Here is a 42,236-nt window from a genome sequence, read left to right as displayed (position 1 = left end):
ATTCACGCTTGCGCGTGCGCTTGAGACTGAGGTCTAGGTTCAGGGTGGTTTGTTTCATGGGCTCAATGTTGACACAATGGGTTCGGGTGCGGGGCGCGAAAGTGGGGGTTTTGCAGAGTATCCTTAAGAGACTTAACTCCATGACGTAGCAGGCGACATTATTTTATAAACAATCTTTATGTGAATTTGCTAGTTAGCTAACTAGCTATTATCATTTTCGAATGAACACACAAACCCGTCTTCCAGACAAGCGCCAACATCTGATCAAAGCCGCATCAGAATTGATATACCACGCCGGCTTTCTCAATACCACGCTTGCCGACATTTCCGCCAAATCAGAAATTCCCCTTGGCAGCATTTATTACTACTTTCGATCCCGAGAAGACATCGTCCGCGCGGTGATGGATCAACGAATCATTGAGCTGAACTGTTTTCTCGATCAACAAGCCGCACAGAAGAATCCCCGAGCACGACTGGATGCCTTGATCAGAGTCTGGATCGATGACAAGGAAGTGGATACTGAGTTCGGGTGCCCAATCGGAAGCTTGTGCTACGAACTGGCCAAAGGACGAGGACCGATGAGTGTTGAGGCGGCACGCCCTTTTCATCTTCTGCTCGCCTGGTGCGAAACACAGTTCCGGTTGATGGGCCGGACACGAACAGCAAAAACCTTAGCCTTGCATCTGATTGCAGGGCTGCAAGGAATCAGTCTGATCGCCAATGCGCTTGGCGATTCAGCGCAGATTTTGCGCGAAACCGCTTATCTGAGGCGGTGGCTGCGCGAAACGGAAGGCCGTAGAAAACGGCCAGAAGAGGCAAGCTAGTATCCAGGCCTCTATTCAACATAACTACTCAAGGAGATAACATGAAATACACCCCAAAACTTGCGGCGTTGCTGCTATTCCTCGCAATTCCTGTTTCATACGTCGCGCATGCCGAGGAGTTCGCTCCCTATGGAACCGCCAAGGTAGACATGCACAAAATACCGGTCATCAACACTGTGTTCGACGTCAACTATGATGACCCGCAGAAGTTGAATGTTCTTTACAACTATGTCAAGAACACCAAGAAGGTCACTCACGGCAAGGTTGTAGTGGTGACCCATGGCCCCGAGTTGCGCGCTTTTGCGAAGGAGAATTACCAGAAATACCAGGGTATTGTGGACAAGATGGCAGAGCTGGCGAAAGACGGCGTGGAATTCAAGATGTGCAATAACGCCATGCATGCGGCCGGTTTCAACGCCGATGACATGCATGGTTTCATTACTGTGGTGCCGGCAGGTTTTCCGGAAATTGCCTACTGGGAACACAAGGGATACGCGTACATCAATCCCACTCCGCTGTCAGTAAAGGATATACGCTATATAGATCAACCACAGCTCAAAAAATAAAATAACAAGTGACTTCACGGGCAGGCGTTCAACGTACGCCTGCCCGATTTTATATGGAGTTGCGTTTCACAATTCAAATATTCAGGATGAAAATGAAAACACTTTCAATCGGACTCACCGTCATATATCTGCTTTTTACTCCGTATCTTCACGCAGCCGAGCCTTTGGCACCATGGGGCAGCGCGACTGAAATTCAACAGAAATACAGCAAACAGAAAGTGGTTTACGACACGACTTCCGGCTCACTTACCGGCCTTACCAGCGTACTCGACCGGGCAAGTTACCTCAGTCAGCTTAACGGCGGAGACGCGTTTGATACAAAGATCGTGATCGTACTTCATGGTAAGTCAATTCCGTTTTTTGCAATCAAAAACTTCGATAAATACAAGGATCTGATGATCCGTGCCCAAAGCCTCTCAGTAGGTGGCGTGATCGAGTTCCGGATGTGCAAGGCCGCTGCCCGCCTGCAAGGCTTCACCGCTAAGGATATTCACGGCTTCATCAAAATGGTGCCAATGGCAGATGCGGAGATTGCGCGCTTGCAGCAGGAAGAAGGCTTCGCCTATATGCGTTAATGCCTACTTCGAGGTTTTCGAAATCAATGCACCTCGTATTGGTTGTCCTCATACGCCGTAACGACGACTATCCTCTACCAGACCACTTCGGCTTACCCCCTCTTGCAGCAGCCTCTGGCGTCAGGCCAAAAACCGATCAGGCGGGGCGGCTGTTTGAGCCGCAGGCGAGTTCCCGTCCCGGCCGGTTTTTGACCTGACGCCAGGGGGAAGCCGAAGGCCTGCAAGGTGGGGCGTGCTTTCTTTGGTTCATTTCTTTGCACGAGCAAAGAAAGAACTTGCTGCCGGGCAATCCCGGCCGGCCACAGGTTGCGAAAAGTGACTTGCCTAAACCAGAGTCTTATTGAAACAAGAACCTAGATTTCTCAAGCAACAGTCAAGGCATGACCCTGGCATGCTCCTGTGAGTCAAGGCATGACCCTGCCATTTCCTCGTATTCTGCGCGAAAGATTAACTGAAAGCATCTGTTAGCTACTTTATTGATTTCTGACTAACAGCAGAGGCACTTGATTAACAAACTCACTTATTACATCACGAAACAACCACGTACCTCTTAAAGTTTGCCCACCATCATGAAGCTTCAACAATGATGTTGCATAAGAGGTTACGCGCTTATCCTTTGGGGTAAAATTGAGCGTAACGTAACCTTCCCACATATAACCACGCACCTCGAAGTCGAGGGCAAACTGCTTTTGTTCGTTTTTAAATTTAAACAGGAATGAGCCACTGATATTGTGTGCATTCTGAGTTAGAACCAAGCTGAATTCTGATCTGAAAATATCGCCCTGCTGAGGATCATTATTCTCTCCGATACCTGTCCACTGCCCATCAATTTTTACGCCTTGATATCGTAACGCAATTAAAAATGGGACTAAACTGGCACTCCAAAACACCTTCAATGCATATAAGATTGCTGTAGTAAGTATGCCTGTTACTATCCCTATAACCCCTTGATCTAATAACATATCCATGGCAACCTTATTAACAGCCCAATGTAAAATAAACATTCTAAAGTGGTTTATTAAGCCATTACTCAGCCTATTGTTTCCCCACCAAATCCCCCACATACCACTCCATCGCCTCAGCCAGCCCTTCCCCCAACCGATGCGTAGGCTCATACCCCAACAACCGCTGCGCCTTGGAAATATCCGCCAGCGAATGCCGGACATCCCCCGCCCGAAAATCGCGGTAGGTCGGTTTGAAGGTTTCCAGGTGCGGAAAGCGTACTGCCAATAAACGCCGGATGTGTTCGCACAGTTCGTTCAGCGTGGTGCGGTCGCCAACCGCGACGTTGTAGACCTGGTTCACCGCCTCGGGGTTGTCGGTGGTGGCCGCCAGGATATTGGCCTGGATGGTGTTGTCGATGTAGCAGAAGTCGCGGCTGGTTTCGCCGTCGCCGTTGATGTAGACCGGCTCATTGGCGATCATGCTGGCGACCCATTTGGGGATGACGGCGGCGTAGGCGCCTTCGGGGTCCTGCCTGCGGCCGAAGATATTGAAGTATCTGAGGCCGATGGTGTGGAAGCCGTAGCAGCGCGAGAACACGTCGGCGTACAACTCGTTGACGTATTTGGTAACCGCGTAAGGCGACAGCGGTTTGCCGATTTTGTCTTCGACCTTGGGCAGGCCGGGATGGTCGCCGTAGGTGGAGCTGGAGGCGGCGTAGACGAAGCGTTTCACCTGTGCATCGCGCGCGGCCACCAGCATGTTGAGGAAGCCGTCGATGTTGGCGCCGTTGGTGGTGATGGGGTCTTCCAGCGAGCGCGGCACCGAGCCCAGCGCGGCCTGGTGCAGCACGTAGTCGACGCCATTGCACGCCGCCTTGCAATCATCCAGCTTGCGGATGTCGCCTTCGATGAAGTGGAAGCGTGTCCATTGTTGCGGGCTGACGCTGGCCTGCACCTTGTCGAAGTTGTAGCGGTGGCCGGTGGCGAAGCTGTCCAGGCCGACCACGCGCTGGTCGAGCTGGAGCAGTTGTTCCAGCAGGTTGCAGCCGATGAAACCGGCCACGCCGGTGACCAGCCAGGTTTTCGGTGCAGCCTGGAGCTGCGCGCAAACTTCCTCGTAGCGGCTCATGCTACAGACGCCACAGGACATAGCCTGCGGCTTTGACTGCGACAGGATCGTAGGCGGATTTCACATCGATAAACACGCCGCCGGATTTAAGTTTGGCAGTCAGAGCGGCCAGCGGTTGCGCCAGGTATTCGTTGTGCGCAACAGCGGCGACGATGGCGTCGACTTGTGGAATCGCGTCCCACGCGGTCAGGTCCACGCCATATTCGTGCTTGGCCTCGGCAGGCTCGCCCAGCGGTTCGTGCACGATGACATTCGCGCCGTAGTTTTGCAGCTCGCTGATGATGTCGATGACCTTGGAGTTGCGCAGGTCGGGGCAATTTTCCTTGAAGGTGAGGCCGAGCACGAGGATGTTGCGGCCTTTCACCGGGCTGCCGGTGTTGATCATGTGCTTGACGGTCTGCTCGGCGATGAACTTGCCCATGCCGTCGTTGATGCGCCGCCCGGCGAGGATTACCTCGGGATGGTAGCCGAGCATTTCTGCCTTGTGCGTCAGATAGTACGGGTCCACGCCGATGCAGTGGCCGCCCACCAGTCCGGGACGGAACGGCAGGAAGTTCCACTTGGTACCGGCGGCTTTCAGCACTTCCAGCGTGTCGATGCCGATGCGGTCGAAAATGATGGCCAGCTCGTTCATCAGCGCGATATTGAGGTCGCGCTGGGTGTTCTCGATCACCTTGGCGGCTTCGGCCACCTTGATCGAGCTGGCGCGGTGCACGCCAGCCTTGATGACGGTTTCATACAGCTGCGCGACTTTTTCCAGGGTTTCCGCATCATCACCCGAGACAACTTTCAGGATGGTGGTGAGGGTGTGTTCCTTGTCGCCGGGGTTGATGCGCTCGGGCGAGTAGCCGATGTGGAAATCCTGCTTCCATTTCAGGCCGGATTCGCGCTCCAGGATGGGCACGCACACTTCTTCAGTGGCGCCGGGGTAGACCGTGGATTCGTACACCACGATCGCGCCTTTTTTCAGATGGCGCCCGACCGAGGTGCTGGAGCCGATCAGCGGCGAGAAATCCGGCTGATGCGCATCGCCCACCGGCGTGGGCACGGCGACGATGATGAAATCGGCGCGCGCCAGCTGGGCGGGGTCGGTGGTCACCGTCAATTTATCGGCGGCTTTCAGGTCATCCGTCGAAACCTCGCCGGTGGGATCGCAGTAAGTCTTGTAGCTTTCCACCTTGGCAGTGGAAAGATCGAAGCCGATGGTCTCCATCTTTTTGCCGAATTCCACCGCCAGCGGCAGTCCCACGTAACCCAGACCCACTACTGCAACAACACTCATGCCCATCTCCCTGAATTGTAATGCGCGACTGTAAGCCATTTCTGTGCCAATGCATTCTACTGAAACTTGGACGCCCCTGAAAGCGCGGGACTTTGCAAATCATCAGCTTGTAGGCATCATGCCTGTTCCGGCCTGAACAGGAGAGCACAATGAAATCCGTTTTTTTGCGAGCACTGCAAGGGGTATTGATCGGCATTGCCATCCTGGCCACCTCGCCCATGCCTGGCGCACTGGCAGACACGCTGCCGCAAACCATCCAGAAGGTAAAACGCTCCGTCGTGGCCATCGGCACTTACCTGCCCACACGTGCGCCACGCGGCGAATTTCGTGCCACCGGCTATGTGGTGGGCGACGGCCTGCATGTGATCACCAATTACCATGTGATCAAGCCGGTGCTCGATATCGAACATAAAGAAGTGCTCGGCATATTTGTCGGCGAGGGTGAGTCGACGCAGTTTCGCCCGGTAGAGGTGGAGGCGACCGACCCGGCACACGATATGGCGCTGTTAAAATTTTCCGGTGCGCCGCTGCCGGTGCTACGGCTGGGTGATTCCGATTCTGTGCAGGAAGGCTGGGTGCTGTATTTCACAGGTTATCCGATAGGCAGCATACTCGGGCTATACCCTGCATCCATCCGCGCCGGCATCTCGTCGATTACCCCTATTGTGCGCCCGGCACCGAATGCGCGTTACCTGGATGCCAGAATGTTGCGCCGTGAGGAAGACCCGTTCAAGATATTCCAGCTGGATGGCATTTCCTACCCCGGCAATAGCGGCAGTCCGCTGTACGACCCGCTGACCGGTCGGGTCTATGGCACCCTCAACAGCACATTCATCAAAAGCACCAAGGAAAATGTGCTGAAAGACCCAAGCGCCATTTCCTACGCCATTCCCAGCCGTTATGCGAAAGCCCTCATGCAAAGCGTGCATCTGAATCCGTAAGCACCAGCAGCCTGCGTCTATAGCCAGGCTGCCAGACTCAGGCCGATTCCGAGCGATTGCTGCTTATGGTTGTAATCGACGAGCGATTCGCCGTAGCCATTGAAATACTGCACATACCCTTGCAGGCGGCCATATAGCGGAAAGCTCCAGTCAACCTGCACGGCACCGCGATTGGCAGAGCGCTTCAGATTGTTGCGCAGCAATACCGAATAAGTATTGCCATTCCTCGTGTAGGTGGCGACGATGTCTCCGCGTCCCAGATAATCCTGAATATCCGGGTTATTGTCGCTGCTTGCGCGTTCCGGAATGCGATACCAGGGCCTGATCAACAACGAAAAATCGCCGCGCTCGAATCCGAATTGCGCATAGATCCGGTTCCAGCTGCGCGACAGGGTCGACCCCCGCCCATTCGACTCATGCACCAGGCCAAGATTGATGAAACGCCCTGTCAAACCGGCGATATCGTAGTCGGTACGAAATACCAGCATGGCTTCGGGCATGTAGTCTGTTTCCCGAAAAGGCGCTGAAATGCTGGAATTATAAGCCTGCCAGTATGACGTCACGGTATAACCCAGCCATACATCGGCGCGCTTGTTGAACAGGCCTTCAACCACCTTGGTTTTCCCGCTCAGCTGTATCTTGGCTTCCACTGAATCCAGTTTTTCGGAAGACTGCAGCAAACCGCCCTGGAACGGAATATTGTTGGGCGAGTTGCTATATTTAACCGGCAGCAAATAACTTGTATGAAAAGGCCGAAACAAAAAAGCACCGTGCTTGTCTTTATCATCCAACTCCCATTCGCGCGATAACTGCGAAGCATTTTCCAGACCGGGGGCAGCAGCCGTTGCGGAAACGGCTGCTGCCTGCGCTGCGACTGGCGCCTCGGCTTGCTCTGCCTGTTTTTGTTCCGGAGAGGGTGGTAGCGGAATAGCGCCAGACAATTTGTCGTAGCAAGCCAGCCGCTGGGCATCATTTTGAATGGCCGGACAGGTGCCCAGTTTAGGAACCACGGGTTCGGCTAGAAGCGTATGACTCCAACCCAGCAGGCAGCCACCTAACAACATCGATCCGTTTACAATATTACGACGCTTTATCTGTCCCATTGTGTGCCTTGACTGCAAAAATACGATGACTGGATGTGTCGCCGATGGATTAAAAAGCGGTTTCTGTATTGTATATGGCGTGGGTGCGTTTCACCGGTTTATCAATCGTAGCTGGAGGAAAGACATACTGCCTACAGCGAATTAGCCTTGGTGACTGGCTTTAATCTGTTCGCAATATTGCTGCAGATTTTCCGGCACCCCCGGCGGGCACTGCCCGCATTCGCGGTTGCCGGGCACTGCATAATCAATGAACTTTGGATAAGCCAATTTCAGATTGGCCATGATCTCGACGAATTCTGCCAGCGGCTTGTTGTCGCCCAGACGCGGATTGCGCGTCTTTTCCTGGCCGATGCTGGACACGCGCCGCCCCTGATAATCATGCGCAGGATAGACCAGCGTGTCTTCGCCCAGTGTAAACAGCTTGTCATGCACGCTACGATATAAGGTGGGCGCATCGCCATTCTGGAAATCGGTACGGCCACATCCGTCAATCAGCAGCGCGTCGCCGGTCAGCACGCGCCCATCGATGCCGTAGGCAAAATGATTGTCGGTATGCCCCGGAGTATGCAGCGGCATGAGCGACAACCCGCCTACTGTTAATGGCTTGCCGTCTTCCAGTGGCTCATCGGTACACGTCAATTGATCCAGCGCCGGATGGGCGATACGACTACCGACCTCCTGCTTAAACTTGCGCGCCGCGCTGATATGGTCGGCATGGATATGCGTATCGACGGTGTACGCCAGCTTGAGGCCAAGCGCGTTCAGTTCGGCCAGATCGCGTTGCCAGGTGGGCAATACCGGATCGATCAACAATGCCTGGCCGGTTTCCTCGCAGCCCAGCAAATAGGTATAGGTGCTGGATACGGGTTCAAATAATTGCCGGAAAATCATCTTGCCTCCTGAGTTTCAAAATTGAGGGCTACGTGCCATTCCACGACCAACCCTATTCGTATTGTGTGCTTGCCTGGTTTCATATGGGCCCGGATTGCGAGACTTCAACATTCCGCGCCAGGCACGCGAACGTTGCAACAAATGGGTTGAACGGTACGCCTATTGATTGTGGCGTCTTGTGCGATGCCAATACTTCGGGTCACACCAGAAAATTGGCGCGATGCTGGCCGGTCGAAAACGCAGTGATATTGTCCAAAGTGGTAGATGCGATACTGGTCAGCGCTTCTGCGGTGAAAAAAGCCTGATGCGGGGTCAGCAATACGCCGGGTTCATGCAGTAAATCATTCAGCAGCGGGTCATCATAGCCGCACCCGGAACAGTTGCGGAAAAACACGCAGGCTTCACCTTCATACACATCGGCCGCATAACCGCCCAACGCCTCGCTTCTCAACGCGGCCAGTACTGCGGCAGTATCCACCACGGGGCCGCGGCTGGTATTGATCAGGAGCGCGCGCGGGCGTGTACGCGCCAGCAATTCGGCATTCACCAGATGGTGCGTTTCCGGACGCAGCGGGCAATGCAGTGACAATACATCGGATGCCGTCCAGACCGTCTCCAGGGTCTCATAGCGCACGCCCGCCATGTGTTGTTCCGGTGCAGCGGCGGGATCATATGCCAGTACATGGCAACCGAAACCCTGCATGATGGTGGCAAAGCACTGTCCGATACGCCCCATGCCAATCACGCCGACGGTCTTGCCATGAAGGTCGAAACCCAGCAAGCCGTCCAGTGAAAAATTCGCCTGCTGCATGCGCTGGTAGGCCTGATGGATATGACGATTGAGTGATAACAGCAACGCAACAGCGTGCTCAGCTACCGCATGCGGCGAATATTCGGGAACGTGTGCCACAGCCATATCCATATCGCGTGCCGCGGCGAGATCAATATTGTCAGTCCCCGCCGCACGCTGGAGTATCAATTTGACACCCTGTTCACGCAAGCCTTGCAATATGGCCCGGGACACCTCATCACAAACAAATGTGCATACGGCATCACACCCTTTTGATTCCGCCAGGGTGGCCGATTCCAGGCGCGATGCGTCACTGCTAACCCGATGTCCGGCTTGAACCAAGCGGGTCACCAGTGTCTGCTGATCGTGCGGGCGGGCGCTATAAATATGGATGCGCATGTGATTTGATCGATGATCGGTTTTAAACAGCGTCTATTAATTTATAGCTGATTTCCATCATCCAGCTGATTTCCGCTTCAGTAATCACATATGGCGGCATGAAATACACGGTATTGCCAATCGGCCGCAGCAGCAGGCCGGCTTCCAGCCCAAGATGGTAAAGGCGACGCGCAAAACCGGGCGCAGCGTCGCCAACTTCAAATGCCCAGATCATGCCGGCATTGCGAAAATTCCTGACGCGTGGATGATTGCGCAGCGGTTCAGCCGCGCGATTTCCATATGCCGTCTTGTTGCGGTTTGCCTCCAGCACGTCGTCCTGCTCGAAAATGTCCAGTGTCGCCAGCGCCGCCCGGCAGGCCAGCGGGTTGCCTGTATAAGAATGCGAATGCAGGAAACCGCGCGCGGTGGCATCGTCATAAAACGCCGCATAAATCGGGTCGGTGGTCAGCACTGCCGATAACGGCAAATAACCCCCGGTAATGCCCTTGGACAGGCAGATGAAGTCCGGCCGGATGCCTGCCTGTTCGCACGCAAACATGGTGCCGGTGCGCCCGAACCCGACGGCGATCTCGTCCGCAATCAGATGCACGCCGTAGCTGTCGCAGATAGCCCGCGCGCGTTTGAGATAGGCAGGATGGTACATACCCATGCCCGCAGCGCCTTGTATCAAGGGTTCCACAATCAATGCGGCGGTCGTCGCATGGTGCTTGGCGAGGTGATTTTCCAGCGATTCAGCCGCGCGCAGTGCATATTGCTCCGACGTTTCTCCCGCTTCGGCCAACCGCCAGTCCGGGCTGGGAACCTGAACGCTGTGGCGCAGCAAGGGTGCATAGGTGTCCTTGAATAGCGCCACATCGGTTACCGACAGCGCACCCAGCGTTTCGCCGTGATAACTGTTTTGCAGACTGACAAATTCGGTCTTGTCGGGTTGACCGACATTGCGCCAGTAGTGAAAACTCATTTTCAGCGCGATTTCCACTGCCGAAGCACCATCCGAACCATAAAACGCGTGACCGAGACCCGTCAGCCGGGCCAGACGTTCCGACAGTTCCACCACGGGCGCATGGGTAAACCCGGCCAGCATGACGTGCTCGATTTGTTCCAATTGATCACGCAGGGCCGCATTGATGCGCGGATTGCAATGCCCGAACAGGTTTACCCACCAGCTCGATACTGCATCCAGATAACGCTTATCGTCAAAATCGTACAACCAGACGCCCTCCCCGCGTGCAATGGGCACCGGCGGGTAGTCTTCCAGCTGTTTCATCTGTGTGCAGGGGTGCCAAACCGACTCCCGGCTACGCGTCAACCAATATGAATTTTTCATGTATACCTTGAAATTAGATGCTTCCGCCCCTATTATTAGCACTCCTCAGTCAAGAGTGCTAACAACGTTCTCGGCTGATTCCATTTTTGGGTTGCATCAATCATTGATGCAGCTCTTGTTACAGCGATTTTTTCCAGGAGATAGAGTAATGAAAATTCGTCCGCTGCACGACCGCGTGATTGTCAAACGCATGGAAGAAGAACGCAAGACCGCTTCCGGCATTGTGATTCCGGATAGCGCCACCGAAAAACCCGACCAGGGCGAAGTCCTGGCCGTAGGTAAAGGCAAGGTCAGTGACGACGGTAAAGTCCGCGCACTGGATGTAAAAGTTGGTGACCGCGTGCTGTTCGGCAAATATGCCGGCCAAGCCGTCAAGCTGGACGGCGACGAAGTGCTGGTGATGCGTGAAGAAGACATCATGGGTATTGTCGAGTAATTCCGTATTCTCAAAGCATATCAATTGATTCAAAGATTTAGGAGCTAAAAATGCCTGCAAAAGACGTAAAATTCGGTGACATAGCGCGCCAAAAAATGATGATCGGTGTCAATGTTCTGGCCGACGCCGTTAAAGTGACCCTCGGACCTAAAGGCCGTAACGTGGTGCTGGACCGCTCTTTCGGCGCACCGACCATCACCAAGGACGGCGTTTCCGTCGCCAAGGAAATCGAACTGAAAGACAAGTTCGAGAACATGGGCGCGCAAATGGTTAAGGAAGTGTCTTCCAAGACCTCCGACGTGGCTGGCGACGGCACCACCACAGCCACCGTGCTGGCTCAGGCCATGCTGAAGGAAGGCATGAAGTTTGTTGCCGCCGGCATGAACCCGATGGATCTGAAGCGCGGTATGGACAAAGCGGTCATTTCCATCATCGCTGAACTGCAAAAGAACTCCAAGCCTTGCACCACCGGCAAGGAAATCGCTCAAGTCGGCTCGATCTCTGCCAACTCCGACAGTTCCATCGGCGACATCATCGCTGAAGCCATGGAAAAAGTCGGCAAGGAAGGCGTGATTACCGTGGAAGACGGTTCTGGCCTGCAAAACGAGCTGGACGTGGTTGAAGGTATGCAGTTTGATCGCGGTTACCTGTCCCCTTACTTCATCAACAATGCCGACAAGCAAATTGTTGCGATGGAAAATCCGTACGTGTTGCTGCACGACAAGAAAATCTCCAATATTCGTGACCTGCTGCCCGCACTCGAGCAAGTCGCCAAGGCCGGTCGTCCACTGCTGATCATCGCTGAAGATGTCGATGGCGAAGCGCTGGCCACCCTGGTGGTGAACAACATTCGCGGCATCCTCAAGACTTGTGCTGTCAAGGCGCCAGGCTTTGGCGATCGTCGCAAGGCCATGCTGGAAGACATCGCCATCCTCACCGGCGGTACCGTCATCGCTGAAGAAGTCGGCCTGACGCTGGACAAGATCACCCTGGCCGAACTGGGCCAGGCCAAGCGCATCGAGGTGGGCAAAGACAACACCATCCTCATCGACGGCGCTGGTCAGGATGACGCCATCAAAGGTCGTATTACCCAGATTAACCGTCAATCTGAAGAAGCCACCAGCGACTACGACAAGGAAAAACTGCAAGAGCGCAAGGCCAAACTGGCCGGCGGTGTTGCAGTGATCAAGGTCGGTGCGGCGACTGAAGTTGAAATGAAAGAGAAAAAAGCCCGCGTGGAAGATGCATTGCACGCAACGCGTGCTGCTGTTGAAGAAGGCATTGTTGCCGGCGGCGGCGTGGCATTGCTGCGCGCCAAGCTGGGTGTCACCAAGCTGAAAGGCGACAACAGCGATCAGGACGCTGGTATCAAGATCGTACTGCGTGCGATCGAAGAGCCACTGCGCCAGATCATCATCAACTGCGGCGACGAAGCTTCCGTGGTCGTCAACAAGGTGCTGGAAGGCAAAGGCAACTACGGCTACAACGCTGCAACCAGCGAATACGGCGACATGGTGGAAATGGGCGTGCTCGATCCGACCAAGGTGACGCGTACCGCGTTGCAAAACGCTGCTTCTGTGGCCGGCCTGATGCTGACTACCGATGCAATGGTGGCCGAACTGCCGGATGACAAGTCCGGTGGCGGTGCTGGCATGGGCGACATGGGTGGTATGGGCGGTATGGGTGGAATGGGCGGCATGATGTAAGCCTGCTTCACAGCAACCCCGAAAAACCCCCGCTACGGCGGGGGTTTTTTATTGCATATGCAATATTTCAGACGGCGGTAGTTGCATCACGTTACGCCTGACGTCTCTTACTGGCGCTCACCCACAATAACGGTACCAGCTATACAAAAGCTCACGCCTTACTGACACAGTAGATAACATGGCCACTACCAAAATGACTTGGCGAGCAATTGAGGCGAGTTCCCGTTTTCCGGCTGTACGCACGGGCTCGATTTCCATCCCGCCGGAGTTTCTGATGGTCATCCCCGGATCGCGGCTCTAACGCGACCGCATGCTGCAGAAATGCGGGGTGAGCTTTACGTCATACTCGCTGCTGGCCTATGCTGGTCAGCGGTTTTTTTACGATTAATATCGGGGAAAAAACTTGACGAAACAGCCCGCTCAGGGTCTAATGGCGGGCTTCACGGCCAGGTAGCTCAGTTGGTAGAGCAGCGGATTGAAAATCCGCGTGTCGGCAGTTCGATTCTGCCCCTGGCCACCACGACTCCCTCGAATCGCATACAATTCACAATTACCGTCTTCTACTTAACGCCGCTGGCGGAGTAACGTTCTCTATCAGCATGGTAGTGGCAGCCTGTGCCGTGAGCGGCTCGCTCAACAGGAATCCTTGGATTTCATCGCACTCCATCTTGCGCAAAAAGGCCAGTTGATTTTCGGTCTCCACGCCTTCGGCTATCAGATTCAGATGCAAACCTTTGGCCATGGCGATAATCGCGGTGACAATCGAGGTGTCACCGTCACGTTCAATATCCGCGATGAATGACTGGTCGATTTTGATGGTATGGATGGGGAATTTTTTCAGGTAATTCAGTGAGGAATAGCCGGTGCCAAAATCGTCGATAGCGATCTTGATTCCGCTTGCACTGAGATGCTTCAGTTTTTCTACTGTGCGCTCAACCTCTTTCATAATCAGGTTTTCGGTAATTTCCACTTCCAGCACATTATGATCCAGACCATGCTGGCGCAGTTCATCCAGAATATGCTCTACAAAATCGGATTGCTCCATCTGGCGTGGCGAGATATTGATGGCCAGCCGTACCGGCGGCAGATTCTGGATTTTCCAGGTTCGGAGCTGTTGGCATGCGGTATGCAGCATCCATTCGCCTATTGTGCCTATCATGCCGATTTCTTCTGCCAGCGGAATAAATTCAGCCGGCGGGATCAGTCCGCGCTGCGGATGTTGCCAGCGAATCAAACACTCAAACCCGGTTATATGGCCGCTTTTAAGATTGACCTGCGGCTGATAATACGTCACCAATTCGTTGCGCTCTACGGCATGACGCAAATCGCTCTCCAGTGAAAGCCGGTTGGAGAGCGGTACATTCATGCCCATATGAAACAGTTGGCAGTTATCCCGCCCGCAGGTTTTGGCGTGATAGAGCGCAATATCGGCATGCTTGATCAGGCTGTCGCCCGTTTCGCCATCGATTGGAAAAAGCGCCACACCAATACTGACCGTGGCAAACAATTCATGATGATCAATATGGAACGGCTTGCCCAATGCTGCAATCACCTTGTCAGCAATATTCGCCACGACTTCGGTATTGCCGATTTGAGGTAACAACAGACTGAATTCATCTCCCCCCATGCGCGCCAATGTATCGCCCTCGCGCAAACATCCGTGCAGACGGGCGGCCACCGCAAGCAATAGCTCGTCGCCAAAAACGTGACCGAGCGTATCGTTAACCACCTTGAAGTGATCCAGATCCAGGCACATCACCGCAAATTTTTCGCTATTGCGACGCGCCTGCGCAATGGCGAGATTGAGACGATCCTTGAACAGCACGCGATTTGGCAAGCCTGTCAGGAGGTCGTGATACGCTTGATAATGGATGGTTTCTTCGGCTTTTTTACGCTCGCTGATATCCTTTGCCACCCCATAGGTACCCAGATAGCGCGACGCAAATTTGTTTTCCGACTGCTCGTACATGCCGATCGCGTTCAGCTCGACTACCAGAATCCGGTTTTCAGCCATATTGCGCGCGCAGTCCTTGCATTTCAGACGCAATTCCACGTAACGCGAGGCGCGCTTTCCGGTGCGCCGCTCATTGAACACATACTGGGCATGCTTGAAATCGTCTTCGAATATCACGGCGGTGTAATGCTGACCAAGCAACTCATCGTGCTTGTAGCCCAGCAGGGATTCGACGCGATCATTGACAAATGTAAAACGGCCTTCGCAATCCAGCGTATAGATAAAATCCGGCGAGCTATTGACCAGAAACCGATGCCATTTTTCCGACTGCTCCATCTGTTGTAGCACCGACCGGTTTTCCAGCTCCAGCCGGCGGCGCTGAATCACATTTCCGACACGTTTTAACAACTCGTCCGGCTGGTAGGGTTTGCGCAAAAAATCCTGGGCGCCGCCACGCAGCGCATCGATGACCGAATCCACCGAATCATCGCCACTCACTACGATCACCGGCGTATCCAGACCACGCCTGGCGATGAAATCCAATACCTCTGTGCCATGAATATCGGGCATGAACAGATCCAGCAATATGGCATCAAAGTGCTGTCGCGCAATCTGTACCAGCGCGTCGCGCCCATTGCGGGCCACGCTGGCCTCATACCCATTCTGCAATAAAATATCGCGCAGACTGTCGCGCAATAGTGGCTCATCGTCCACCACAAGGATACGTGGCACACTGAAAACCTGGTGTACCTGTCCATCAATAATGCGCTGCTTTAATTCTGCCAGCATGAAATCCTCGCTATAGATTAATGGCGCTTGCCAGTGGCGGGGAGGCGTACAATAAATGCAGCGCCAACAGGGCGCGTCTCACATTCGATGGTACCGCCCATTCCTTTTATCAAACCATGCACTATGGACAATCCAAGGCCGGCATGATCACCTTCCTTGGCCGTGGTTACCGGCTGGAATAATTTGGCGCGTATTGCATCCGGTATGCCAGGGCCACTGTCTTCTATGCGCAATTCAATGCCCGTGTTCGCACCTTGTTTGAATCGGGCAGTTGCAATACGCAGCTTGCCGCCTTCCGGCATTGCCTCAACCGCATTTTTGATCAAATTATGCAACACTTGCCTGATTTGACCGGCGTCACTGTGTAGCTCAGACAGATCCGGCGCAAGCAGGGTTTCCACCTGCACCCGACCCGGGGCAATCAAGGTGGGTTTGAGCAGGCCCACCACTTCAAGCACTACCCGGTTGACATCCACGATCGCAACGATTCCTGGCGCATTTTCCTGACCTCCAAGCAGCTTTTTAAGGAGGCTACTGACGCGGTCTATTTCGTCGGCAATGATTTTCAGATCAGCGTGTGCAGCGTCTTGCTGCGGCAGTTTGGTGCCCAAAATACGCAGATAGTTTTTAACGATATTGAGCGGGTTATTAACCTCATGCATGATTTTTCGTGCATTCTCGACCCGTGGAGGTGGAGATACCGCCTTGGCACTCTGCTTCTGCCGCAGCGCCCTGGCTGCCTGCCGCATAAAGCGCGTCAACAAGGGCAAGCGCTCGTCCAGCAATGCCGCGTCTGCCGGATCTATTCCACATACGGCCAATCCCATGGGCACCCCCGCATCCAGCAGCGGCAGACACAACATGGCGGTTTTCCCGGTCAGCCCGATCACCTGCTCATCCAATACAGTCAAGGGGGGCGTCTCCGCTTGCAGGCTATGCGCCGGACGACCCTGACGCAGGGTAAGTGCCAGCATACTGTATGGATCATCGGGTGGAATGAGTATCTGTGCGGCCAGGCCTTCGGCATCATCTCCGACGCCTCGCAGCATGCCATCGCGTCCTTGCGGCAGGAACAGGATGGCGTCTTTCAAGCCAAATGCGGCACGCAAACTGCTATTCAGCGCGCCGCGCCAGGCCGCATTGTCGCCGGCTGCAAACAGGCCGTTTTTCAATGTGTCGAACATGACCATGTCGCGTACACGTTCTGCCAGTTGCTCGCGCACCCTCTGGTCGGCCACGTCTCGCACAGACGGACTGGAGCGACCCGGATCCGCTCTATAGCGCCGCCTCTCACCCTCCTCTTCATGTGCAGGCTTTTCTACCAGCTCCGTCGCCTCTTCAGGCTCCAATCCAAAAGCATGCTCCGTCTCGCGCAGGTGTGCGTGCGCAAGCTGCGCCACTGCCTGCGCATCTGCAGGTGTTAGATTCAACAGGCTCAATATTTGTGCATCATGCGGCATATCCTCGTCCAGTTCGGTGAGATGTTGCGCCACGCTGACAATCCGCAACAGCGGATGGGCATTGGTAAGCCGAGCCGCCGATTCATGGTGATAACGTATCGCATCCGCAAGGAACGAGCGCACACCCCAATTACGTGCAATTGCTCCCCCTATTTCTGCATGGTTCACCCCTAATATGCGGGACTCTCGTGCCATCAGCACACTTTCATCATGCGAGCCTGTCTGGGTATTCATATATTCGGCCGGATAACACGCTCCTAACGCGTTGCGCCCGATATCGTGCAACAAACCTGCCATATAGGCTTCTTCTGTATCCACGTAAGCTATTTTGTCTGCCAGTGCCTGCGCCATCCGCGCTGTCACTACAGCATGTCGCCATAGTTGCCGCATCTCATGCCAGTCCGCTGAAGATTTCAGGGTCGCGCCTTGCAATGCCGAATTCAGGGCAATGCCGCGCACCTCATCTACGCCCAACGTGTGCAGAGCAGACAACAGCAGGCCACGCCGGGCCGATCCGGCTTGGGTGCGCATGCTGGCGCTGGCAATCACCTTCGCGCTCAATGCAGGATCTTGACGCAACAATGCAGCAAGATCGCCGATACTTACCTCCTCCTGATCGCAGGCAATAAGCAATTTAAGCAAAAAATGCGGTAGCGATGGGAGCGCATTTATATCTATTTTTTCGAGCATTTTATGCAGACTAGCTCCCATGTTGTTCTTTATAATTTGAAATTATCCTGCATGTCAATGAAAATCGAGGCTTTCCAAGCACTTTGCCCGATAGTTAAAATAAATCTAAAGTTATTGCGTCAAGTGCCGCTTTTTTTGATACATTCCATCTCACGCGACCTATACAAGCACACCATGAATGCTAGGCTGTTTATTTTTCTGCTCGCTTCACTCACTACCTTACCGGTCGCGCATGCCCATACCGGTAGCCCGCACACGCAGCACGTCACGCGCATTGCGCAAAATGATATAACCGATATCCCCGATCTTCCGGCCAATGAGCCAAAGCTCAATTCATTGGCTGTTTTGGTACTGAATCAGAACAATGGTCAGGCCCTGTATCAGAAAAATGCCGATTTTCTGACTCCGATTGCGTCTATTACCAAGCTGATGACCGCCATGGTATTGCTGGATGCGCATCAACCCATGGATGAAAACATCACCATCAGCGCGCTTGATGTTGACAATTTACGTCACAGCAGCTCGCGTCTGGCGGTCGGCACGACCCTGAGTCGCGGCGAACTACTCCACCTTGCCCTGATCGCTTCCGAAAATCGCGCGGCACATGCCCTGGCGCGAAACTATCCGGGTGGGCTTCAGCGTTTTATCGCAGCCATGAATAACAAGGCACGTGCACTCAACATGATGCACACAACTTTTGAAGACCCTACCGGACTAACCAGCAATAACCGTTCCACAGCCGAAGATCTGGCGAAAATGGTGGAAGCTGCCGCCCGCTACCCGCAAATACGCGATATAACCACCACAGGCAGCTATGAAATTACCCGCCCGGCGCTGGTTCGCGTCGGTCACAAGCACAAAAAGGAATGGCGACATATCGTACGACGTGTCGAATTCCATAACACTAACCGGCTGGTGCGGAATGATAACTGGAATATCGGCCTGTCCAAGACCGGCTTTATCAACGAAGCCGGCCATTGCCTGGTGATGCAGGCAAAAATTGCGCATAAAGAAGTCATTATTGTTCTGCTGGACGGCGCGAAGTACGCTCGGGTAGCCGACGCTGAGCGCATCAAAACCTGGCTTGAGCACCAGTCATCCACACTGGTGGCGCTTAAACTGGACGGCAGACCATTGCGGCCTTCATCTAAGACTTACGCGAAAAACTGAGAATTCTGGCGGTTTGCATACCTACCGCACGCCGCTCGGATAACAGGAGCAGCGCTTTATTGAACTCCACAACCAAGCGCTGCATGGTCGAGGTCGCACGTTCGTCGTAATACACCAACTCGAATGGAACCGGATCCTCCAGTGAATCGCGATGGCCTGGGTGAAATGACTGCCATGCCAGCTCGATCAGATCGGGGCGTTCCCTGTCCACAAAAATAAATTCGGCTGCATCCAGTACGGCCATATATTGCATTGTCCGTATCGGGACAAAGACACAACCTGTCCGGCTTTGCGTCAGCAGGGTATGCGCCCGATTGTAAATAGCAGCGGGCAGGCTTCGCGTAGTACGAAACAATTCACTGTCGGGCCGATAAAAAGTTTCCTGCAATATTTACCCCAAAGTATCCTGATAGTGGGCCAGTACCCGTCAAACTCAGCTTATCCGATTCTTCTCGCCATCCCACCCGTCGATCCGTCTAGCCGGGATATCCCATGGCGCGCGAGATTTCACCGGCGACGTCCTTTACCCTTCGAGACCATTTGTAATCAATTCGCTCCGCGGGGGCTGAAATGGACAAGCCGGCCACCAGCTTCCCAGAAGAATCACAAATGCCAGCACCGATGCAACATACTCCCTTTTCTGCTTCTTCCTGATCAAGGGCAAATCCGGCACATTCAGCCTTATCAACTTCTTCCCGCAATCTTTCAAGGGTTGTAATCGTATTTTTGGTGTAGGCCGGCATACCGCTACGCAGCACATACTCCTCACAGCCTTTCTGACCATCTTCCGCAAGGAAGATTTTCCCGACAGCCGTAATATGTAACGGCGCGCGCGTGCCAACTACCTGTACCACCCGCATCATCGATTTGGCTGCAGTCACGCGCTCTACATAAACTATTTCATCGCCCTGGCGTAAAGTCAGGTTCACCGTTTCGTCCAGTTCATCGCGCAGTTTTTGCATGAAAGGCAGCGCCACCTGCCGCACATTGATGCGCGCCTTGACCAGATTTCCAAGTTCAAGCAGCTTGATGCCAAGCTGATAGCTTCCGGGTTCAATCCGTTCTACAAACCCCTTTTCCACCATTACGCCGAGGATCCGGTGGGCGCTTGATGGGTGCAGGCTCGTCTGGGCGGCCAGCTGTTTCAGACCCAGAGGCTCTGCGTGATCAGCCAGCACATTTAACAGTTTCATCATGCGATCAATGACTTGAATCGATGACTTGGGCTCATCTATACTCAATGACTTTCCCCCTCGTAATCCAGAATTATTTTCAGTGTTGTTGCAGCATATGAAATAAAGGATCATTATGCAAAAAATTTTCATGGCGGCATAGCAGCACCAATTCGCGTTATGCCCTTCAATGCCATGACTCCGCAGGCAATAGCCGGCGGTCGATCGCGGGGATAAACAATGCGCGTAGGATTATTTGTCACTTGCCTGGTGGATGCAATGCGCCCCGGCATAGGCTTCTCAGCACTCCGTTTGCTCGAAGCCGCAGGGTGCGAAGTTGTTGTACCAGAGAATCAAACTTGTTGCGGCCAGCCTGGCTACAATTCCGGTGACCGCGAAACCGCCAAGGCACTGGCGCTGAAATTTCTCGAAGAATTTGAAACCTGTGACTATGTCGTGGCGCCATCAGGCTCCTGCGCCGGCATGATCCGGATACATTACCCCGATCTGTTTCGCGATGATCCAGCCTTACAGAGTAGAATTGAGCGTCTGAGTCAGCACGCCTACGAACTCACTGATTTTCTTACCAGCGTGGTCAAGCTCGCTGTCATTCCCGGCCGCTTCAAGGGCACGATTACCTATCACGATTCCTGCTCGGGCCTGCATGAGCTTGGCATACAAGATCAGCCGCGCGCCTTGCTGGCTAAATTGCCCGGCGTCACGCTTGTTGAAATGGTTGAATCCACAACCTGTTGCGGCTTTGGTGGTGCATTTTCAGTTAAATTCGGAGAATTATCCACGCGCATGGCGGACAACAAATGCAAGCATATCGAAGCCACCAGCGCTGGCGCCATTGTCGCAGGTGATCTCGGCTGCATGCTCAACATGGAAGGCCGCTTGCGTCGACGTGGCAATCACACCACGCGCGTGCTGCACATCGCGGAAGTGCTTGCGGGTAACGAGGATGACACCTGATGCAAGTCTCTTCGATTCATTTCAAACGCTCGGTCACGCAAAAGCTCAACGACGCAAAACTGCAGAACGCACTATCGCGCCTACAGACCCGTTTTGTCGAAGGCCGTGCAGCTGTCATCGGTGAAATAGGTGATTTCGAGGAAACACGCACTGCCGCTGCGGCTATCCGCGACCGCGTGCTGGGCAATCTTGATCAATGGCTGCTACGCTTTGAACAACAAGCCAAGGCACGCGGGGCGATCGTTCACTGGGCCGAAAGCGATGCCGACGTGAACCGTATCGTGACTGAAATTGCTGCGCAACATCAGGTCCGCAAGGTTGCCAAATCCAAATCCATGGTCACCGAGGAATGCGGTCTGAATGAAGCGCTAGAGGCCGCAGGCATTGAGGTGATGGAGACCGATCTGGGTGAATATATCCTGCAGCTTGCCCACGAAGCCCCTTCCCATATCGTTGCCCCCGTGGTGCACAAGAACAAGGAGGATATTGCCGACCTGTTCGCAGAGAAGCACAATCGGCCTCGCAATACCGACATTACCGAATTATGCCGTGAGGCACGCGAGATTCTTCGCCCCAGCTTTCTTGCTGCTGATATGGGCATCTCGGGGGCCAACTTCCTGATAGCCGAAACGGGTTCGGCGCTGATTGTGACCAACGAGGGTAATGGCCGCTTGGTGACGACGCTGCCGCGTGTGCATGTCGCAATCACCGGCATTGAAAAAGTCGTCCCGACACTTGAAGATGTCACCACCCTGCTGCGTCTGCTGCCACGCTCCGCCACTGGCCAATCCATCACCAATTATGTGTCAGTACTGACCGGCACAAAAGAAGCGGACGACCAGGATGGCCCCGAGCATTTTCACATCATTCTCGTCGATAACGGCCGCAGCAGTCTGCTTGGTGGCGAAATGCAAAGCATGTTGCGCTGCATCCGCTGCGGCGCATGCATGAATCATTGCCCGGTATACCAGAATATTGGTGGGCATGCCTACGGCTGGGTGTATCCGGGGCCGATGGGCTCGATCCTGACCCCCACTTTTGTAGGTCTGGAGAATGCGCCTGATCTGCCGAACGCTTCAACACTTTGCGGCGCCTGCGGAGTAGTTTGTCCGGTAAAAATTCCGCTCCCGGATCTTCTGCGCCAGCTACGTGAAAAACAGATGGATCGGGGGCTGAAATCCTGGCAAGAAAAAACCGTTCTCAAGTTGTGGGGATGGCTGGCTCGTCGCCCTGTTGCTTATGCTTTGGCAACTAAAATTGCCGTTCGTATTTTACGATTCTCTGGGGGCAAGGAACGTCTGTTACATCACTTGCCAACAGCAACCGGCTGGACTACAGGCCGGGACTTGCCGGCGCCGCATGGAAAAACTTTCCGGGAACTTTATCGGCAAAGGAAACTTTCTTGAGCGCCCGTGAACGGATTTTGGCTCGCATTGGCATGGTACTCGGCAGCAGGAATGCTGAAATCGACACCTACCTTGCAGAGCATCCGCGCGGGCCAGCGCCTGCCATACAGGTTAACCTGACCCCACTTTTCAAGGAACGCGCCTTAGAGTTATCCAGCGATGTCATCGACGTCGCAAGCACAGCAGAGATTCCGGCACAAGTAGCACATTATCTGAATGAAAGACATCTGCCGGTTCGTGGGGTTTGTTGGCCTGCCGTCAGTTGCCTGCCATGGAGCGCAGCGAGTCTGGAAATTTCCGCGCGTTGTGCCAATGGCCAGGATATGGTCGGCATCACCGGCGTGTTTTGCGCTATAGCCGAAACCGGTACACTGATGATGTTATCCGGGCCGGAAACACCTGCCAGCAATAGCCTGTTGCCGGAAACGCATGTTGCCATACTAAACACACAGCGAATTGTGGCGTCGATGGAAGACGCATGGGATTTGCTGCGCGCAGAGCATCCGTTTCCACCGCGTGCAGTCAATTTCATTTCCGGACCATCCCGTACGGCTGATATTGAGCAAACCGTCACGCTCGGCGCGCATGGTCCTTATCGTGTATTGGTTATTCTGGTTTCCGACCCGGATTAAGTAACGAATGAAGCCGATAATTAAGAATATTCATAATATTATCAATGATTCTTTTATCTTTGTATCCACACGAATTCTTGAAATCAGAAAAGTAATCAGCTAGAGTATCCCATAGTGCAGCAATCAATTTTATAATATGAAATTCCGTGACCGCCTCTGCGCGGCATGGAACCTGCCGTCAATCCGCCTAACGGTTTGACATTACTACCACGACCCATGGAGCAGTATATGAAAAATAGTCTTAAGACACTGGTAGCAGCGCTTGCGCTGTGCGCCACCTCCGCAGCAATTGCTGCGGAACCGATCAAGATTGGCGTTTCGGGCCCCTTCACCGGCGGTTCCGCACCGATGGGCGTCAGCATGCGCGACGGTGTGAAACTGGCGGCAACTGAAATTAATCGCAACGGCGGCATCCTGGGTCGCCAGATCGAGCTGATTGAGCGTGATGATCAGGCAGATAACAGCCGCGGTATTCAAGTCACCCAGGAACTGATTAACCGGGAACATGTGATCGCAGCACTTGGATTTATTAATACCGGTGTATCGTTGGCAGCCCAACGCTTCTATGAAGAAGCAAAAATTCCGGTCATCAACAACGTCGCTACCGGATCTATCGTCACCAAACAGTTCCTGCCCCCGCAATATCCCGACAACTATGTATTCCGCACTTCCGCCAACGACACTATCCAGTCCGCGCTGATCGTCAATGACGCGATCGTAAAGCGCAAATTCACCAAGGTAGCCATCCTCGCCGACTCGACCAACTACGGCCAGCTTGGTCGCGAAGACCTGGAAAAAGCGCTGGCGGCGAAAGGCATCAAGCCGGTTGCGGAAGAAAAATTCAATATCAAGGATGTGGACATGACCGCTCAGTTGCTCAAGGCCAAAGCAGCCGGCGCCCAAGCGATCCTCACTTACGGCATCGGGCCTGAACTGGCGCAAATCGCCAACGGCATGGAAAAACTGGGCTGGAAAGTGCCGATGATCGGCAGCTGGACCCTGTCAATGGGCAACTTCATTGACAATGCCGGCAAGAATGGCGAAGGTGCACGCATGCCGCAAACCTTCATCCAGGAACCCAATACGCCGAAGCGCAAGGCATTTATTGCCGCCTATCAACAGGCTTATAAAGTCGATCGCATTCCTTCCCCGGTCTCCGCTGCTCAGGGTTACGACTCAATGTACCTTCTGGCGGCCGCCATCAAGCAGGCTGGCAGCACCGACGGCCCAAAAATCCGTCAAGCGCTGGAAAATCTGCGCACCCCGGTGGCGGGCGTGATCACAACTTACAATCACCCATACACTCATGATAATCATGAAGCTATCACCATGAATATGACCGTCATGGGTGAAGTCAAGGGCGGGCGTGTGGTTTATGCTGACGAAGCTGATCTGGCAGGGCCGAAACAAGTCAAGCCTCATTCCAAAAAGTAATCTGTGCACAGGTAAGCCTGTAGCAAATCATGAGCCAGGGACGGATCATCCGTTCCCGGCTCATTTTAGATGGAAAGCCCCCCATGCAAATTCTCGCGCAACTGATTGTAAGCGGCATATCACTCGGCATGATTTACGCTGTGATTGCTTTTGGTTATCAACTGACATTTGCCACTTCGCGCACCCTTAACTTCGGTCAAGGCGAGGCGCTGATGCTGGGTGCATTGGTCGGTCTGACCCTGGTTGGTCATATGAATTACTGGCTGATGATCCCGCTGGTACTGGTTTTCGGTGCACTGCAGGGAGTCGTGGTAGAACGCGTCGCCGTGCGTCCCGCGCTCAAGAACAAATCCGAATTCGGCTGGATCATGGGCACGATCGCGCTGGGCATCATTTTCAAGAACGTGGCGGAAAACATCTGGGGTCGCGACGATCTCAAGTTTCCTTCGCCGCTACCGGAATCCCCGCTCTCTTTCCATGGTGTCCATGTGTTGCCCATGGAAATAGTGGTTGTGATTGGCGCCCTCGGCATGATGCTGGCGGTGGAAATATTCAATCGTAAATCCATCTATGGCAAGGCAGTGGTTGCCACTTCCAATGACCGCGACGCCGCCGGGCTGATGGGCATCAATACCCGCATGGTGATCACCTTCTCGTATGCCTTGAGTTCCATGACTGCTGCCTTTGCGGGTGTGCTCGTCGCCCCCTTGACGCTAACCGGTGCCACCATGGGCGTGGTACTGGGATTAAAAGCTTTTTCCGTGGCGATTATCGGCGGTCTCAATAGCGGCATGGGGGTGATTGTCGGCGGCCTGCTGCTGGGAATTGCGGAAACGACCACCGGATTCTATCTCTCCACTGGTTACAAAGACGTTCCTGGTCTGGTACTGCTATTGCTAGTGCTCGCTATCAAGCCCGCCGGTCTGTTCGGTAAAACCGTCATCAACAAGGTATAAGCATGGGCGCCATCAAAAAAATCTCTTTCATCCTGGCATTGGGCGTACTTGCGTCCCTGCCCATGGTCTGGACCAATCCGTATTACATCCACCTGATGGTGGTCATCGGTATCTATGCAATCCTGCTGCTTGGCCTCGACATCGTGGTCGGCTACGTGGGCGAAGTCTCGCTCGGGCATGCCGCGTTATTCGGCGTGGGTTCCTATACAGCTGGTGTACTCAACTTCCAGCTGGGTGTGCCATTCCTGCTCGCGGTGCCCGCCAGCATCGTTGTCACCGCCCTGTTCGGTGCCCTTCTGGCACTCCCGGCACTGCGTGTGACGGGCCCTTATCTGGCCATGGTGACACTGGCGTTCGGCACTATTGTCCAGATACTGATCAACGAGATGGATTTCCTGACCAATGGCCCGCTCGGAATTTCGCTGCGCAAACCGGTATTTTTCGGACATCAGATCACCGGTACCGACTACTACTATATTGTGTTGGTGGCATTACTGGTAACCATCGCAGTGGTTCACCGCATCGTCAAATCCTACCTTGGCCGCGCCTTCGAAGCCTTGCGTGACAGCCCGGTGGCATCCGACTGCATGGGGGTGAGCGTATACGCCTACAAGGTCTACGCTTTTGTTTTCAGTGCTGCGCTGGCAGGTCTGGCAGGCAGCCTGTTTACCTATTCCGAAGAATACATTTCACCCAATACCTACAGTTTTGAACTGACCATCATGTTCCTGCTGGCGCTGATCATGGGCGGGCGCAAAACACGATCCGGCCCGATTCTGGGCGCCATCATTATCGTCATGCTGCCCAACGTATTGTCTGATATAGACCTGTTCCGCAAAATCGCAGTGATCATGGCAGTATCGGGCGTGCTGTATTCGATTTACACGGTGCTCGCCAAAAAACGTACGCCACTACAGGTCGCTATCCCGCTGTTATTCACCGTGGGCCTGGCCGGTTTCAGTTTCTGGATCCACAATATTACCGACTATCGCCTGACGATTTTCGGCGCGATGATCCTGTTTGTGGTCTATTACCTGCCAGACGGCATCATGGGATTTCTGCGCAATGTCGTGCAGAAAATCCGGCCGCAGTGGATACACAAGCATGAATTGATTACCGACAAGGGTGACGCGCAGCAGGCCTGGCTAGTCCCGGATTGCAAAGTCACTGCCAACGGCAATCTGCTTGAGGCGCGCAATGTCCTCATGCAATTCGGCGGTCTGAAGGCGCTCAACGAAGTCCAGCTGAATATCACCAAAGGCACGGTGCACGGATTGATCGGACCGAATGGTTCGGGCAAAAGCACAATGATGAATGTGCTCACCGGTATCTATACACCGACCGCGGGCGAGATCGAATTCAACGGCAAGATCATTTCCGGCACCGCGCCTTCATCCATTGCCGGCGAAGGTATCGCGCGGACCTTCCAGAACGTACAGCTGTTCGGCGAAATGACCGCAATCGAAAACGTATTGGTGGGCCTGCACCATACCTACCGCAGCAACACATTTGACGTCATCTTCCATACCCGGCGCTGCCTCAAGGAAAAGCGCGAGGCACGCCTGCGCGCCGCCAGCCTCCTGCAATTTGTCGGTCTGGCCGATCTGGCCAACGAAGAAGCGCGCAACCTGCCTTACGGCAAGCAGCGCCTGCTGGAGATTGCCCGCGCACTGGGACTGAATCCTAGCCTGCTGTTGCTGGATGAGCCCGCGGCTGGCCTGACCGCCCCGGATATCAAGGAACTGGTCGGCATGATCCAGAAAATCCGCGGCCATGGTATTACCGTCATTCTTATCGAACACCACATGGATGTGGTGATGAGTATTTCAGACACGGTCACGGTACTCGATTTCGGCCAGAAAATTGCCGAAGGCAAGCCCGCCGAAGTGCAGGCAGATCCCAAGGTTATCGAAGCCTATCTTGGCGGCAACGCCGATGCGGTTTAAGAGGTTCAATATATGTTACAGGTAAAAAATCTGCACGCCGCATATGGCAAGGTTGAAGTGCTGCATGGCATTTCCATTGACGTACCACCAGGCAAAGTCGTCACCCTGATCGGCTCCAACGGCGCGGGCAAGACAACCACCCTGCGTGCCGTGTCCGGCATGATCAAGCCGGCTGACGGAGAAATCCGCCTCAATGGCAAAGACATCACCGGCATGGAATCACACCGGATCGCCCGTACCGGCCTGGCGCACTCACCGGAAGGCCGACGCGTATTTTCCACGCTGTCGGTCACCGACAATTTGATTCTGGGTGCATTTCCACGTCTCACCTTCGGCCGCGAACGTGGCGATGTACAAGGCGACCTCGACCGCATATTCGATCTGTTTCCGCGTCTTCAGGAACGTCGAACCCAGCTGGCCGGAACGCTCTCCGGTGGCGAACAGCAAATGCTGGCCATGGGCCGGGCGCTGATGCTTAATCCCGAGGTGTTACTGCTGGACGAACCCTCAATGGGTCTGGCTCCCCTGCTGGTGGAAGAGGTATTCCGCATTATCCGCGAGCTGAAAACCCGCGGTATCACCATGCTGCTGGTGGAACAGTTCGCAGCAGCCGCATTGAATGTGGCCGACTATGGCTATGTCATGGAAAACGGTCGGATTTTCTGCCACGGACCGGCCGAACAGCTTAAAAATGATCCGGCAGTAAGAGCGGCGTACCTGGGCGCGGCTCATTAACGCGGGTTATCGCCGGAACAACCACGGAGACAGCAGCTGACGCGGATAAACCCTGTGCAGGGTGCAGAAATTCGCGCTGTCCTGTTTCAACAGCTGCCGCAATCCCCGTGATTTGAAATTTTGTCTTTGCTTCGTTATAAAGATCTTGAACCGGCTCATTCAACATGCCCACTCTCATCCACGCCCGCATGCGCCGTCTGCGCTGGACCAGCTACACACTGGTAATTGTCGGTTATATGCTGGCGTTCTTCCATCGCCTGGCACCTGCCGCGATCGCCAATCACCTGCAGCAATCCTTCCACACCAGTGGCGCGGCACTCGGCAGCCTGGCGGCCGCCTATTTTTATGCCCATACGGTCATGCAAATACCGGTTGGCGTAATGGCCGATACGCTCGGCATACGCAAAGTTGTCGCCTTCGGTGCGCTGATATCCGGTGTGGGGTCACTGATGTTCGGCATGTCCGATACGCTGGCCTTCGCCACTCTGGGCCGCTTGCTGGTCGGTTGCGGCGTTGCCGCCATGTTTATTTCGCTGATGAAACTCAATGCCGTATGGTTTCATGACCGCCATTTCGGCACCATTGGCGGCATATCGCTGCTGCTTGGCAACCTGGGTTCCGTGCTGGCCGCCACGCCGCTGGTCTGGGTGGCCTCGCAGACCTCGTGGCGCAATGTCTTTGTCGCGGTCGGCGTGTTCTCTCTGGTGCTGGCGGTGCTGGTGTGGTTTCTGGTACGCAGCCATCCGGGCGAGGCGGGCCTGCCTACCATGCGCGAACTGGAGGGCAAGGAAGCCCACCCCCATCATCATGGCCACTGGTATGACGGCTTGCTCAATGTCATGAAGAACCGCGCCACCTGGCCCGGTTTCTGGCCGAACTTCGGTATTGGCGGTAGCCTGTTCGCATTTGCCGGGCTGTGGGCCATCCTCTACCTGCATGATGTGTATGGAATGGAGCGCACGACCGCCTCCAATCACACCATGTTGCTGTTGATGTGTTTCGCGCTGGGGGCGTTGGCACTGGGCACCCTGTCGGATCGGATCGGCAAACGTCTGCCGGTGATCATCGGCGGCCTGACAGTGTATGTGTTGTGCTGGCTACCCATCGTATTCGACTGGCATCTGCCGCCCGGCCAAAACTACCTGCTGTTTGCCGTCATGGGGTTCAGCGCCGCCGGTTTTACGCTGTCATGGGCATGCGCAAAAGAGGTCAATCCGCCTGCGCTGTCCGGCATGGCAACCAGCGTCATCAATACCGGGGCGTTTCTGGGAGCGGCGATCCTGCAACCGCTGGTGGGCTGGGTAATGGACCAGGGCTGGAACGGGCGGATGCAGGCCGGTGCCAGAGTCTATTCGGAGCACAACTATCAGGGCGGGTTGGGTGTCATGCTGGCATTTTCCGTAGTCGGCCTGATCGGCGCACTGACTATCCGCGAAACCCACTGTCAACACGTCACCATTACCCAATCGTGATGAATTTGATTCATTCAGCTTCCATGTAATCAGGAGATCAATCATGTCAAAATCAATACTGCCTCTGTGGATCAATGGCCAGCGTACCGAAAGCCGCAGCCAGCGTACCGCCGGCGTGACCAATCCGGCGACCGGCGCGATCATCCGCCAGGTGCCGCTGGCCAGTCACGATGATGTAACCGATGCAATCAATGCCGCCAAGGCGGCATTTCCTGGTTGGCGCGATACCACGCCGCTGCGTCGCAGCCGTATCCTGAATAAATTCCGCGACCTGCTGGAAACCCATCGCCCCGAACTGGCACAACTGGCCAGCGAAGAGCATGGCAAAACGCTGGAAGATGCGGCGGGTTCCGTGCAGCGCGGCATCGAAGTGGTGGAATTCGCCGTCGGCGCACCGCATCTGCTCAAGGGTGAACATGCGGAGAATGTCGGACGCGGCGTGGATTGCCATTCCATGCTGCAACCGATCGGTGTCTGCGCCGGGATTACGCCATTCAATTTTCCGGCCATGGTACCGATGTGGATGTTCCCGCTCGCCATCGCCTGCGGCAATACCTTCGTGCTCAAGCCCTCGGAAAAAGTGCCTTCATGCAGCCTGCGCATGGCGGAACTGTTCAAGGAAGCGGGATTGCCGGATGGCGTGTTCAACGTGGTACCCGGCGACAAGGAGGCGGTCGATACCCTGCTTAGTCATGCCGACGTGCGTGCCGTTTCTTTTGTCGGCTCAACGCCAGTCGCCCGATATATTTATGAAACCGCGGCACATCACGGCAAGCGCGTGCAGGCCCTGGGCGGTGCCAAAAATCACGCCGTGGTATTACCTGATGCCGCACTGGATTTCACTGCGAATGCCATCATGGGTGCCGCCTACGGCTCAGCGGGAGAACGCTGCATGGCGATCTCTACCGTGGTGGCCGTCGGCGATATCGCTGACGCGCTGGTGGCCAGGCTCAAGGAAAAAGCCGAGAAACTGGTGGTCGGACCTGGCGACCGCAAAGGTGTCGACATGGGCCCGGTGATTTCGGCGCAGCACCGCGACAAAATTGTCGGCCTCATCGATAGCGGCGTGGCACAAGGCGCTACCCTGGTGACGGACGGGCGTGGCATTCAGGTATCCGGATGCGAAAATGGCTTCTTTGTCGGACCGACCCTGTTCGACCATGTTTCCACCGAAATGGATATTTATCGGGAGGAAATCTTCGGCCCGGTACTGATCATCTTGCGCGTGGCCAGTTACGACGACGCCATCAAGCTGGTCAACAGCAATCCCTATGCCAACGGCACTGCGATTTTCACCGGTTCGGGCGCGGCGGCGCGGCGTTTCCAGCACGAAATCGAAGTCGGCATGGTCGGCATCAACGTGCCGATTCCTGTTCCCATGGCGTTCTTTTCGTTCGGTGGCTGGAAATCCTCGCTATTCGGCGACCTGCACATGCACGGGATGGAAGGTGTGTATTTCTACACGCGTACCAAAGCCATCACCAGCCGCTGGCCGGAACAGTCGGATCGCAGTGCCTCGACCCTGATCATGCCCACGCTTGGCTAGTTTTATCCAGATCGAATGCAAGGCAGTCGTGGCTCAGCGGGCTCTCCACTGATTAGCAAGGCTGCCCATATCAGGGCTCTATAAAAACATGGATCTGAATCATCTGGCAAAACTGATGATCGAGGTCATGCTGCCGATCGCCATTCTGGTTGGCGCAGGCGCGATCTGGCCTGCCTATTTTCAGGAGATGCCCAGCAAAACCTTGCGCATCCAGTTGAATCAACTGGTTCTCAATCTGTTCTTTCCGGCGATCCTGTTTTCCATTGCCGCCACCACGCCGATTACACCCGGCCTGCTGATGGTGCCGCTATTGGGCGGCATTGGCTCGTTACTGACTGCGGTCGTCCTGTATGGGCTGCTTTATCACTCGCCAATAGGGCGCGGCTTGCACAATGGCACGCGTGCCGCGCTGGTGGTAGGCGGCATGTTCGGCAACACTTTCTTCATCGGCATGCCGGTCCTGACGTTTCTATACGGTCCGCAGGCGGCCCGCTATCCGGCATTCCACGACATGCTGATGACTGTACCGCTGGTATGGAGCCTGGGCGTGTGGATTTGTACCCGGCTCGGCCCGCCGGAAGCAGCCGTCGCCCGCCAGCCCATCTGGCGCGTGATGCTGGGCATGCCGCCGATCTGGGCATTCATTATCGGCGCCACGCTGCATGTCACCGGCCTGGCCTACGAACCGCTGGTTCACGCTGCCCGGATGATCGGCGAGGCGACCATTCCGATCATGATGTTCGTGCTCGGCCTGTCCATTCCCTGGCGCAGGCTGCGGCCAAACGGCGTGATCCTGACAACTGCCGCCGTGAAGCTGCTGCTGATGCCGCTGATGGCATGGGTCGTCGCAAGATTATTGTTTGCACCGGCAAACGAACCACAATTTGCGGCTGTCATTGAAACCAGCATGCCCACCATGTTGACTATATTGATCCTGACCGACCGCTTTCACCTGGATACCGAGGCCGGTGCGCTGCTGGTCGGGTGGAGCACACTGCTATTCTGGTTCACGCTGCCATTCAGCCTATGGCTGATCCACCGGTTCTAAAAGCTTTTTTAGAACCGGGTTATTTGAACGATTGCTCGAGGAGTCAGCATGTCTATCACTGTCGGTTTCATTGGCCCTGGCATCATGGGCTGCCCCATGGCCCTTAATCTCATCAAGAGCGGCCATGCACTACACGCTTTTGCACGCCGCCCGGCGGCCTTGCAGAGGCTGACGGACGCCGGGGCCATCAGATGCGCCTCTCCAGCTGAAGTCGCCACCCAATCCGACATTATTTTCACAATCGTGTCAGACACGTCTGACGTGGAAGCGGTGCTGTTCGGTGAACACGGCGTGATTCATGGCGCACGACCGGGCTCGGTGGTGGTGGACATGAGCACCATCTCGCCGACTGCTACCAAAACATTCGCTGCGCGTCTGGCCACGCAGGGTATCGACATGCTGGATGCGCCGGTTTCCGGCGGCGAAACCGGTGCGATCAACGCCACCTTGTCGATCATGGTAGGGGGCAAGCCGGAGGTATTCGAACGTGTCAAACCGCTGTTCGAATGCATGGGAAAAAACATTGTCCACGTCGGCGGCAACGGCGCCGGTCAAGTCGCCAAGGCCTGCAACCAGATCGTGGTAGCGGTGACCATCGAGGCCGTGGCCGAAGCCCTGACCTTTGCGCGCCGCAACGGCGCCGATCCGGCCAAGGTGCGCGAAGCGCTGATGGGCGGCTTTGCCGGCAGCAAAATCATGGAAGTGCACGGTCAGCGTATCCTGGACAACGATTTCAAGCCCGGCTTCAAGGTTGGTCTGCATCAGAAGGACATGCGCATCGTCATGGAAACCGCCCATCAACTGGGTGTGGCGCTGCCCGCCGCCGCCCTGGTTACGCAGCATCTCAATGCCCTGATGGGCAGCGGCGACGCGGAGCTGGATTCTGCCGCAGTGGTCAAGGTGCTGGAGCGCATGTCCGGCATTGGCAGCGAGGACTAATCCCGATGGAAAAAATCGTCTTTCTGGATTCCGCAAGCATCATCGCCGACATCCGCCGTCCGGCTTTTCCCCATGCCTGGGAAGACTATCCGGCGACCAATCCTGATCAGGTGCTGGCACGACTAGGCGACGCCAGCATCGTGATCACCAACAAGGTTGCGCTGCGTCGTGAAACGCTGGAACAACTTCCCGGCCTGAAAATGATTGCCATTGCGGCCACCGGGACGGATAACGTGGACATTGCCTGTTGTCGCGAGCGCAACATCGTCGTATCCAACATCCGCAACTATTCGGTGCACACCGTGCCGGAACACGTGTTCATGCTGATGCTCGCGCTACGCCGCAATTTGCTCGCGTTCCGCAACGACCTGCGCGACGGCGCATGGCAACGCGCTGGCCAGTTCTGCCTGTTTACCCATCCGGTACGCGACCTGCATGGCAGCACACTGGGATTGATCGGCCACGGTGCAATCGGGCAGGCAGTCGGCCGTCTCGCCTCGGCCTTCGGCATGAAAGTGCTGATCGCCGAACACAAAGGGGCAACATCGGTACGGTCAGGCTATACGAACTTCGAGCACACGCTGCGCGATAGCGACGCCCTCTCCCTGCATTTGCCGCTCAATCCGGATACGCGCAATTTGATCGGCACCCGGGAATTCGGCCTGATGAAGTCAGGCGCGCTGCTCATCAACACCGCTCGCGGCGGCCTGGTGGATGAATCGGCGCTGCTCGCAGCACTCCAAAGCGGCCGAATCGGCGGCGCGGGATTCGACGTGCTGGACACCGAACCACCGCGCCCGGGTAATCCATTGCTGGATCTGGATTTACCCAATTTCATCCTGACGCCGCATATTGCCTGGTCGAGCCGCGAGGCCATGCAGACGCTGGCCGACCAGCTGACCGACAATATCGACGCTTTTTCCCGCGGCTCGCCGCAAAACCGCGTCGCCTGACCAACTGCCTTGAATTAATTGCAATTAAGTAGTGGCTTTGTTAGTATTTCTCATAGAGCGAATTGTGATTTCACAATACGAAATTTAATACAGCAAGCGGATTTTGCTGTGATAGCAGTTTTCTGAATTTTTCTGGAGACGAAAATGAGCACGGAAAAGCAATTGGTCGAACCCCAAACCATCCCGGCGTTTTGCGAGGGCATTCAATATTTCGCGGAATCCATGCCGGATTTTGCACAAATGGGCGACGCGCCGTGCCTGTCGGACAAAGTCTCTTGCGTCAAGGATGCCAGCGACACCAAGGCCGCCTACCAGACATTGCTGGTGGCTGACGGCCTGCGTTATCTCACGCTGCAGGTCACCGGCGCCAAGTCCTCCGGGCATCCCGGCGGCTTCGCCAGCAGCGCGGAAGCCTATGCATCCATGGTGATGCTGGGCCATACCAACATCGTGACCGAAGTCGGCCACCACGCGCCCGGTTTCTATAGCGCCATGTTCCTCGACACCTCGCTGGAACAAATGGGCATTACCACGGTGCAGCAGATGCGCGACCGCTTCCGTGAAAGCCATGGCTTGCTCGGTCACCTGTCCGGCGCCATTCCCGGCCTGCTGGCGCCCGCCGGCCCATTGGGCCAGGGCCAGCACTTCGCCATGGCCGGCGCCCTGCTCCACCCCGGCAAACTGTTCCCGGTCACCATCGGCGACGGCGGTCTGGGCGAGCCGTACATCATGAGTGCGATGGTGCACTTCAATACCGCCTACCCCAAGGCCACCAACTTCCTGCCTATCCTGGTGTGGAACGGCTACTCCCAGGAACATCACAGCATGGTTTCGACCTGGGACAATGCACGCATGACGGCCTACTGGAAGGCGCACGGCTTCAAGCATGTGTATCTGGTGGACGCCAAGGAATTCGACGACCAGAACCAGGACGGCGCCTATGTCGACAGCTCGCTGTTCTCGTGGGAAAAACGCGTGGCATTTGCCGGTGCAGTGCTGAAAGCCAGCGATGCCGCCGCACAACATGCGCTCAACGGGGAACTGTCGGTGCTGATTCTCAAGCAACTGAAAGGCACCGGCGTGCATGCCACCGGTTCCAAGTCGCACAACCTCTACGCCCATCACACCCTGGAGAGCGCAGACGTCGTGTCCGGACTGCAACGCCGCGCACTATCCACCGCAGCGTGGGAACTGGTACGCGAGAATTTCCGCCATGCCGGCGGCGGCCCGGCCGTGAAAACCGTGGTGACGGAATTCGAGCTGGATCTGCCCGACCTCGGCGAACTGCCGCTGACCGAATTCGAACCCGGCAAGGAAAACAAAATACCGACCACCGCGTTTGGTGAAGTAGTCGGCGCAGTGGGCAAGCGCGATCCGCGCTTCATCGTCACCAATGCCGACGGCAACGAAGCCTCGGCCATGGCCAACATCAACAAGGCCTTGACCATCCGCCACCCGACGGTGGACGAACTGTACTTCCAGGGCCCGAACGGCCAGGTTTACGAGCCGCTCAACGAGGATGCCTGTGCCGGTCTGGCCGCTGCCGTGTCGCTGTTCGGCGGCAGATCGCTGTGGTGCTCGTATGAGTCCTTCGTCATCAACGGCCTGCCGATCTGGCAGACCGTGATCCAGGCGATGGCCGAACTGCGCCGCAAAACCCCCAGCACGGTGACGCTGTTCACCGCCGGCGCACTGGAGCAGGGACGCAATGGCTGGACCCATCAGCGCCCGGAGGTCGAGGCCTACTTCGCCGCCATGATGCGCAACGGCAATGTGTTCCCGCTGTTCCCGACTGACGCCAACTCGATTCAGGCGGCTTACGAATGGGCGCTGAAAACCCACAATAAAGGCATCGTGATCACCGCCTCGAAAACGCCGCTGCCGGTACGCACCACACTGGCGCAAAGCCGTACCGCAATCGAGGAAGGCGCGATCACTTTGATGGATCAGAATGGCAACGGAAAAGTCGTGTTCGCAGTCACTGGCGACATGGTGCTGCTGCCGGTATTCGAAGCAGCCGAAGCGCTGGCCAAACAAGGCGTTGGCGTGCGCATCGTCTCGGTGGTCAACCCGCGCCGCCTGTATCGTCCAACCGACGTTGCATGGAACACCGTATCGCAGCCCGACGGCAAGTTCATGAACGATGCGGATTTCGATGCGCTGTTCCACGGCGATGCGCTGATCGCCGTCAGCGGCGGCCCCTCGGCAATGCTGGAACCGGTACTGCTGAGAACGCGCGCAGCGCGTCGTGAAACCTTCTGCTGGCAGCGCGGCGAAACCACCGCGACCGCAGGTCAGCTGTTCGACCTCAACGGCATGAACGCCAAGGCGCTGGAACAGCGTGCGCAGGCCTTGCTCGGCAAATAAACGGCCACAGGAGACGCGAGCGTGTTTGTATTTCTCGTGTCTCCGCCAGTCTGGTCACGCCGTGTTTTCATGATTTAACCCGGTCTTAACAAGATGCAACCAAAAATCATTGTTCTGGACGACGACCCCACCGGCTCACAGACCGTACACGGCTGTCTGCTGCTCACCCGCTGGGACGTGGCCACACTCAAGCAGGGTCTGGCCGATGCTTCGCCACTGATGTTCGTGCTCACCAATACGCGCGGCATGGGCGCAACGGAAGCCTCGCAGATAACGCGCGAGGCATGCCACAATCTGAAGCTGGCGATGACGGATTTTGATCAGCCGGCGTTGTTTGTCAGCCGCTCCGACTCGACCCTGCGCGGTCATTACCCGGTGGAAACCGACGTCATGGCCGAGCAGTTGGGACCGTTCGACGCCCACTTCCTGATCCCGGCTTTTTTCGAAGGCGGACGTTTCACCGTGGACAGCGTGCATTACCTCAAGGTGGATGGAAAAGCCGTACCGGTACACGAAACCGAGTTCGCTCGCGATTCCGTGTTCGGTTACAGCCACAGCTATCTGCCTGACTATGTCGAAGAAAAAACCCAGGGCAGGATCAAAGCCGACGAAGTGGTGCGCTTCACCCTGGACGACATTCGCGCCGGTACGCTGGACCGGTTGATGGCCTTGCAGAATAACGCTTGCTGCGTGGTGGATGCGGAAAACCAGACCGACCTCAACCGCTTTGCCGACGACCTCGAACAGGCCGCCAGCCAGGGCAAGCGCTTCCTGTTTCGCAGCGCCGCCAGTTTATTGACCGCGCTGGCCAAGCTGCCGCCGCAACCAGTGCCTGCCGAGGACATGCAACGCTATGTCAAAAACGGTCGCCCCGGCGTGATCGTGGTCGGGTCGCATGTCAAGAAAACCACCGAGCAACTTGCCATGTTGCTGCAACAAAAAGGCGTCGTTGCCGTGGAAGTGGATGTCAGCCGGATGCCGGAACAGAGCCCGGTATTGCTCCAGGAAGTGCTGGCGCAAGTAACCCACGCCCACCAGCGCGGCATGACGCCGGTGGTCTTCACCAGCCGCATTGAGCGCCAGTTTCCCGACCAGGCAACGCGCCTGGCGTTCGGCGAACACGTCTCCGGTTTCCTGATGGATGTGGTGCATGGCCTGCCCACCACCATCGGCTACATCATCAGCAAGGGCGGGATCACCTCCAACGACATGCTGAGCAAGGGGTTGGCGCTGCCTACTGCACGTCTGGTGGGGCAGATACTGGCCGGATGCAGCGTGGTATTAACGCCTGCCGACCATCTGTTTCCCGAGATACCGGTGGTGATTTTTCCGGGCAACGTGGGTGATGCCAATGCACTCACGCAAGCCTGGCAGCGCCTGAGCACGCCAAAACCACATGGCAACGAATAATCAGGGACAGTAGAATCAAGCTTTTCTCGCGAATCCGCTTGAAAGCGTGATTCAACTTACCGGGGTACAGGGATGAACATACGTTTTACGATTATTTTTCTCCTGACTTCATCTGACCGATAGCGTTTTCACGTAACCATGATTGCTGCTTCCATTATTCGAGATTTGCAAGCCTTGCTTCCTGCTTCTGCGGTGCTGTCCGTGCGTGAGGACATGATGCCCTATTCATCGGATGGCCTGACCGCGTATCAATGTCAGCCCGGCGTCGTAGTGCTACCCGATACTGAAGACCAGGTCATCGCCATTTTGCGGCTCTGCCACGCGGCCGGGGTGCCTGTCATCGCGCGCGGCGCAGGCACTGGCCTGTCTGGTGGCGCGCTGCCGCGCGAAGATGCGGTACTGTTGGTGCTGGCCAAATTCAACAAAATCCTGCATCTGGACCCGCTGGCGCGTACTGCGCGCGTGCTGCCCGGCGTGCGCAATCTCGCCATCTCCGAAGCCGCCGCCCCGTACGGTCTCTACTATGCGCCGGACCCATCCTCGCAGATTGCCTGTTCCATCGGCGGCAACGTGGCGGAAAACTCCGGCGGCGTGCATTGCCTGAAATACGGCCTCACGGTAAACAACGTCATGCGTGTGCGAGCCGTCACCATGGACGGCGAGATACTGGAAATCGGCGGCGAAGCGCTGGACAGCCCCGGCTACGATCTGCTGGCGCTGATGCACGGCTCGGAAGGCATGCTCGCCGTCATCACCGAAATCACCGTCAAACTGCTGGCCAAGCCGGAACGCGCGCAAGTGGTGCTGGCGGCTTTTGACCGGATCGAGACGGCGGGTGCCGCGGTAAACGCCATCATTGCCGGTGGCATCCTGCCGGCCGGCCTGGAGATGATGGACAAGCCCGCGATCGAGGCGGCGGAAGCTTTCGTTCACGCCGGTTACCCGCTCGATGCCGCCGCCATTCTGCTGGTGGAAGTGGACGGCACCAACGAGGAAGTATCCGACGACGTGCTGCGCGTACACGACATCCTCGCCACCAGCGGCGCGACCGAAATCCGCACCGCCAATAACGAGGCCGAACGCCTCAAATTCTGGGCCGGGCGCAAAAACGCCTTCCCCGCCGTGGGGCGCATGTCGCCGGACTACTACTGCATGGACGGCACCATCCCGCGCCGCGCTTTACCGGCCGTGCTGCGCGGCATTGCCGATCTATCCGTACAATACGGGCTGCGCGTCGCCAATGTGTTTCACGCCGGCGACGGCAACCTGCACCCGCTCATCCTCTACGATGCCAACACCCCCGGCGAACTGAAAAAAACCGAAGCCTTCGGCGCAAAGATCCTCGAATTATGCGTCGCCCAGGGCGGTACCATCACCGGCGAGCACGGCGTCGGCGTGGAAAAAATCGACCAGATGTGCGTGCAGTTCCGGCCGCTGGAATTACAGGCTTTCCACGCCGTCAAGGCAGCGTTTGACCCGCACGGTTTACTGAACCCCGGCAAGGCTGTTCCCAGCTTGCACCGCTGCGCTGAACTGGGTGCCATGCACGTGCATGGCGGGCAACTGCCGCATCCTGAATTACCGCGATTCTGACAGGAACCCATGCAAGCAATCATTGATCAGGTACACGCCGCCATCGCCGACAAGACGCCGTTGCAAATCCGCGGCGGCGGCAGCAAGGACTGGTACGGCAATGCGCCCTCCGGTGAACTGCTCGACCTTTCCTGCCACAGCGGCATTGTCGAATACGAGCCGGTGGAGCTGGTGCTGACTGCAAAAGCAGGCACGCCGCTGACGGAAATCGAAACCCTGCTCGCCGCCCACGGGCAAATGCTGTCATTCGAGCCGCCGCATTATGGTGAACGGGCCACGCTGGGCGGCACGCTGGCCTGTGGCTTCTCCGGCCCACGCCGTACTTTTGCAGGCAGCGCCCGCGACGCGCTGCTCGGCGTGCAGCTGCTGGATGGCCGCGGCGACGTGCTCAACTTCGGCGGCAAAGTCATCAAGAACGTCGCCGGTTACGATGTATCGCGCCTGATGGCGGGCGCACTGGGTACGCTGGGCGTGATGCTGCAAGCCTCGCTCAAGGTATTGCCACGCCCCGCTCATGAAGTCACGCTGCAATTCGAACTCGATGAGGACAATGCCATCCTCCGCATGAATCAGCTCGCCGGCCTGCCGCTGCCCATTTCCGCCGCCGCCTGGGTCGGCGGCGTGATGATGCTGCGGCTGGAAGGGAGCGCACCGGGCATTCATGCTGCGCAAGCGAAGCTGGGCGGTGAAGTGAACCCGCACGGTGCCGCCTTCTGGCTGGCGGCGCGCGAACAGACCGCCGCGCTGTTTGGCGGCGATACGCCTTTGTGGCGCCTGTCTGTGCCAGCCATGACCCCATCGATCACATTACCGGGCAAACAGGCCGTCACCTGGGGCGGGGCGCAGCGCTGGCTCAAGTCCGACGCCCCGTCCCTGCAAATCCGTAGCGCTGCGGCCGAGGCAGGCGGTCATGCCACGCTGTTTCGCGGCGCGGACAAATCCGCCGGCGTATTCCACCCGCTGCCCACAGCCATGCTGGCGCTGCACCAGCGCCTGAAACAACAATTCGACCCGCACGGCATATTCAATCGCGGGCGGCTCTACGCGGAGTTCTGACCATGCAAACCCAGCTTGCCGATTTCATCCGCGATACGCCCGAAGGGATAGAAGCCGAACGCATCCTGCGCAGCTGCGTGCATTGCGGTTTTTGCCTGGCCACCTGCCCCACCTATCAAATCCTCGGCGACGAACTGGACTCGCCGCGCGGGCGCATTTACCTGATGAAGCAATATCTGGAAAGCGGCGAGGTATCAGAAAAAACCCAGCTGCACCTGGATCGCTGTCTCACCTGCCGCAATTGCGAAACCACCTGCCCGTCCGGGGTGGAATACTCGAAACTGCTGGATATCGGTCGCGGCCTGATCGAAAAACAGGTTCCGCGCAGCCCGCTGGCTGCGATGCAACGCTACGCGCTGCGTCAGGTTCTGCCGCGCCCAACCCTGTTTTCCAGCCTGCTCGCGTTGGGACACGCGGCACGACCTTTCCTGCCAGCCAGCCTGAGATCAAAACTACCCGAGAAACAGAATTCTTCATCTCGTCCGCAAGCACGCCATGCGCGCCACATGCTGGTTCTGGAAGGCTGCGTACAGCCCGCGCTGGCACCCAACATCAACGCGGCGGCGGCACGGCTGCTGGATAAAATCGGCATTTCGCTGGTTGTGGCGGACAAAGCCGGCTGCTGCGGCGCGGTCAGCTACCACCTCAACGCCCAGGACGAAGGGCTGGACTACATGCGCCGCAACATCGACGCGTGGTGGCCGCATCTCGAAGCGGGCGCAGAAGCCATCGTGATGACCGCCTCCGGCTGCGGCGTCACCGTCAAGGAATATGGCCATTACCTGCAACACGACCCGGCCTATGCGGCCAAGGCAGCGCGGGTTTCGGCCCTGACGCGCGACCTCAGCGAAGTCGTGCTGGCTGAAGCAGAGGCACTCAAGAACCAGTTTGTGCCAATTCCCAAGCCGCGCGCGCGCGTCGCCTTCCACGCGCCCTGCACACTGCAGCACGGCCAGAAAATCACCGGCGTGGTGGAAGCACTGCTCACCGTGGCCGGGTTTGAGGTGATATCAGTCAGCGAATCCAACCTGTGCTGCGGCTCGGCCGGCACCTACTCGATTTTGCAGCCGGAAATTTCCAATCAGTTACGCGAGCGTAAACTCGGCCATTTGCAGGCACGCCAGCCAGAAGTGATTGCCACCGCCAATATCGGCTGCCTGACGCATTTGCAATCCGGAACCGCCACGCCGGTTCGGCACTGGATAGAGTTGCTGGACGAAGCGTGAACTGGGCACAGATCGAGGTCTCGGGTCAGCGTCGTCAGGCATCAAAGGGCGTGAAGAGACCCAAGTAAAGAAGAACTATGGTGTCTGACCCTCATGGCAGAACACCCTGTCCGGGCTTTGCCCGGACAGGCCAAGACAAAAACAAACACGCGCAACGCGCGTGACTCCACGTTCTTTGAAATTCCCCTTCTGCGCCGCTTCGTCTGAGCCGGTCGGGCGGGAGGTTCAGGCGAGCACTGTTCGAGCTCCGCAGCAGCTTGCGGTTTGTGTAGTGGTCTAATTTACACAGACACTCCGATAGGTGGATCATTCACCTATGGAGGAAACCTGGATGGGCAAGCAACGCAGGCAATTTGATGCCGGTTTTAAATTGGAAGTAGTCCGCATGGTCAAG

35 protein-coding genes and 1 tRNA gene are annotated in these 42,236 nt (G+C 56.2%); 25 read left to right on the top strand and 11 right to left on the bottom strand.

Going from position 1 to position 42,236, the window contains the following annotated elements; translation table 11 throughout:
* The first annotated feature begins 221 nt into the window (after positions 1–221).
* From ACYCZJ_RS12325 to ACYCZJ_RS12315, 3 genes are all read left to right on the top strand, one after another.
* The gene (locus ACYCZJ_RS12325) at positions 222–824 is read left to right on the top strand and encodes a TetR/AcrR family transcriptional regulator (RefSeq protein WP_461554524.1); all 603 of its coding nucleotides are present in this window, start codon (positions 222–224) and stop codon (positions 822–824) included.
* Between the two features lie 41 nt (positions 825–865).
* Positions 866–1,390, top strand: a complete 525-nt coding sequence (locus ACYCZJ_RS12320) for a DsrE family protein (protein WP_461554523.1) — start codon at positions 866–868, stop codon at positions 1,388–1,390.
* A 92-nt stretch (positions 1,391–1,482) separates the two neighbouring features.
* Positions 1,483–1,965 carry a DsrE family protein gene (locus tag ACYCZJ_RS12315; protein ID WP_461554522.1) on the top strand — a complete coding sequence of 161 codons (483 nt, stop codon included), beginning with the start codon at positions 1,483–1,485 and terminating at the stop codon, positions 1,963–1,965.
* Positions 1,966–2,438: 473 nt separating this feature from the next.
* Here the strand turns inward: ACYCZJ_RS12315 and ACYCZJ_RS12310 are convergent, their stop codons facing one another.
* The 3 genes from ACYCZJ_RS12310 to ACYCZJ_RS12300 are packed head-to-tail and all read right to left on the bottom strand — an operon-like array spanning position 2,439 to position 5,320.
* Positions 2,439–2,969 (bottom strand): hypothetical protein, encoded by a 531-nt coding sequence (locus ACYCZJ_RS12310; protein ID WP_461554521.1) that lies wholly within the window; start codon positions 2,967–2,969, stop codon positions 2,439–2,441.
* Positions 2,970–3,000: 31 nt separating this feature from the next.
* Entirely contained in the window at positions 3,001–4,038 is a 1,038-nt protein-coding gene (locus ACYCZJ_RS12305; protein ID WP_461554520.1) for an NAD-dependent epimerase/dehydratase family protein, read from the bottom strand.
* 1 nt (position 4,039) lies between these two features.
* Positions 4,040–5,320 (bottom strand): nucleotide sugar dehydrogenase, encoded by a 1,281-nt coding sequence (locus tag ACYCZJ_RS12300; RefSeq protein WP_461554519.1) that lies wholly within the window; start codon positions 5,318–5,320, stop codon positions 4,040–4,042.
* Positions 5,321–5,469: 149 nt separating this feature from the next.
* Here ACYCZJ_RS12300 and ACYCZJ_RS12295 point away from each other — a divergent pair, with 149 nt between their 5' ends.
* The gene (locus tag ACYCZJ_RS12295) at positions 5,470–6,261 is read left to right on the top strand and encodes a S1 family peptidase (protein WP_461554518.1); all 792 of its coding nucleotides are present in this window, start codon (positions 5,470–5,472) and stop codon (positions 6,259–6,261) included.
* A 17-nt stretch (positions 6,262–6,278) separates the two neighbouring features.
* Here ACYCZJ_RS12295 and ACYCZJ_RS12290 read toward each other — a convergent pair whose 3' ends face one another.
* The 4 genes from ACYCZJ_RS12290 to bioA all read right to left on the bottom strand — a co-directional run bounded on the left by ACYCZJ_RS12290 (position 6,279) and on the right by bioA (position 10,771).
* A complete protein-coding gene (locus tag ACYCZJ_RS12290; protein WP_461554517.1) occupies positions 6,279–7,364 on the bottom strand; it encodes a phospholipase A in 1,086 nt (361 codons plus the stop codon).
* Positions 7,365–7,505: 141 nt separating this feature from the next.
* A complete protein-coding gene (locus ACYCZJ_RS12285; RefSeq protein WP_461554516.1) occupies positions 7,506–8,255 on the bottom strand; it encodes an MBL fold metallo-hydrolase in 750 nt (249 codons plus the stop codon).
* A 199-nt stretch (positions 8,256–8,454) separates the two neighbouring features.
* Positions 8,455–9,444 carry a 2-hydroxyacid dehydrogenase gene (locus ACYCZJ_RS12280; RefSeq protein WP_461554515.1) on the bottom strand — a complete coding sequence of 330 codons (990 nt, stop codon included), beginning with the start codon at positions 9,442–9,444 and terminating at the stop codon, positions 8,455–8,457.
* A gap of 22 nt (positions 9,445–9,466) precedes the next feature.
* Positions 9,467–10,771 carry an adenosylmethionine--8-amino-7-oxononanoate transaminase gene (gene bioA / locus ACYCZJ_RS12275; protein WP_461554514.1) on the bottom strand — a complete coding sequence of 435 codons (1,305 nt, stop codon included), beginning with the start codon at positions 10,769–10,771 and terminating at the stop codon, positions 9,467–9,469.
* Between the two features lie 148 nt (positions 10,772–10,919).
* Between bioA and groES the strand changes: the two genes are divergently transcribed.
* The 3 genes from groES (at position 10,920) to ACYCZJ_RS12260 (ending at position 13,433) form a co-directional block, all read left to right on the top strand.
* Positions 10,920–11,207, top strand: a complete 288-nt coding sequence (gene groES, locus ACYCZJ_RS12270) for a co-chaperone GroES (RefSeq protein WP_124703249.1) — start codon at positions 10,920–10,922, stop codon at positions 11,205–11,207.
* Between the two features lie 50 nt (positions 11,208–11,257).
* Entirely contained in the window at positions 11,258–12,913 is a 1,656-nt protein-coding gene (gene groL / locus ACYCZJ_RS12265; RefSeq protein WP_461554513.1) for a chaperonin GroEL, read from the top strand.
* Positions 12,914–13,357: 444 nt separating this feature from the next.
* Positions 13,358–13,433: transfer RNA gene (locus tag ACYCZJ_RS12260), tRNA-Phe, on the top strand.
* 30 nt (positions 13,434–13,463) lie between these two features.
* Here the strand turns inward: ACYCZJ_RS12260 and ACYCZJ_RS12255 are convergent.
* Together ACYCZJ_RS12255 and ACYCZJ_RS12250 are read right to left on the bottom strand one after the other, a co-directional pair.
* On the bottom strand, positions 13,464–15,656 hold the full coding sequence (locus tag ACYCZJ_RS12255; protein ID WP_461554512.1) for a putative bifunctional diguanylate cyclase/phosphodiesterase: 2,193 nt from the start codon (positions 15,654–15,656) through the stop codon (positions 13,464–13,466).
* Between the two features lie 17 nt (positions 15,657–15,673).
* A complete protein-coding gene (locus ACYCZJ_RS12250) occupies positions 15,674–17,806 on the bottom strand; it encodes an HDOD domain-containing protein (RefSeq protein ID WP_461554511.1) in 2,133 nt (710 codons plus the stop codon).
* Positions 17,807–17,980: 174 nt separating this feature from the next.
* On the opposite strand from ACYCZJ_RS12250, the gene ACYCZJ_RS12245 reads away from it, so the two are divergent.
* Positions 17,981–18,976 (top strand): serine hydrolase, encoded by a 996-nt coding sequence (locus ACYCZJ_RS12245; protein WP_461554510.1) that lies wholly within the window; start codon positions 17,981–17,983, stop codon positions 18,974–18,976.
* Here ACYCZJ_RS12245 and ACYCZJ_RS12240 read toward each other — a convergent pair.
* Both ACYCZJ_RS12240 and ACYCZJ_RS12235 read right to left on the bottom strand, forming a co-directional pair.
* Positions 18,954–19,229, bottom strand: a complete 276-nt coding sequence (locus ACYCZJ_RS12240; RefSeq protein WP_461554509.1) for a hypothetical protein — start codon at positions 19,227–19,229, stop codon at positions 18,954–18,956. The two genes, ACYCZJ_RS12245 and ACYCZJ_RS12240, sit on opposite strands and share 23 nt — an antisense overlap.
* Before the next feature lie 223 nt (positions 19,230–19,452).
* A complete protein-coding gene (locus ACYCZJ_RS12235) occupies positions 19,453–20,172 on the bottom strand; it encodes an IclR family transcriptional regulator (protein ID WP_461554508.1) in 720 nt (239 codons plus the stop codon).
* Between the two features lie 216 nt (positions 20,173–20,388).
* Between ACYCZJ_RS12235 and ACYCZJ_RS12230 the strand changes: the two genes are divergently transcribed.
* The 17 genes from ACYCZJ_RS12230 (at position 20,389) to glcF (ending at position 41,842) form a co-directional block, all read left to right on the top strand.
* On the top strand, positions 20,389–21,123 hold the full coding sequence (locus ACYCZJ_RS12230; protein ID WP_461554507.1) for a (Fe-S)-binding protein: 735 nt from the start codon (positions 20,389–20,391) through the stop codon (positions 21,121–21,123).
* Positions 21,123–22,529 (top strand): LutB/LldF family L-lactate oxidation iron-sulfur protein, encoded by a 1,407-nt coding sequence (locus ACYCZJ_RS12225; RefSeq protein ID WP_461554506.1) that lies wholly within the window; start codon positions 21,123–21,125, stop codon positions 22,527–22,529. The genes ACYCZJ_RS12230 and ACYCZJ_RS12225 overlap by 1 nt, the downstream gene beginning before the upstream one ends.
* Positions 22,526–23,161, top strand: a complete 636-nt coding sequence (locus tag ACYCZJ_RS12220) for a LutC/YkgG family protein (RefSeq protein ID WP_461554505.1) — start codon at positions 22,526–22,528, stop codon at positions 23,159–23,161. Before ACYCZJ_RS12225 ends, ACYCZJ_RS12220 begins: the two co-directional genes overlap by 4 nt.
* Positions 23,162–23,389: 228 nt before the next feature.
* Positions 23,390–24,595 carry an ABC transporter substrate-binding protein gene (locus ACYCZJ_RS12215; protein ID WP_461554504.1) on the top strand — a complete coding sequence of 402 codons (1,206 nt, stop codon included), beginning with the start codon at positions 23,390–23,392 and terminating at the stop codon, positions 24,593–24,595.
* Between the two features lie 83 nt (positions 24,596–24,678).
* Positions 24,679–25,551: a branched-chain amino acid ABC transporter permease gene (locus ACYCZJ_RS12210; RefSeq protein ID WP_461554503.1), complete on the top strand. Its 873-nt coding sequence runs from the start codon at positions 24,679–24,681 to the stop codon at positions 25,549–25,551.
* A gap of 2 nt (positions 25,552–25,553) precedes the next feature.
* On the top strand, positions 25,554–27,497 hold the full coding sequence (locus tag ACYCZJ_RS12205) for a branched-chain amino acid ABC transporter ATP-binding protein/permease (RefSeq protein ID WP_461554502.1): 1,944 nt from the start codon (positions 25,554–25,556) through the stop codon (positions 27,495–27,497).
* Positions 27,498–27,509: 12 nt separating this feature from the next.
* Positions 27,510–28,232, top strand: a complete 723-nt coding sequence (locus ACYCZJ_RS12200) for an ABC transporter ATP-binding protein (protein ID WP_461554501.1) — start codon at positions 27,510–27,512, stop codon at positions 28,230–28,232.
* Between the two features lie 164 nt (positions 28,233–28,396).
* A complete protein-coding gene (locus ACYCZJ_RS12195) occupies positions 28,397–29,704 on the top strand; it encodes an MFS transporter (RefSeq protein WP_461554500.1) in 1,308 nt (435 codons plus the stop codon).
* A gap of 43 nt (positions 29,705–29,747) precedes the next feature.
* Entirely contained in the window at positions 29,748–31,250 is a 1,503-nt protein-coding gene (locus ACYCZJ_RS12190) for a CoA-acylating methylmalonate-semialdehyde dehydrogenase (RefSeq protein ID WP_461554499.1), read from the top strand.
* A gap of 88 nt (positions 31,251–31,338) precedes the next feature.
* A complete protein-coding gene (locus ACYCZJ_RS12185; protein WP_461554498.1) occupies positions 31,339–32,298 on the top strand; it encodes an AEC family transporter in 960 nt (319 codons plus the stop codon).
* Positions 32,299–32,352: 54 nt separating this feature from the next.
* Positions 32,353–33,237: a 2-hydroxy-3-oxopropionate reductase gene (locus tag ACYCZJ_RS12180; RefSeq protein WP_461554525.1), complete on the top strand. Its 885-nt coding sequence runs from the start codon at positions 32,353–32,355 to the stop codon at positions 33,235–33,237.
* A gap of 5 nt (positions 33,238–33,242) precedes the next feature.
* Positions 33,243–34,190 (top strand): D-2-hydroxyacid dehydrogenase, encoded by a 948-nt coding sequence (locus tag ACYCZJ_RS12175; protein WP_461554497.1) that lies wholly within the window; start codon positions 33,243–33,245, stop codon positions 34,188–34,190.
* A 144-nt stretch (positions 34,191–34,334) separates the two neighbouring features.
* Positions 34,335–36,557 (top strand): phosphoketolase family protein, encoded by a 2,223-nt coding sequence (locus tag ACYCZJ_RS12170; protein ID WP_461554496.1) that lies wholly within the window; start codon positions 34,335–34,337, stop codon positions 36,555–36,557.
* A 93-nt stretch (positions 36,558–36,650) separates the two neighbouring features.
* Entirely contained in the window at positions 36,651–37,967 is a 1,317-nt protein-coding gene (locus ACYCZJ_RS12165; protein WP_461554495.1) for a four-carbon acid sugar kinase family protein, read from the top strand.
* Positions 37,968–38,105: 138 nt separating this feature from the next.
* Entirely contained in the window at positions 38,106–39,560 is a 1,455-nt protein-coding gene (locus ACYCZJ_RS12160) for an FAD-linked oxidase C-terminal domain-containing protein (RefSeq protein ID WP_461554494.1), read from the top strand.
* A 9-nt stretch (positions 39,561–39,569) separates the two neighbouring features.
* Positions 39,570–40,616 carry a glycolate oxidase subunit GlcE gene (gene glcE / locus ACYCZJ_RS12155; protein WP_461554493.1) on the top strand — a complete coding sequence of 349 codons (1,047 nt, stop codon included), beginning with the start codon at positions 39,570–39,572 and terminating at the stop codon, positions 40,614–40,616.
* A gap of 2 nt (positions 40,617–40,618) precedes the next feature.
* On the top strand, positions 40,619–41,842 hold the full coding sequence (glcF, locus tag ACYCZJ_RS12150; RefSeq protein ID WP_461554492.1) for a glycolate oxidase subunit GlcF: 1,224 nt from the start codon (positions 40,619–40,621) through the stop codon (positions 41,840–41,842).
* Positions 41,843–42,236: the final 394 nt, after the last annotated feature.

The sequence above is a fragment of the Sulfuriferula sp. genome, from assembly GCF_054605375.1.
Note: the sequence above shows the minus strand (reverse complement) of the source record. Positions and strands in the feature narration are given on the sequence as shown.

Coding starts and splice junctions, on each gene's coding strand:
- ACYCZJ_RS12170 (WP_461554496.1), top strand. CDS start 34,335: ATGAGCACGGAAAAGCAATTGGTCGAACCCCAAACCATCCCGGCGTTT.
- ACYCZJ_RS12240 (WP_461554509.1), bottom strand. CDS start 19,229: ATGCAATATATGGCCGTACTGGATGCAGCCGAATTTATTTTTGTGGAC.
- ACYCZJ_RS12160 (WP_461554494.1), top strand. CDS start 38,106: ATGATTGCTGCTTCCATTATTCGAGATTTGCAAGCCTTGCTTCCTGCT.
- ACYCZJ_RS12185 (WP_461554498.1), top strand. CDS start 31,339: ATGGATCTGAATCATCTGGCAAAACTGATGATCGAGGTCATGCTGCCG.
- ACYCZJ_RS12285 (WP_461554516.1), bottom strand. CDS start 8,255: ATGATTTTCCGGCAATTATTTGAACCCGTATCCAGCACCTATACCTAT.
- ACYCZJ_RS12175 (WP_461554497.1), top strand. CDS start 33,243: ATGGAAAAAATCGTCTTTCTGGATTCCGCAAGCATCATCGCCGACATC.
- ACYCZJ_RS12305 (WP_461554520.1), bottom strand. CDS start 4,038: ATGAGCCGCTACGAGGAAGTTTGCGCGCAGCTCCAGGCTGCACCGAAA.
- bioA (WP_461554514.1), bottom strand. CDS start 10,771: ATGAAAAATTCATATTGGTTGACGCGTAGCCGGGAGTCGGTTTGGCAC.
- glcF (WP_461554492.1), top strand. CDS start 40,619: ATGCAAACCCAGCTTGCCGATTTCATCCGCGATACGCCCGAAGGGATA.
- ACYCZJ_RS12200 (WP_461554501.1), top strand. CDS start 27,510: ATGTTACAGGTAAAAAATCTGCACGCCGCATATGGCAAGGTTGAAGTG.
- ACYCZJ_RS12205 (WP_461554502.1), top strand. CDS start 25,554: ATGGGCGCCATCAAAAAAATCTCTTTCATCCTGGCATTGGGCGTACTT.
- ACYCZJ_RS12300 (WP_461554519.1), bottom strand. CDS start 5,320: ATGAGTGTTGTTGCAGTAGTGGGTCTGGGTTACGTGGGACTGCCGCTG.
- glcE (WP_461554493.1), top strand. CDS start 39,570: ATGCAAGCAATCATTGATCAGGTACACGCCGCCATCGCCGACAAGACG.
- ACYCZJ_RS12280 (WP_461554515.1), bottom strand. CDS start 9,444: ATGCGCATCCATATTTATAGCGCCCGCCCGCACGATCAGCAGACACTG.
- ACYCZJ_RS12290 (WP_461554517.1), bottom strand. CDS start 7,364: ATGGGACAGATAAAGCGTCGTAATATTGTAAACGGATCGATGTTGTTA.
- ACYCZJ_RS12255 (WP_461554512.1), bottom strand. CDS start 15,656: ATGCTGGCAGAATTAAAGCAGCGCATTATTGATGGACAGGTACACCAG.
- ACYCZJ_RS12215 (WP_461554504.1), top strand. CDS start 23,390: ATGAAAAATAGTCTTAAGACACTGGTAGCAGCGCTTGCGCTGTGCGCC.
- ACYCZJ_RS12190 (WP_461554499.1), top strand. CDS start 29,748: ATGTCAAAATCAATACTGCCTCTGTGGATCAATGGCCAGCGTACCGAA.
- groES (WP_124703249.1), top strand. CDS start 10,920: ATGAAAATTCGTCCGCTGCACGACCGCGTGATTGTCAAACGCATGGAA.
- groL (WP_461554513.1), top strand. CDS start 11,258: ATGCCTGCAAAAGACGTAAAATTCGGTGACATAGCGCGCCAAAAAATG.
- ACYCZJ_RS12225 (WP_461554506.1), top strand. CDS start 21,123: ATGCAAGTCTCTTCGATTCATTTCAAACGCTCGGTCACGCAAAAGCTC.
- ACYCZJ_RS12325 (WP_461554524.1), top strand. CDS start 222: ATGAACACACAAACCCGTCTTCCAGACAAGCGCCAACATCTGATCAAA.
- ACYCZJ_RS12315 (WP_461554522.1), top strand. CDS start 1,483: ATGAAAACACTTTCAATCGGACTCACCGTCATATATCTGCTTTTTACT.
- ACYCZJ_RS12230 (WP_461554507.1), top strand. CDS start 20,389: ATGCGCGTAGGATTATTTGTCACTTGCCTGGTGGATGCAATGCGCCCC.
- ACYCZJ_RS12320 (WP_461554523.1), top strand. CDS start 866: ATGAAATACACCCCAAAACTTGCGGCGTTGCTGCTATTCCTCGCAATT.
- ACYCZJ_RS12250 (WP_461554511.1), bottom strand. CDS start 17,806: ATGCTCGAAAAAATAGATATAAATGCGCTCCCATCGCTACCGCATTTT.
- ACYCZJ_RS12310 (WP_461554521.1), bottom strand. CDS start 2,969: ATGTTTATTTTACATTGGGCTGTTAATAAGGTTGCCATGGATATGTTA.
- ACYCZJ_RS12295 (WP_461554518.1), top strand. CDS start 5,470: ATGAAATCCGTTTTTTTGCGAGCACTGCAAGGGGTATTGATCGGCATT.
- ACYCZJ_RS12235 (WP_461554508.1), bottom strand. CDS start 20,172: ATGATGAAACTGTTAAATGTGCTGGCTGATCACGCAGAGCCTCTGGGT.
- ACYCZJ_RS12195 (WP_461554500.1), top strand. CDS start 28,397: ATGCCCACTCTCATCCACGCCCGCATGCGCCGTCTGCGCTGGACCAGC.
- ACYCZJ_RS12165 (WP_461554495.1), top strand. CDS start 36,651: ATGCAACCAAAAATCATTGTTCTGGACGACGACCCCACCGGCTCACAG.
- ACYCZJ_RS12245 (WP_461554510.1), top strand. CDS start 17,981: ATGAATGCTAGGCTGTTTATTTTTCTGCTCGCTTCACTCACTACCTTA.
- ACYCZJ_RS12210 (WP_461554503.1), top strand. CDS start 24,679: ATGCAAATTCTCGCGCAACTGATTGTAAGCGGCATATCACTCGGCATG.